At 63.4% G+C, this 56,109-nt stretch carries 53 protein-coding genes, 1 pseudogene and 1 riboswitch (1 of these 55 only partly in view); of the genes and pseudogenes, 33 read left to right on the top strand and 21 right to left on the bottom strand.

Annotated features, from left to right (window positions below; genetic code table 11):
* From NE850_RS34505 to NE850_RS34480, 6 genes are all read left to right on the top strand, one after another.
* Positions 1–765 carry the 3' portion of a DNA repair exonuclease gene (locus NE850_RS34505; protein ID WP_007177449.1) on the top strand. It extends 378 nt beyond the left edge of the window, so 765 of the gene's 1,143 nt are visible here — the last part of the coding sequence; the start codon falls outside the window, past its left edge; its stop codon occupies positions 763–765.
* Positions 762–3,386, top strand: a complete 2,625-nt coding sequence (locus NE850_RS34500; RefSeq protein ID WP_310699990.1) for an AAA family ATPase — start codon at positions 762–764, stop codon at positions 3,384–3,386. The genes NE850_RS34505 and NE850_RS34500 overlap by 4 nt, the downstream gene beginning before the upstream one ends.
* Positions 3,387–3,662: 276 nt before the next feature.
* Positions 3,663–4,139: a type VI secretion system tube protein Hcp gene (locus NE850_RS34495; protein WP_007177447.1), complete on the top strand. Its 477-nt coding sequence runs from the start codon at positions 3,663–3,665 to the stop codon at positions 4,137–4,139.
* A gap of 19 nt (positions 4,140–4,158) precedes the next feature.
* A complete protein-coding gene (locus NE850_RS34490; RefSeq protein ID WP_007177446.1) occupies positions 4,159–4,641 on the top strand; it encodes a DUF2778 domain-containing protein in 483 nt (160 codons plus the stop codon).
* Positions 4,638–5,255, top strand: coding sequence for a hypothetical protein (locus NE850_RS34485; protein ID WP_007177445.1), 618 nt, complete (start codon positions 4,638–4,640; stop codon positions 5,253–5,255). Before NE850_RS34490 ends, NE850_RS34485 begins: the two co-directional genes overlap by 4 nt.
* Before the next feature lie 25 nt (positions 5,256–5,280).
* Complete coding sequence (locus NE850_RS34480; RefSeq protein WP_007177444.1) at positions 5,281–5,892, top strand: hypothetical protein; 612 nt, start codon at positions 5,281–5,283, stop codon at positions 5,890–5,892.
* Positions 5,893–5,903: 11 nt separating this feature from the next.
* On the opposite strand, the gene cobJ is transcribed toward NE850_RS34480, so the two are convergent.
* From cobJ to cobG, 4 genes are read right to left on the bottom strand one after another with little or no spacing between them, the layout of a single operon-like run.
* Positions 5,904–7,667 carry a precorrin-3B C(17)-methyltransferase gene (gene cobJ, locus NE850_RS34475; protein WP_310699994.1) on the bottom strand — a complete coding sequence of 588 codons (1,764 nt, stop codon included), beginning with the start codon at positions 7,665–7,667 and terminating at the stop codon, positions 5,904–5,906.
* Entirely contained in the window at positions 7,664–8,395 is a 732-nt protein-coding gene (locus tag NE850_RS34470) for a precorrin-2 C(20)-methyltransferase (protein ID WP_165188481.1), read from the bottom strand. Before NE850_RS34470 ends, cobJ begins: the two co-directional genes overlap by 4 nt.
* On the bottom strand, positions 8,396–9,022 hold the full coding sequence (locus NE850_RS34465) for a precorrin-8X methylmutase (protein WP_007177441.1): 627 nt from the start codon (positions 9,020–9,022) through the stop codon (positions 8,396–8,398).
* Complete coding sequence (gene cobG, locus NE850_RS34460; RefSeq protein WP_405044913.1) at positions 9,015–10,496, bottom strand: precorrin-3B synthase; 1,482 nt, start codon at positions 10,494–10,496, stop codon at positions 9,015–9,017. The genes NE850_RS34465 and cobG overlap by 8 nt, the downstream gene beginning before the upstream one ends.
* A gap of 52 nt (positions 10,497–10,548) precedes the next feature.
* A riboswitch (cobalamin riboswitch) is annotated at positions 10,549–10,728 on the bottom strand.
* A gap of 84 nt (positions 10,729–10,812) precedes the next feature.
* Between cobG and cbiE the strand changes: the two genes are divergently transcribed.
* From cbiE to cobM, 4 genes are read left to right on the top strand one after another with little or no spacing between them, the layout of a single operon-like run.
* Entirely contained in the window at positions 10,813–12,138 is a 1,326-nt protein-coding gene (gene cbiE, locus NE850_RS34455) for a precorrin-6y C5,15-methyltransferase (decarboxylating) subunit CbiE (RefSeq protein WP_310699988.1), read from the top strand.
* Positions 12,138–13,244, top strand: a complete 1,107-nt coding sequence (locus NE850_RS34450; protein ID WP_007177438.1) for a cobalt-precorrin-5B (C(1))-methyltransferase — start codon at positions 12,138–12,140, stop codon at positions 13,242–13,244. Before cbiE ends, NE850_RS34450 begins: the two co-directional genes overlap by 1 nt.
* Positions 13,245–13,246: 2 nt before the next feature.
* Positions 13,247–13,969: a cobalt-precorrin-6A reductase gene (locus NE850_RS34445; protein WP_310699993.1), complete on the top strand. Its 723-nt coding sequence runs from the start codon at positions 13,247–13,249 to the stop codon at positions 13,967–13,969.
* Between the two features lie 58 nt (positions 13,970–14,027).
* Positions 14,028–14,753: a precorrin-4 C(11)-methyltransferase gene (gene cobM / locus NE850_RS34440; RefSeq protein ID WP_007177436.1), complete on the top strand. Its 726-nt coding sequence runs from the start codon at positions 14,028–14,030 to the stop codon at positions 14,751–14,753.
* Positions 14,754–14,859: 106 nt separating this feature from the next.
* On the opposite strand, the gene metE is transcribed toward cobM, so the two are convergent.
* The gene (metE, locus tag NE850_RS34435) at positions 14,860–17,154 is read right to left on the bottom strand and encodes a 5-methyltetrahydropteroyltriglutamate--homocysteine S-methyltransferase (protein WP_310699987.1); all 2,295 of its coding nucleotides are present in this window, start codon (positions 17,152–17,154) and stop codon (positions 14,860–14,862) included.
* 135 nt (positions 17,155–17,289) lie between these two features.
* On the opposite strand from metE, the gene NE850_RS34430 reads away from it, so the two are divergent.
* Entirely contained in the window at positions 17,290–18,222 is a 933-nt protein-coding gene (locus NE850_RS34430; RefSeq protein WP_007177434.1) for a LysR family transcriptional regulator, read from the top strand.
* Positions 18,223–18,311: 89 nt separating this feature from the next.
* Here NE850_RS34430 and NE850_RS34425 read toward each other — a convergent pair whose 3' ends face one another.
* A complete protein-coding gene (locus NE850_RS34425; protein ID WP_007177433.1) occupies positions 18,312–19,805 on the bottom strand; it encodes an MDR family MFS transporter in 1,494 nt (497 codons plus the stop codon).
* Between the two features lie 216 nt (positions 19,806–20,021).
* Here NE850_RS34425 and NE850_RS34420 point away from each other — a divergent pair, with 216 nt between their 5' ends.
* The 5 genes from NE850_RS34420 (at position 20,022) to NE850_RS34400 (ending at position 24,700) form a co-directional block, all read left to right on the top strand.
* Complete coding sequence (locus NE850_RS34420; protein WP_007177432.1) at positions 20,022–20,282, top strand: DUF1488 domain-containing protein; 261 nt, start codon at positions 20,022–20,024, stop codon at positions 20,280–20,282.
* A 360-nt stretch (positions 20,283–20,642) separates the two neighbouring features.
* Positions 20,643–21,794: a porin gene (locus NE850_RS34415; RefSeq protein WP_007177431.1), complete on the top strand. Its 1,152-nt coding sequence runs from the start codon at positions 20,643–20,645 to the stop codon at positions 21,792–21,794.
* 204 nt (positions 21,795–21,998) lie between these two features.
* Positions 21,999–22,307: a DUF4148 domain-containing protein gene (locus NE850_RS34410; protein ID WP_007177430.1), complete on the top strand. Its 309-nt coding sequence runs from the start codon at positions 21,999–22,001 to the stop codon at positions 22,305–22,307.
* A 443-nt stretch (positions 22,308–22,750) separates the two neighbouring features.
* Entirely contained in the window at positions 22,751–23,386 is a 636-nt protein-coding gene (locus NE850_RS34405) for a carbonic anhydrase (protein WP_035517221.1), read from the top strand.
* Positions 23,387–23,584: 198 nt separating this feature from the next.
* Positions 23,585–24,700, top strand: coding sequence for an alkene reductase (locus NE850_RS34400; RefSeq protein ID WP_007177428.1), 1,116 nt, complete (start codon positions 23,585–23,587; stop codon positions 24,698–24,700).
* 18 nt (positions 24,701–24,718) lie between these two features.
* Here the strand turns inward: NE850_RS34400 and NE850_RS34395 are convergent, their stop codons facing one another.
* Positions 24,719–25,300 carry an alpha-ketoglutarate-dependent dioxygenase AlkB gene (locus tag NE850_RS34395; RefSeq protein ID WP_007177427.1) on the bottom strand — a complete coding sequence of 194 codons (582 nt, stop codon included), beginning with the start codon at positions 25,298–25,300 and terminating at the stop codon, positions 24,719–24,721.
* A gap of 272 nt (positions 25,301–25,572) precedes the next feature.
* Here NE850_RS34395 and NE850_RS34390 point away from each other — a divergent pair, with 272 nt between their 5' ends.
* The 3 genes from NE850_RS34390 (at position 25,573) to NE850_RS34380 (ending at position 29,347) form a co-directional block, all read left to right on the top strand.
* The gene (locus tag NE850_RS34390; protein ID WP_007177426.1) at positions 25,573–26,472 is read left to right on the top strand and encodes a DMT family transporter; all 900 of its coding nucleotides are present in this window, start codon (positions 25,573–25,575) and stop codon (positions 26,470–26,472) included.
* A gap of 336 nt (positions 26,473–26,808) precedes the next feature.
* Complete coding sequence (locus NE850_RS34385) at positions 26,809–27,966, top strand: epoxide hydrolase family protein (RefSeq protein WP_007177425.1); 1,158 nt, start codon at positions 26,809–26,811, stop codon at positions 27,964–27,966.
* Between the two features lie 406 nt (positions 27,967–28,372).
* Positions 28,373–29,347 (top strand): hypothetical protein, encoded by a 975-nt coding sequence (locus tag NE850_RS34380; protein ID WP_007177424.1) that lies wholly within the window; start codon positions 28,373–28,375, stop codon positions 29,345–29,347.
* Positions 29,348–29,392: 45 nt separating this feature from the next.
* On the opposite strand, the gene NE850_RS34375 is transcribed toward NE850_RS34380, so the two are convergent.
* Positions 29,393–30,478, bottom strand: coding sequence for a TIGR03118 family protein (locus NE850_RS34375; protein WP_165188473.1), 1,086 nt, complete (start codon positions 30,476–30,478; stop codon positions 29,393–29,395).
* 226 nt (positions 30,479–30,704) lie between these two features.
* Here NE850_RS34375 and NE850_RS34370 point away from each other — a divergent pair, with 226 nt between their 5' ends.
* The 3 genes from NE850_RS34370 (at position 30,705) to NE850_RS34360 (ending at position 35,113) form a co-directional block, all read left to right on the top strand.
* Positions 30,705–31,319, top strand: a complete 615-nt coding sequence (locus NE850_RS34370) for an HAD family phosphatase (protein WP_310699986.1) — start codon at positions 30,705–30,707, stop codon at positions 31,317–31,319.
* A gap of 33 nt (positions 31,320–31,352) precedes the next feature.
* Positions 31,353–32,342, top strand: coding sequence for an aldo/keto reductase (locus NE850_RS34365; protein ID WP_165188471.1), 990 nt, complete (start codon positions 31,353–31,355; stop codon positions 32,340–32,342).
* Between the two features lie 593 nt (positions 32,343–32,935).
* Positions 32,936–35,113: a M1 family metallopeptidase gene (locus NE850_RS34360; protein WP_310699985.1), complete on the top strand. Its 2,178-nt coding sequence runs from the start codon at positions 32,936–32,938 to the stop codon at positions 35,111–35,113.
* Between the two features lie 108 nt (positions 35,114–35,221).
* Here the strand turns inward: NE850_RS34360 and NE850_RS34355 are convergent, their stop codons facing one another.
* Complete coding sequence (locus NE850_RS34355; RefSeq protein ID WP_007177419.1) at positions 35,222–35,869, bottom strand: glutathione S-transferase family protein; 648 nt, start codon at positions 35,867–35,869, stop codon at positions 35,222–35,224.
* A gap of 74 nt (positions 35,870–35,943) precedes the next feature.
* Positions 35,944–36,690, bottom strand: coding sequence for an SDR family NAD(P)-dependent oxidoreductase (locus tag NE850_RS34350; protein WP_007177418.1), 747 nt, complete (start codon positions 36,688–36,690; stop codon positions 35,944–35,946).
* Positions 36,691–37,003: 313 nt separating this feature from the next.
* Here NE850_RS34350 and NE850_RS34345 point away from each other — a divergent pair, with 313 nt between their 5' ends.
* Together NE850_RS34345 and NE850_RS34340 are read left to right on the top strand one after the other, a co-directional pair.
* Entirely contained in the window at positions 37,004–37,948 is a 945-nt protein-coding gene (locus NE850_RS34345; protein ID WP_007177417.1) for a metallophosphoesterase, read from the top strand.
* Between the two features lie 27 nt (positions 37,949–37,975).
* On the top strand, positions 37,976–38,320 hold the full coding sequence (locus NE850_RS34340) for a cupredoxin family copper-binding protein (protein WP_007177416.1): 345 nt from the start codon (positions 37,976–37,978) through the stop codon (positions 38,318–38,320).
* Between the two features lie 18 nt (positions 38,321–38,338).
* On the opposite strand, the gene NE850_RS34335 is transcribed toward NE850_RS34340, so the two are convergent.
* Positions 38,339–38,512: a hypothetical protein gene (locus NE850_RS34335; protein WP_157187708.1), complete on the bottom strand. Its 174-nt coding sequence runs from the start codon at positions 38,510–38,512 to the stop codon at positions 38,339–38,341.
* Here NE850_RS34335 and NE850_RS34330 point away from each other — a divergent pair.
* Positions 38,511–39,380, top strand: a complete 870-nt coding sequence (locus tag NE850_RS34330; RefSeq protein ID WP_007177415.1) for a LysR family transcriptional regulator — start codon at positions 38,511–38,513, stop codon at positions 39,378–39,380. The two genes, NE850_RS34335 and NE850_RS34330, sit on opposite strands and share 2 nt — an antisense overlap.
* Here the strand turns inward: NE850_RS34330 and NE850_RS34325 are convergent.
* The 3 genes from NE850_RS34325 to NE850_RS34315 all read right to left on the bottom strand — a co-directional run bounded on the left by NE850_RS34325 (position 39,377) and on the right by NE850_RS34315 (position 41,885).
* A complete protein-coding gene (locus tag NE850_RS34325) occupies positions 39,377–40,366 on the bottom strand; it encodes a zinc-dependent alcohol dehydrogenase family protein (protein WP_007177414.1) in 990 nt (329 codons plus the stop codon). The genes NE850_RS34330 and NE850_RS34325 overlap by 4 nt on opposite strands.
* 68 nt (positions 40,367–40,434) lie before the next feature.
* Positions 40,435–41,562, bottom strand: a complete 1,128-nt coding sequence (locus NE850_RS34320; protein ID WP_007177413.1) for an alkene reductase — start codon at positions 41,560–41,562, stop codon at positions 40,435–40,437.
* Positions 41,563–41,675: 113 nt separating this feature from the next.
* Entirely contained in the window at positions 41,676–41,885 is a 210-nt protein-coding gene (locus NE850_RS34315; RefSeq protein ID WP_157187707.1) for a hypothetical protein, read from the bottom strand.
* A 337-nt stretch (positions 41,886–42,222) separates the two neighbouring features.
* Between NE850_RS34315 and NE850_RS34310 the strand changes: the two genes are divergently transcribed.
* Complete coding sequence (locus NE850_RS34310; protein WP_165188465.1) at positions 42,223–42,930, top strand: hypothetical protein; 708 nt, start codon at positions 42,223–42,225, stop codon at positions 42,928–42,930.
* Between the two features lie 40 nt (positions 42,931–42,970).
* Positions 42,971–44,035, top strand: coding sequence for a diguanylate cyclase (locus tag NE850_RS34305; protein WP_165188463.1), 1,065 nt, complete (start codon positions 42,971–42,973; stop codon positions 44,033–44,035).
* Between the two features lie 53 nt (positions 44,036–44,088).
* On the opposite strand, the gene NE850_RS34300 is transcribed toward NE850_RS34305, so the two are convergent.
* Positions 44,089–44,256 carry a hypothetical protein gene (locus tag NE850_RS34300; protein ID WP_157187706.1) on the bottom strand — a complete coding sequence of 56 codons (168 nt, stop codon included), beginning with the start codon at positions 44,254–44,256 and terminating at the stop codon, positions 44,089–44,091.
* Here NE850_RS34300 and NE850_RS34295 point away from each other — a divergent pair.
* Positions 44,255–45,136 carry a phytochelatin synthase family protein gene (locus tag NE850_RS34295; protein WP_007177410.1) on the top strand — a complete coding sequence of 294 codons (882 nt, stop codon included), beginning with the start codon at positions 44,255–44,257 and terminating at the stop codon, positions 45,134–45,136. The two genes, NE850_RS34300 and NE850_RS34295, sit on opposite strands and share 2 nt — an antisense overlap.
* A gap of 74 nt (positions 45,137–45,210) precedes the next feature.
* On the opposite strand, the gene NE850_RS34290 is transcribed toward NE850_RS34295, so the two are convergent.
* Positions 45,211–45,600 (bottom strand): VOC family protein, encoded by a 390-nt coding sequence (locus tag NE850_RS34290; protein ID WP_007177409.1) that lies wholly within the window; start codon positions 45,598–45,600, stop codon positions 45,211–45,213.
* 94 nt (positions 45,601–45,694) lie between these two features.
* Positions 45,695–47,281, bottom strand: a complete 1,587-nt coding sequence (gene glgA / locus NE850_RS34285; protein WP_007177408.1) for a glycogen synthase GlgA — start codon at positions 47,279–47,281, stop codon at positions 45,695–45,697.
* Between the two features lie 264 nt (positions 47,282–47,545).
* Here glgA and NE850_RS34280 point away from each other — a divergent pair, with 264 nt between their 5' ends.
* Entirely contained in the window at positions 47,546–47,728 is a 183-nt protein-coding gene (locus tag NE850_RS34280) for a PAAR domain-containing protein (RefSeq protein ID WP_084747671.1), read from the top strand.
* A 213-nt stretch (positions 47,729–47,941) separates the two neighbouring features.
* Here NE850_RS34280 and NE850_RS34275 read toward each other — a convergent pair whose 3' ends face one another.
* Entirely contained in the window at positions 47,942–49,414 is a 1,473-nt protein-coding gene (locus NE850_RS34275; RefSeq protein ID WP_007177407.1) for a sodium:solute symporter, read from the bottom strand.
* Positions 49,411–49,626 (bottom strand): DUF3311 domain-containing protein, encoded by a 216-nt coding sequence (locus NE850_RS34270; protein WP_007177406.1) that lies wholly within the window; start codon positions 49,624–49,626, stop codon positions 49,411–49,413. Before NE850_RS34270 ends, NE850_RS34275 begins: the two co-directional genes overlap by 4 nt.
* 364 nt (positions 49,627–49,990) lie before the next feature.
* Between NE850_RS34270 and NE850_RS34265 the strand changes: the two genes are divergently transcribed.
* The 3 genes from NE850_RS34265 (at position 49,991) to NE850_RS34255 (ending at position 52,448) form a co-directional block, all read left to right on the top strand.
* A complete protein-coding gene (locus NE850_RS34265) occupies positions 49,991–50,668 on the top strand; it encodes a MarC family protein (RefSeq protein WP_310699984.1) in 678 nt (225 codons plus the stop codon).
* 70 nt (positions 50,669–50,738) lie between these two features.
* Positions 50,739–51,572, top strand: a complete 834-nt coding sequence (locus NE850_RS34260; protein ID WP_310699983.1) for a class II glutamine amidotransferase — start codon at positions 50,739–50,741, stop codon at positions 51,570–51,572.
* A gap of 15 nt (positions 51,573–51,587) precedes the next feature.
* Entirely contained in the window at positions 51,588–52,448 is an 861-nt protein-coding gene (locus NE850_RS34255) for an MBL fold metallo-hydrolase (RefSeq protein WP_310699981.1), read from the top strand.
* Between the two features lie 18 nt (positions 52,449–52,466).
* Here NE850_RS34255 and NE850_RS34250 read toward each other — a convergent pair whose 3' ends face one another.
* Together NE850_RS34250 and NE850_RS34245 are read right to left on the bottom strand one after the other, a co-directional pair.
* Positions 52,467–54,221, bottom strand: a complete 1,755-nt coding sequence (locus NE850_RS34250; protein WP_165189655.1) for a cobaltochelatase CobT-related protein — start codon at positions 54,219–54,221, stop codon at positions 52,467–52,469.
* A gap of 5 nt (positions 54,222–54,226) precedes the next feature.
* On the bottom strand, positions 54,227–55,456 hold the full coding sequence (locus NE850_RS34245; RefSeq protein WP_310699980.1) for an AAA family ATPase: 1,230 nt from the start codon (positions 55,454–55,456) through the stop codon (positions 54,227–54,229).
* 396 nt (positions 55,457–55,852) lie between these two features.
* On the opposite strand from NE850_RS34245, the pseudogene NE850_RS34240 reads away from it, so the two are divergent.
* Positions 55,853–55,981: pseudogene (locus NE850_RS34240) on the top strand (porin); the annotation flags it as partial.
* Between the last annotated feature and the right edge of the window lie 128 nt (positions 55,982–56,109).

Raw genomic sequence — 56,109 nt, 5'->3', positions numbered from 1 at the left:
GCGCTGCTGTGCGCGCCGCTCACGCAACGCATCACGTATGACGACACCACGGGGTTCTTCGATACCACGGAGACGCCGGCCGGCTATCACCGCGTCGGACTCGCGCACGGCAGCGTGAGCGGGATTCTGCAGGAAGGCATCGACTCGTCGAATCCGATCGCGCCCACGCGTGCCGCGAGTGCGCGTCTGGACTATCTGGCGCTCGGCGACTGGCACGGCCATCTGCGCGTCGACGAGCGCACCTGGTACGCCGGCACGCACGAGCAGGACCGCTTCCGTGCCAACGATCCGGGCTTCATGCTCGACGTCACGCTGCAGGAGCCGGGCGCGGCGCCGGTGGTCGAGCCGGTGCGGGTCGGTCAATATCAATGGCATCGCTGGGACGAAACCATTTCCGTGCCGACCGATGTGGATTCGCTCAAAGCGCGTCTCGCCACCTTGGGTAGCCACGACGTGCTGCGCGTCACCGTCGGCGGTACGGCGGCGCTCGCCGACGCCGAAGCGATCCACGTCGCGGTGGAAGAAGCCCGCGCCCGCGTGCGGGCCTTGCGCGTTGACCTGAGCGGCCTGCAAGTGCTGCCCACCGCCGACGATCTCGCCGAACTCGGCGCGCAAAGCGGCTATCTCGCGAAAGTGGTGGCGCGTCTGCGCGGCTTGCAGGAAGACCCGCAGTCCGACCCGCGGGAGGTTAGGCGCGCGGCGGAGGCGTTGTTGCTTCTGGCGCGTTTTCAACGTGAACTGCCGCGCGAAGCGAGGTCCGCATGAAGCTGCAAAGTATCGCAATCCAGGAGTTCAAACAGTTCACCGGACGGCTCGTCATCGACGATCTGCAGCCCGGTCTCAATCTTTTCGTCGGTCCGAACGAGGCCGGCAAGAGCACCATTGCCGAAGCCGTGCGCGCCGTGTTTCTCGAACGCTACAAGGCTTCGCATCTGAAAGACCTGTTGCCGTGGGGCAAGGCGAGCGGCCAGCCGTCGGTCGAAGTGAGCTTCGATCTGGACGGCACGCCGTGCCGGCTGTCGAAGCAGTTCGTCACGCGCCAGCGCTGCGAGTTGAAGATCGGCCAGAGCGTATTCGGCGAAGATGAAGCCGAAGACAAGCTCGCTGCGTTGCTCGGTTTTTCGCGTGCCGCGCGTGGGCCGTTGAGGGCCGAGAACGCGGGCGTTCCCGGCTTGTTGTGGGTGCAGCAAGGCAGCACGCAGGAAATGCGCGATTCCACCGGCCACGCGGCGCAGTATTTGCGCGATGCGTTGACGCAACTTTCGGGCGGCAGCGAATCGGCTGGCGAAGATGCGCTGATCGCGGCCGTGCAGCGGGAGCTTCGGCAACTGCTCACCGCGCGCACGCAGAAGTCTACCGGGCCGCTTGCCGAAGCCGAACAGACGCTCGCGCGGCTGATCGAAGAGCGCGATGAACTGGAACAGCAGCGTCGGCAGTTCGAGGAGAACATTGCGCGTCTCGCCGCGCAGCAGGAAGCATTCGACGACACGCAGCGCAAGCGTCCCTGGGAGCTTCACGAGCAGAAGGCCTTGCAGGCGCAATTACGCGCCGATGCCGTCGTACAACTCGAGGGCAGCCTCAAAGGACTCGAACAAGCGCTGAAGGCGAGTGAAGCCGAACTGGCGCTGCCATTGCAGCAGGAGCAGAACGCGCTCGAACTGGAAGCGGCCGTCGCGCGCGAGCGGCAGCAACTCGGCGCGCTGCGGGCGAACGTCGCCGCGGTGCAGGCCGAGCACGCGCAGGCCGCGGCCAGTGTGGCGCAATTCGAGCAGGCTTTCGCCGATGCCAACCGCGCGCTGGAACTGGCCAACGCGGCCGTGACCGCAGCCGATCTGCGCAGTCAGATTGGGCTCTATCGCGCCGAGAGCGAGCGGCTCGAAGCGTCGATCGCAGCCGCCAGCAAAGCGAACGACGCCGTGCTCGAAGCCGCGCGCGAGGCGGCCACGCTCGAAATCGACGAGGCGAAACTGAAACGGCTTGCCGCGCTCGGCGGCGAGCTGACTGTGCTGCGCGCGCGCACCGAAGCCGCGATGACGCGCATCGAATACCGCCTGAACGGCGCGATTACCGTCGACGATGAAACGGTGAGCGGTGAGGGCGTGCTGCGTCTGGATGGCGAGAAGCGGATCGGCCTCGGCACGCTCGGCGAATTGCGGGTGGTGCCGGGCGTCTCCGATCTGCCGGCGCGGCTGTCCGAACTCGCGTCGCTCGAAGCCCGGTATGCGCAGTTGTTGCAGGCGCTCGGCGTGGCGTCGCTCGGCGAGGGCGAGTCGAGGCACGAGCAGTGGAAGGCGCTGGTCGCCCAGCAGAAAAGCCAGGCGAAGATTCTCGAAGTGCATGCGCCGCAGGGCATCGAGGCGTTGCGCGCGGCGTCGGCCACGGCGGCGGCGCGCATGCAGGCGGCCAATGAGCGGCTCGCGGGTCTGCCCGACGTATCCACTGCCGCGCCGCTCGACGAAGCGCGTCGCAACGCGGAGATCGCGCGCGATGCGTTGGAGGCTGCGCGAAAAGTATTGACGCAGGCGGCCGATAAAAAATCCACCGGCATGGCGAATGAGGAAGCGCTCGCGGCTCAGTTGCAGCGCAAGGAAGCGCAATTGAGCGACGAAGCATTCTGCCGGAACCGCGCGCTGTGGCAGACGAAAATCGTCGAGCAACGCGTGCAGGTCGAGGCGTTGCGCAAACAGCGCGAAGGACGCGAGCGCGAACTGGAAGCGGCCCGCCTCGACGATCCGGCGGCCGAGGCGAAGCGCTATCGCGCGTCCGCGGAACTCGCGCGCAGCGAGCAGAACGAGCGGCAGGTGCGGATCGCGGGATTGCGCAGTCAACTGGAGACGGTCGGCGCGTCGGGGCTCGGCGAGCGTCTCGCGGCGCTCGAAGCCAGGGTCGAGCAGGCCACGCGGCGCAAGGACGAACTCAGCTTGCGTGCGAGCGCACTGAGCCTGCTCGACGAAGTGCTGGTCGACGAACGCGACGCCGCGGTGGCGCAGTTGCGCGCGCCTTTGACCGAACGGCTCGGCCATTATCTGAAGCGGATTTTCCCGCAGTCGACAATCGCGCTCGGCGACGATTTGAGTCCCGCTACGCTGGATCGCTATGGCCGCGCGGACACGCTCGACGCACTGAGCTTCGGCACGCGCGAACAACTCGGCATCCTGACGCGGCTTGCGTACGCGGATCTGCTGAAGGCGTCGGGCCGGCCGACCTTGCTCATGCTCGACGACGCGGCCGTGCATACCGATGCCGCGCGGCGCGATGCGATCAAGCGCGCATTGATCGATGCGGCCACGCGGCATCAGATCCTGGTGTTCACTTGCCACCCGGAACTGTGGGACGACCTCGGCGTGAGGCAGCGGGCGATCGAGGATCTGAAGGTGGCGGCTTAGGCGCCGGGCCGCGTGAGCGCACTGTCAGGGAGGCATGAGCCAGAGGCCGCATGAATCGAATTCCGACATGCGGCCGATGAATCAACGCAATTTCACGCGAATTTGCAGAAATATCGCATCTCCAAGGATCGATATTTCCCCGAGACTAGCAATTCGAGTCTTCGCCGCGGTCATGGCCTTCTATCGAAAGTAGTTCACTCTGCTTGTATCGAATGCCTGTGCATGCCCCGCGTGACGACCATCTGAACAGAGTCGCAAACGTCACGGGGCCGGTTGATGGCGCAGGATACTTTTATCAAGATTGGCGGTATCGACGGCGAGTCGCAGGACGCTTTGCACCTGAACGAAATCGATGTAATCGGTTGGCGCTGGAAAGTGTCGCAGCAATCAGCCATGATGTCGGGTTCCGGTGGCGGGGCGGGCAAGGCTACGGTTTCGGATCTGGAATTCACGCATCAGTTGGATCGTGCCAGTCCGAATCTGATCAGATATTGCTTCACGGGCAAGCATATCGACCAGGTGAAGCTGACCGTGCGCAAAGCCGGGGGACTGCCATTCGAATACCTGAAGATCACGATGTACGACGTGGTCATTACTCAGGTCGAGCCGATCGGGGGCGGCGAGGTGTGCCACGAAGAGGTGTGTCTTTCTTTTTCGACGATGAAGCAAGAGTACTTCGTGCAGAACGCGCTGGGGGGAAGCGGCGGTGCGGTGACCGCCACGCTGTATATCAAGAACAACACTACAAATTGACAGGGCAGGGGCAGAGGAAATGCCGGTCAAGTGTACTTTTGTTCTTAATAGGGAGGTCACCTCTTTTTTCATTTGCGACGGAACGGTGTCGGTCGCTGCGTTTTCTGGAACCGATCGGGGCCGGGATAATCCCGATGATACGGCTGTCGAAAATGTTGGGCCGATCCCGAAAGGGACCTATTATCTTGTCGATCGTCAGTCAGGCGGTTACATGGGTTTGATATACGACTGGTGGAATGCACAAGGCGTTAGCTCTACCGACCGTCGAAAGTGGTTCATGCTCTGGAATCCTGCAACGGGGGATACGACCAACATCAATGGCATCAAGCGCGGTAACTTCCGGCTGCATCCAGTCGGGCGCATTGGGCTGAGTCACGGATGTATCACGGTTGCGAATCCTAAAGAATTCGAACTACTTGAGAAATACATTCGTTCGCGAGGACAGACCTTACCCGTACCGGGGTCAACTTTGCGAGCCTATGGAACCGTTGACGTGAAATGAACAAGCGCCTGGTCATCAGCATTTCGACCTACACCGCTTTGATAGTGATATCCGTGATTGCTGGTTTGCGGACCACGTATCTTGTCGACATGCTCCCAATGGAAATGCCGGAGAGCGTGGAAGCATTTATCCGATTCTGGCTGTCATGCACCGGCACTGAATATCTGGGAAATCCCGACGATATGGAAGTGCTTGCGTTACTACTCTATTGGGCGGTCGCCACATTGCTGATTGCGGTGGCATTAATTGGATTCAAACGGTGGCTGCCTGGTTATCTCGTTGCCAGAAAAAGTGGTGAAGCGATACCCAGGATGCCTTTGCCCGTAACGCTCGTAGCATCTTTATTTGCGCTTCTCTTCATTAGCAATATTGGTTGGCAACTGGCGAGCCCGCTTACGAGATACCCACTTCATATACCGGGTCCAGTCAAGGCAGTAGTCAGATTCTACCTATCAGCTACAGGTCGAGGCGCCCGTTCAGATCTCGATGAGAATCTGATCTTGTACGTCATGGACCTTTATTGGGCGATCGCTACCCTGTGCATCGGCGTACCTGTCGTTCTTTGCTGTCTGGCGATACGTCGGTTTATGCGCAGAAAAATCAATCAGCCTTGAGAGGCGATGGAACCGTTGATGTGAAATGAACAAGCGCCTGATCATCAGCATCTCGATTTACACCGCTTTGATAGTGGTATCGGCGATTGAAGGTTGGCGCTCGACGTATCTTATCGACATGCTCCCAATGGGAATGCCAGAGAACGTGGAAGCCTTTATCCGATTCTGGCTATCCTGCACCGGTACTGAATATCTGGACAATCCTGACGATATGGCAGTGCTTGCGTTGCTGCTCCACTGGTTGATCGTCACCCTGATTTTTGCGCTCGCACTGCTTGGATTCAAACGGTGGCTGTCCCGCTATCTCAGCGCAAGGACAACCGGTGAACCGAGTCCCAGGTTACCTGTGTTGGTAACGCTTGTTATGTCGTTACTTGCATTTGTCGTCAGTTGTGATCTTGGCTGGTACCTTTCGCTTCTGTTCGCGAGATATACAGTCGATATCCCCATGCCTGTCAAAGCCGTCATCGGATCCTATCGATCAGTGACAGACCAAGGCAGTGGATCAGGTCCCGATGACGATATGACGTATTTCGCTATCGAACTTTATTGGGTCATAACAACGCTGTTTGTCGCCACGCTTATCTTTTTGACCTGCGTCGTCGTGTGCAGATCGCTGCGGAAGAAAACCTCGTAACCCACACCCACTCACTCATACCACCGCGGCGTATAAACCCACTCACCCCCTTCATCCCCATTGCCGAACCGCCGCGTCGTGGACGACCCCACGATCACCATCGTGCGCATATCCACATCGGACGAGCGCAATTCGCCCAGCGTGATCGTCCGCAGCGTGTTGCCGGGCCGGCCAATGTCCCGGCCCAGCACCACCTGCGTCTGCGCACCCCGATATTCCCGCACAATGTCCAGCGCTTTATCCAGTTGCCAGGGTCGCGCGCGCGAAATCGGGTTATAGAACGCCATCACCAGGTCCGCTTCGGCCGCATGCCTAAGGCGCTTTTCGATGATCGCCCAAGGCTTCAGATTGTCGGATAGCGACAGCATGCAGAAATCATGACCCAACGGCGCACCCGCTTGCGCCGCCGTCGCCATCGCCGCCGATACGCCGGGCACGATTTCCAGTTCAACCGCTGCCCAGTCCGTGTTCTGCGATGCCTCTAACACTTCGAGCACCGCCGCCGCCATCGCGAAAACGCCGGGATCGCCTGAGGACACCATCACCACGGCGCGTCCTTCGCTCGCCAGTTCGAACGCGTGCCGCGCGCGCTGCAGTTCCTCGCGATTGTCCGTGCCATGCACGCGCTGGTCGGCGCGCAACGGGCCGGCCATTTTCACGTAGGTGTCGTAGCCGAGGATATCGGTGGCGAGGTTCAGCGCCGTGCGCGCGGCAGGCACCATCAGATCGGCGCTGCCGGGGCCGAGGCCGATCACGGTCAGACGTCCGCGCGCACGGCCGATCGTGTCCGGATCGACGGCGAGCGGTGCCAATGCCAGCGCGACGCCAGCCGTCGCATCGTTATGCAGCGTCTCGTATGGAATGCGCAGCGCGGCATGCAGCAGATCAGCCGGCGGTTCGCCATCTTCGGGACGCGTCGGCGCGAAGCGCAGCGGCACTTTCAGATTCGCGGCGGCTTCGGCAAGCGCCGGATCGGCCATGTGTTCAGAGGAAGCGAGCAATGCCGCGAGCGAAAGCGGCGCGAGGCCATGCGCGTCCAGTGCGTCGCGTACGCGGGCCACAATCTGCGCACCAGCACCAGCACCAGCACCAGCACCAGCACCAGCACCAGCACCAGCACCAGCACCAGCACCAGCACCCGTCACCGCTGCCACCACGCTGCGTGGATGAATCACCAGCTCATCCTCGCGTCCGTCCCACACACGCGGCGTCACGCGAATCGCCAGACGCGCCGACGCGGAGCGCGGCAGTTGCGCGCCGTCGAGCCACGGCGCTTCGCCTTCGACACGCGTGCTTTCGCCAGCCAGCAGATCCGACACGAAGCGTTTGCCTTGCCCGATATCGGCGAGCGTATAACCGTCGGGCGGATTGAGCACGCAGGTGCCGAAACGCAATTCGCCGCTCGTCGTGATGGCGGGCGGCACGGCCAGCATTGCGGCAATCTCTCGCGCCATCACGTTGACACCGGCAAGACCGCCGAGCAGCGGCACGACTGCGCTGCCGTCTTCGGCGACGGCCAGCACCGGCGGCTCGACGCCCTTGTTCGACAACGACGGCGCGACACAGCGAATCACGATGCCCGTCGCGCACAACGCGACGATCGGCGTGCCGCGCGCATACAGCTCCCGCAAATGCGCGCCGAGTTCGCGGTACGGCGCATCGGCCTCAACGCGTCCCTGCAACGCATGCACCTGGCTATCCGCATACAGCGCCTGAATGCGACGCGCCGTCGCCAACGCGCCCGCGCCAAGAATTACGATCGCGGGCGCGGTCATCCTTGCCATTTTTGCCCCGGCACGACAAGCAACGAAAAATACGGCGACGCCATCGGATCCACATCAGCGAGCGGCACGATGCGCTGATTGCCCATCGTCGCGCGTTCGACATAGAGCGCGCGGTCCGCGAGGCCGAGCTCGCCCAGCACGCGCCGCACCTTGTCGAAGTTGCGGCCGAGCTTCATCACGACGGCGGCGTCGGCATCGGCCAGGCGCCGGCGCAATTCGTCTTCGGGCAGGACGCCCGAGAGCACCGACAAACTCTGATTGCGATACACGAGCGGCGAACCGAGCACCGCGGCGCCGCCGAGCATCGCGCACACGCCGGGCACGACTTCGCTCTCGTAGCGCGCCGCAAGCCGGTCGTGCAGATACATGTACGAACCGTAGAAGAACGGATCGCCTTCGCAGATCACGGCGACGTCGCGGCCCGCGTCGAGGTGAGCGGCGACGACTTCCGCCGCAGTGTCGTAGAAATCGGCGATGATCGCTTCGTATGAAAGCGGCGGTTCGAGCGCTTCAGTGGTGACGGGATAGACGAGCGGCAGATGCTGCTGCGCGTCGTGCAAATGCGCCTCGATAATGCTGAACGCGTTGCCTTTCTTGCCCTTCGCGACGAAGTACGCGACGACCGCTGCCGACTTCAGCAAACGCAGCGCTTTCAGCGTGATGAGTTCCGGATCGCCGGGGCCGACGCCGAGTCCGAACAAACGTCCTTGCGCCGTCATTTATTCGACCTCCGTTGCGAGCGCGTTCACGGCGGCCGCCGCCATCGCGCTGCCGCCGCGCCGGCCATGTACCACCACGTAGGGCACGCCGCGGCTATCTTCGGCAAGCATGGCTTTCGATTCGGCGGCGCCGACAAAGCCCACGGGAAAGCCGAGTATCAACGCCGGCTTGGGCGCACCGGCGTCCAGCATATCGAGGAGATGAAACAGTGCGGTCGGCGCATTGCCGATCACGACGACGCTGCCCGCCAGATGCGGCCGCCACAATTCGAGCGCGGCCGCGGAGCGCGTATTGCCGAGTTCGCGCGCGAGCGACGGCACGTCCCGATGCGCGAGCGTGCAGATGACTTCGTTGTTCGCCGGCAGCCGGGCACGCGTGATGCCCTGCGCGACCATGCCGGCATCGCATAGGATCGGCGCACCTTGCGCGAGCGCCGAGCGGCCGGCCGCGCCCGCGCCTTCGGAGAACCGCAGATCGTCGACCACATCGACCATGCCGCACGCGTGGATCACGCGCACCGCGAGTTTTTCGAGGTCGGCGGGAATGCGCGACAGGTCGGCTTCCGCGCGGATCGTCGCGAAAGATTGGCGATAGATCTCCTGACCGTCGCGAATGTAATCAAGCATTGGTGTTACTCCGGACCAGGCGGTCGAGCATGTCGGCAGCCTGGTCGATCGTCAGTTGGCGCGCGACGCATTCGCCGAAGCCGGGCCGGCGGTCGTGTCGATCGCGTCGATAAAGGTCGTAGAGGCCGGGCGCCGCGGCCAGCAGCGTGTACGGCGCGCAATGGGCGGCGGCGCACGAACGCGCGCAGCCGCTCAGATGCACGTCGACGCCGGCCGGCAGGCGTCGGGCGAGGCGCAGCGCGTCGGTCTTGGTGTCGGCGAGGCTTTTCGCGCAGCCGCTCGATCCCGCGCACGCGATCAGACGGGTGATGGCTTGCGCGGAATCGCAGGCGAGATCGAGCGCGTTCAGGCTGGACAGCACAGGCGGGACGGCGTGCGTTGCGATATCGGGCAGCAGCACGCTTTGCCACGGTGTGACGCGCAGCGTGCCGTCGCCGTGCTGCTGCGAAAGCGCGGCGAGGGCGTGCAGGGTGTCGGCGTCGAGGCGGCCTGAAGCGGGTTGGCCGCCTACGTGCCAGGTTCCCGGTTGACGTTGAGCGTGAGCGCCGAGGCGCAGGCCGGCGTCGGCTGGCGTGCTGCGATGCCAGTTGGCTGGCGACACGTTTCGCGTCAGCGGGAAATCGACATACTGTTGAGCGTGATGCAATAGGGTGTCGGCGGAATGCAGGGTTAGCAGATGACGCATGCGTGTGGCGTCCGCTGCGGCGAGGTCGAGGAACGTGAGCAGCAGTGCGCGTACCAGAGCCGGAGCTTGCGAGGGGAGTATCGCGGCTAACGGGCCTGTGCCGTTTGCGTGGGACTCTGCCGTCGTGATGCACTCGCTTTGCGTTGGCGAGCCGGCAAACGCAGCCGCACTCGCACTCGCAGGCGGACAACCTGCCAGGCCGAATACGAAGCGCACGCCGTCCGCTTCTCGCGACGCCGCCAGCCAGAGATCGTGCGGATGATCTACTCTCGCGAGCCGTTCGCCGCCGTCCAGCAGCAGTGCGAATTTCGGCGATAGCGCCGCGAAACGCGCTTCGCTTTGCAGCATCGCGAGTAGAGCGGCGCACAGCGGGCGGGTGTCGAGCAGGGCGGACGGATCGCGTCCGGCGGCAGGGCTGATCATCACGTTGCGCACGTCGTCGGCTGCGATCGACGTCGGCCCGAGACCGGCACCGACGAGCGCCGCGATCAACGCCGCTTCCTCGCCACGCTTCACCCCGCGCACCTGCACATTCGCACGATTGGTCAGCTCGATCACCCCGGCCGCATGCCGTGCGCTGGCCTCGGCGATTGCCCGCGCCTGCGCCGTGCTCAACTCACCGCCGGGCAGTTTGATGCGGCAAATCCCGCCGTCGCGCGCGGCGACGATGCGCAGCAGCCCCGGACACGCCGAAGGCCGCGGCGTTGGGGCCGCGTCGGACAAAACGGTGGAGGGCGTTGCTTGATTCAAGACGGACACCGGTTTAGCGTCGCGCGACGGCCCGAGCATGCCGTGAGGCGGGCATGGCTGCGGCATCGGTACACCCCGCCCGATGTAGGCTGGCACGAACAGTCTCGCCGGCAGGTCTCCTGGCTGGCAGGTCATGGTCCGCTGCGGCCTTCCCGGTCGAACCAGTGGCGTGAAGCGCAGGCGGACTCGCTGCATACAGTTGCGGGGGCAGCCACAGTGGCACTGTGTTCCCTCTTCGGCCCCGAAGGGCACCGGCGGCTGTATTATGCCTTTTTTCGAACAGCACAACGAGGCTGGGCGCTTTGATCGGCGCGGCACAGCGCATTATTTGAAGACACAGAATGAGGATGGATGCATGCCGGCCTGGCTGACGGTGGTGGGCATTGGCGACGACGGCTTCGCCGGCTTGGGGCGGCGCGCGCGGCGTGCTTTGCTGGAAGCATCGGTGGTGTACGGTGGCGAACGCCATCTGGCGATGTTGCCCGCGCGGCTCGCCGCGCGCCGTGCCGCGTGGCCGCGTCCGTTCGATCTTGCGCCTTTGCTGGCCGAGCGCAACGGCGCGGTGTGCGTGCTGGCGAGCGGCGACCCGATGCTGTTCGGCGTGGGCGCGACGCTCGCGCGGCAATTGCCGGCGGGAGAGTTGCGGGTGCTGCCCGCGCCGTCGTCGTTGTCGCTGGCGGCCGCGCGCCTCGGCTGGCCGTTGCAGGACGTCGCGACGGTGTCGCTGGTGGGCCGCCCGTTGCCCACGCTGAACGCGCATCTGCACGACGGCGCGCGCGTGTTCGTGTTGAGCGCGGACGGGCACACGCCCGCGGCGCTCGCGGAATTGCTGAACGCACGCGGATTCGGAGCGACCCGCATGAGCGTGCTGGAACATCTGGGCGGCGAGTTGGAGCGGCGCATCGACGGCCGCGCGGATCAGTGGTCGGCGGGTGAGGTGGCCGCGCTGAATCTGGTCGCCCTCGATTGCCGCGCCACCGAAGGCGCGCCACGTTTGCCGCTGACCTGCGGTTTGCCCGACGACGCCTTTCGCCACGACGGCCAGCTGACCAAACGCGATGTGCGCGCGATCACGCTTGCGCGCCTCGCGCCGGCGCCCGGCGAACTGCTGTGGGACGTGGGCGCGGGCAGCGGCTCGATCGGCATCGAGTGGATGCGCGCGCATCCGACTTGCCGCGCGATCGCTATTGAAGGACACGCCGAGCGTCAGCGTTTCATCGAACACAATCGCGATGCGTTGGGTGTGCCGGGTCTGCAACTGGTCGCGGGCCGCGCGCCGGCTGCGCTGCAGGGGTTGCCGGTGCCGGATGCGGTGTTCATCGGCGGCGGCGCGACGGTGCCGGGCGTGCTGGAGGTGTGCTGGGCAAGTCTGCGCGAGGGCGGGCGACTGGTTGCCAACGCGGTCACGCTGCAAGGCGAAGCGGCGCTGGCCGCATGGCGCGAGCGGCACGGCGGTACGTTGACGCGGATCGCGCTCGCCGATGCACAACCGCTCGGCGGTTTCGACACGTGGCGGCAGGCGTTGCCGATCACGCTGCTGGATGTGACGAAGCCGGCCGAAGACTCGGCCGCGCATGTTGCTGGAGCCCTTGACGGCACGAACGGCACGAACGGCACGAGTGTCACGGCTGCCGCGCGTGTCACGAACCCCGCCGTTGCCGACTCACCGCACGAACCCTGATGCGCGAAGAAACGCCCGAACAACCCGCGCCGCTGCGTAGCGGCTACACGACCGGCAGTTGCGCCACCGCGACGTCGTTGGCGGCGGCGCGTCTGTTGCTCACGGGGGTGGCCAGCGAAGTCGCGGAGATCGTGTTGCCCAAGGGCCAGCATGTGCCGATGCGCCTGGTCTTCTGCCGCCTGGTCGACAACGACAACGGCAGCAATAGCAGCGCCGAAGCCGGCACCATCAAGGACGCCGGCGACGATCCCGACGTCACGCACGGCGCGGTGGTATTCGCCCGCGTGCGCCTCGTCGCCGTGCCGGGTGTGACGTTTCGCGCGGGGCCGGGCGTCGGCACGGTGACACGCGCGGGACTCACGCTGCCGGTTGGCGAACCGGCGATCAACCCGGTACCGCGCCGAATGATGACCGAACACCTCGCCGAACTCGCGGCCGAGCATGCGTATGGCGGCGGATTCGAAGTGACGATCGGCGTGGAAGGCGGCGAAGCGCTCGCGCTGAAAACCATGAACCCGCGCCTCGGCATTCTCGGCGGCCTGTCGATTCTCGGCACCACCGGCATCGTGCGGCCGTTCTCGTGCTCGGCGTATATCGCGTCGATCCATCAGGGTATCGACGTCGCGCGCGCGAACGGCTACACGCATCTGGCCGCCTGCACCGGCAACGCCAGTGAAGACGCAATGCGTGCGCATTACGGCCTGCCGGATATCGCGCTGATCGAAATGGGCGACTTCGTCGGTGCGGTGCTCAAGCATATGAAGCGCGCGCCGGTCGAGCGTCTGAGCATATGCGGCGGCTTCGGCAAACTCAGCAAGCTGGCGGCGGGGCATCTCGACCTGCACAGCCGCAATTCGAGCATCGATCTCGAACAGCTCGCGCAATGGGCGGCCGGATACGGCGCCGACACCGCGCTTCAGGCGGCGATCCGCGCGGCCAATACGAGTCAGCAGGCGGTTGCGTTGGCGCGTGCGCAACAGGTGCCCCTCGGCGATATCGTCTGCCGGCATGCGCTGGCGGTGGCGCGCGCTATCGTGCCGCCACAGGTGAACGTGGAAATGTTCGCGATCGACCGCCAAGGCTTGCTGATCGGAGCCGCGCAATGAAAATGAAGCGGATTCTGCTGCTCGGCGGCACCGGCGACGCATTGCGGATTGCGCGGCAGCTCGGCGCTGAGCACGTGTACAGTCTCGCCGGCCTCGGCAAGGTGCCGGACGATCTGGCGTGCTCGGTGCGCGTGGGGGGCTTTGGCGGCAGCGAGGGCATGGCGCGCTACATCGAAGGAGAAGACATTGGACTCGTGCTCGATGCGACGCATCCGTATGCCGCGCAAATCAGCGCGAATGCGGCGCAAGCGAGCCGCGCGGCGCGTGTGCCGTATTGGGCGCTGCGCCGCCCGGCCTGGCAGCCGCAAGACGGCGACGATTGGCGCATGGTCGGCGACTGGACCGAGCTCACGGATGCGCTTGCGCCGTTCAGAAAGCCGCTTTTCACGCTCGGCCGCGAACCGCTCGCGCATCTCGACGAGATTCCGCCGCATCAGTTCTGGACCGTGCGTTGTCTCGATGCACACGAAGACACGCCGCGTGCACGGATTCTCGCGGCGCGCGGGCCGTTCACGCTCGAAGGCGAGCGCGCGCTGTTCGCCTTGCAAGCCTTCGACGTGGTGGTCAGTAAAAACAGCGGCGGCAACGCGACCGAAGCAAAACTCGAAGTCGCGCGTGAACGCGGTTTGCCGGTCGTGATGCTGCGCCGTCCTGAGCTGCTGGCGGCAGATCGGGAATTCGAACGTGTCGCCGACCTGCTCGAAGCGCTGCAAGCGGCAGATTGAGCGTGCGCCCGAATCGCGTGCGCGTGCTATGCCGTCCCAACGAATCATGGAGTATTAAATGACGGTGTTTTTTATCGGCGCCGGTCCTGGCGATCCGGAACTGATCACGGTGAAAGGGCAGCGCCTCGTGCGCAGTTGCCCGGTGATCCTGTACGCGGGTTCCCTCGTGCCGGCCGCGGTGCTCGAAGGTCATGCGGCCGCGCAAGTGGTGAATACCGCCGAGCTCGATCTCGATCAGATCATCGCGTTGCTCGAGGCCGCGCACGTCAAAGGGCAGGACGTGGCGCGCGTGCATTCCGGCGATCCGTCCTTGTATGGCGCGATCGGCGAACAGATCCGCAGACTGCGCGAGCTGAAGATTCCCTACGAGATCGTGCCGGGCGTTACCGCCACTGCGGCCTGCGCGGCGGCGCTGGGTTGCGAACTCACGCTGCCCGATATCTCGCAGACGCTGATTCTCACGCGCTTCGCGAGCAAGACCAGCATGCCCGAAGGCGAACAGCTCGCCGACCTCGCGCGTCATCGCGCGACGATGGCGATTCACCTCGGCGTGCGGCATCTTGCGCGCATTGTCGATGAATTGCGGCCGCATTACGGCGGCGTCTGTCCGATCGCGGTGATCTATCGCGCGAGCTGGCCGGACGAGGAGAAGATTACCGGCACGCTCGACGATATCGTCAGCAAGGTGCAGTCCAGTTCCATCGAGCGGACCGCGCTGATTCTGGTCGGGCAGGTGCTCGCCGCCGAAGGTTTCGCGGATTCGACGCTGTACGCGAAAGACTGAACCTGCACGCGGCGCAAAGCCCATGCGCGTGGCGCCACGCCGACGCCACGCCAACGCCACGCCACGCGCAAATGGATTTTCAACGCCGGCTCAATGGCCCATCACATCACGCAGTCACTTCAGCCGGCTGCCTCGCCGCCAGCTTCGCGCGCAATGCTCTCGCGGCCCGCACCATGTTCGCGAGCGCTGCCTCCGTTTCCGGCCAGCCGCGCGTCTTCAACCCGCAATCCGGATTGACCCACAGGCGCTCGGCCGGAATCACTTCGCACGCGCGTTCCAGCAGACGTTGCATCGCGTCCGCGTCCGGCACGCGCGGCGAGTGGATATCGTAGACACCCGGGCCGATTTCGTTCGGATACGCGAAGGCGCCGAAGCCGTCGAGCAGTTCCATCGCCGAGCGCGAGGTCTCGATGGTGATCACGTCGGCATCCATCGCAGCGATCGACGGCAGAATGTCGTTGAACTCCGAATAACACATGTGCGTATGAATCTGCGTTTGATCGGCGACGCCCGCTGCCGAAATGCGGAACGCGCGCGTGGCCCATTCCAGATACGCGGGCCAGTCCGCGCGACGCAGCGGCAAGCCTTCGCGGAAAGCCGGTTCGTCGATCTGGATGATGCGAATGCCGGCCTTTTCCAGATCCACGACCTCGTCGCGGATCGCGAGCGCGAGTTGCAGCGCGGTGGTGGCGCGCGGCTGGTCGTCGCGCACGAACGACCATTGCAGCATCGTCACCGGCCCGGTCAGCATGCCTTTCATCAGACGCTGCGTGAGCGATTGCGCGTAACGCGTGGTCTCGACCGTCATCGGTTCGGGACGGTAGACATCGCCGTAGATGATCGGCGGTTTTACGCAACGCGAGCCGTAGCTCTGCACCCAGCCGTTTTCCGTGAACGCATAGCCCCACAACTGTTCGCCGAAATATTCGACCATGTCGTTGCGTTCGGCTTCGCCATGTACCAGCACGTCGAGCCCCAGCTCTTCCTGTTTGCGCACGGCGATTTCGATCTCGGCGCGCATGCGCTGCAGATAGTCGAGCGCGCGCAGTTCGCCACGTTTGTAGGCGGCGCGCGCCTGGCGGATCGCCGCCGTTTGCGGGAACGAACCGATCGTGGTGGTCGGCAGGAGCGGCAGGCCGAGCGCTTCGCGCTGCAGACGGTTGCGTTCGGCAAACGGGCTTTGCCGTTCCGCCATCGCGCTGCTTACCGCGGCCACGCGTTTTTGCACGAGCGCGTTGACCACCGCGCTGGAGTGGCGGCGTACTTCGAGCGCGCGGTCGGCGGCAGCGAGCGCCGGTTCGGCCGCGACGGGATCGCGCAAGGCGAGGGCGAGCGTGGCGACTTCAGCGAGTTTTTCGGTGGCGAACGCGAGCCAGGATTTCAGATCGGCGTCGAGTTTTTTCTCCGCGTCGAGCGAGACCGGAACATGCAGCAGCGAGCACGACGGCGCGATCCACAAGCGCTCGCCGAATTCGGCCTGCAAGCTCTGCAACGATTCGACGATCCCGCCGAGATCCGCGCGCCAGATATTGCGGCCGTCGATCACGCCGGCCGACAGCACCGCGTGCGCAGGCAACGCCGCGCGCCATGCGTCGAGCTGTTGCGGGGCGCGCACGAGGTCGAGATGCACACCGGCAACGGGCAGCGCGGCCACACGCGGCGCGTGTTCCGCTGCGCTTTCGAAGTACGTGGCGAGCAGCACCTTCACGCCCGACATGCCGAGCACGTCATACGCGGCGGAAAAAGCTTCGAGCCATTGCGCAGGCAGATCGACGCACAAAGCCGGCTCGTCGAGCTGCACCCATTCGATGCCGCGCTGCTTGAGCTTGTCCAGCAGACGGCTGTAGCGGATCACGAGATTCGGCAGCAACGACAAACGGTCGAAGCCGGCGACATGGCTCTTGGACAGCCACAGGTAAGTGATCGGCCCGATCAGCACCGGCTTGACCGGCAGATTCAGCGCGAGCGCTTCGTCGATCTCCTCGAACAGCCACTCGACGCCGCCGTCGAAACTCGTCTGCGGTCCCAGTTCGGGGACGAGGTAGTGGTAGTTGGTGTCGAACCATTTGGTCATTTCCATTGCCGGCTGCGCCGCGTTGCCACGCGCGAGTTCGTAGTACCGGGCGAGCGTCAGCGTCTTCGGTTCGAAGCCGAAACGCTGCGGCAATGCGCCGAGCAGCGCGCTCAGATTGAGCATCTGGTCGTAGTAGGCGAAATCGCCGACGGTGACGAAATCCAGCCCGGCGTCCTGCTGCAATTGCCAATGGCGGGCGCGCAATTCGCGCGCGACGCCACGCAGATGCTGCTCATCGGATTCGCCGCGCCAGAACGATTCCTGCGCGAATTTCAGTTCGCGCTGCGCGCCGATGCGTGGAAAGCCGGGAATGTGCGTGCGGGCCATGTGAAGTCCTGTTGTGCGTTGTATGAATTGGCGCCCAGTGTGGAAGTCGCGCTATGATTCATCAAGCGACATGTTTTCACCAATGTATGAGCCAGATTCATATTCACACTTGTGCGTTCAACGCGAGGCCATTCCATGCTTGAGCTTCGCCACTTGCGTTCGCTGATCGCCATTGCCGATTCGGGCAAGCTGGTGGCCGCCGCCGAGCGCGTGCATCTGAGCCAGTCCGCGCTGTCGCACCAGATTCGCGACATCGAGGCGCACTACGAGGTGTCGCTCTTCGAGCGCACCAGACAGGGTCTGCGCTTCACGGCCGCCGGCGAGCGGCTGCTGGCGCTCGGCCGCGAGACGATCGCGGCGGTGAGCGCGGCGGAGCGCGATCTCGTGCGGCTGAAGGGCGACACGCGCGGTGAGTTGCGCATCGTGCTGGAATGCCACACCTGCTTCGACTGGCTGATGCCGGTCATGGACGAGTTCCGCCGCCGCTGGCCGGAAGTCGAAGTGGATCTCGTCGCCGGTTTCCACGCGGACCCGCTGCGTTTGCTGAGCGACGGCAAGGCCGACGTGGTGATCGGCTCGAAACCGGCCAAGCGGCGCAACCTGCATATCGCGCCGCTGTTCCGCTTCGAGATTCTGGTGGTGATGGCCAACGAGCACCGGCTGCGCAACAAGCGCCGCGTGGCGGCGGACGATCTGCGCGACGAGACGCTGATCACCTATCCGGTGCCCGAGGCGCGCATCGATCTGATCCGCGAGGTGCTGGAGCCGGCCGGCATCAAACTCGAACGGCGCACGGCGGAACTGACCATCGCCGTCATGCAACTGGTGGCGAGTCGCCGCGGAATCGCGGCGCTGCCGAACTGGGGCGTGAAGAACTACGTCGATCACGATTACGTGCTGGCCAAACGGGTCGGCACGCAGGGGCTATGGAGCGAGTTGTACGCAGTGGCCGCGAAAGGTTTCGCGAGCCGGCCTTATTTCGACGATTTCGTCACGATCGTGCGCGATACCTGTGCGGCGCAACTGGACGGCATAGAGTTGCTGACGGCGCAAGGCGAGGCGGGCTGACGACTGCCTGCCCGCTTCGGCGCCGGGTCACGCATCCGATCCGGACGGGAATGCGCTGGAGCCGTGAGCCGCCGTGCCCGCCGTCCCTGTCAGTCCTCGATCGGCGACAACGTTTCGAGCGGCATTTTCTGCCCGGTCCCGATGCTGATCGCGGGCACGAGCGCCATCAGCACGACCGCGAAGATGCCGATGACGAAGATCGAGAGAAAGGTCAGATGCAGCGACTGATGCAGCACCATGCGGATCACTTCGCTGTCGCCGAGACTGGCGGCCTGATTCTGCAGCAACGCCCTCAACTGATCCGACGTGACCACGGCGACGCCCTTCGAGTGGCTGAGTCCGAAATTGAGCACCGCGCCGAACAGCGTCGCGCCCAGGGTGCTGCCGAGATTGCGCGAGAAAAGATTCGACGCGGTGGCGCTGCCGCGTTCGTCCATTCTGACGATTTCCTGAATCAGCACCAGCGAACTGATGCTCGAAGTGCCCATGCCGAAGCCCATGATGAGCGAACCAAACGCGGCGACGAGCGGCGAGCCGCCGGGCGACAGAAACAGCAACAGCACCGCGCCGACCGGAATGAACGCGCTGCCGCCGATCAGAATGCGCCGCAAGCCGAAGCGGTGGAACGACTTCGCCGCGAACGTGGCGCCGGCCGGCCAGCCCACCATCATCATGGTCAGCGCCAGGCCGGCGATCACCGGCGAGCGATGCAGCACGCCCTGCACGTACATCGGCAGAAACGTGGTGGCGCCCATCAGGATCATGCCGGCCAGCAAGGTCGCGCCATTGCAGGCGGCAATCGGCCGGCGGCTCCAGAGCGCGAAGGAGATCATCGGCTCGGCCGCGCGGCGCTCCTGCCAGACGAATGCCACCATGCACAACACGAACGCGCCGCCCGCGAGCAACGCTCGCGCGACCTCGTCGTCGCCCGCATAGGTCAGCGCCATCATGAGCGCGGCGATCGCGGCCATGAAGAGCGTCGCGCCGCCGAAATCGATCGACGGGCGCGCATGCCGTTCCGATTCGCGCAGGAACGCGATGAAGCCCGCCGCGGAGGCGAGCCCGATCGGCACGTTCATCCAGAAGATCCATGCCCACGACATGTTGTGAATGATGAAGCCGCCGACCATCGGACCTACCACCGCCGAAATGGCCCATACGCTCGCGAGGTAGCCTTGCACCTTGCCGCGTTCGTGGGCCGGATAGAGATCGGCGACGATGGTCAGCGTGACCGGCTGGATCGCACCCGCGCCGACGCCCTGGATCAGCCGGAAGGCGATCATTGCCGGCATCGACCAGGCGAAGCCCGCCAGCACCGAGCCGATCAGAAAGATCGCAATGCCGGCCAGCATGACCGGCTTGCGGCCATACAGATCGGCGAGTTTGCCAAAAACCACGGTCATCGCGGTCTGCGTGAGCAGGAACGACGAAAAGACCCAGCTATACAGATGCAGGTCGCCGAGTTGCGCGACGATCTGGGGCATGGCGGTGGAAACGATGGTGGCTTCGATGGCGACCATCGCCATGGACGCCATGACGGCGGCAATGACTAGAGGACGCGACGATTGCGGGTTGCGGGACATGAGCGAGGAGTTGGTAATAGGATGTAAGGCACGTCGGGTAGCGCGGCCGTGGGCGGGCACGCCGCGACGCATCAGCACGGCCGTACGAGGGCGGCCGGTGTCGAGTATGCACCCTGCCGGGAATGCGCGCTGAAGCCCGGCGGTCCGCGAAAGCCTCGCCGCCTTGGCACAGCGCTTGCGCGTTTGAAGCTTTCTTTCGACAAATGGAGGGTCATCATGAGGATCGAATTCACCGGGCGCCGCGAAGTGGTCGCTGCGGCACGCGTCGCCTTCGAAGCCAGTGTCGACGGGGCAGACGTCTGGTGCAGCGTGTCGCTGGACGCGCTGAACGACCATTTCGGCAACGACGGTCCGTCGGCCCACAACCTCGTCAATACCTTCGAGGCGAATCGCACGCGGATTGAAAACGCTACGCGGCGAGTTCTCGAAAAGAATGGCGGGCAGTCCGTGGAACTCGAGACCGGCGATTTCAACTGAGTCTTGCAGGTCGGGTTCCTGATCTGATGACGGCGAGTCCGGCGCCACCGCCGGACTCGCAAGCCGGATACACGGGCGGCAAAATCGCTCGCCCGCCATTCACACGATGGCCCGGCGAGCTTCAGATGCCTGTTGTTCACATGCAACCCTTTTATCCGGCGCACTCCCGCCTTGCGCGCGTTTTTACCTTTCCAACACCTCGTCCAGGCGCACCGCATCGCGATTGCTGCGTTTAGATGACGGATTCTTCCGGATTTCGCAAAGGACTGCTCCAAAGTCGGAACGTCAGGTTTTGCTGCTGGCGTTTCTATACTCGCGTCGCTGTTCAACATGACATTCCAGCTACGCAGGAGCATTGACGTGAAAAAGATTTCCGCCGCAGTCGCGGCATTCGTAGCCCTCGCTGCCACCTCGGCGCATGCGCAAAGTTCGGTCACGCTGTATGGCCTCATCGACGCCGGCCTGATGTACACCAACAACGTGAAGAAGGGCGGCTCGGAAGGCGCGCTGGTTCAGGCCACGAGCGGCAATATCAACGGCAGCCGCTTCGGCTTGCGCGGCGCCGAAGATCTCGGCGGCGGCCTGCAGGCGATCTTCGTGCTCGAGAACGGCTACAACGTGCAGAACGGCAAGCTCGGCCAGAACGGCCGTCTGTTCGGCCGTCAGGCGTTTGTCGGCTTGAGCAACAAGGAATACGGCGCAGTCACGCTCGGCCGGCAATACGACTCGCTGGTCGACTTCGTCGCGCCGCTGTCGGGCACGGCGGGCACGTTCGGCGATACCGGTTTCGCGCACCCGTTCGATAACGACAATCTGAACCACTCGGTGCGGATGAGCAATTCGGTTAAGTTCATGAGCTCCAACTATGCCGGCCTGAAGTTCGGCGGCTTGTACGCGTTCTCGAACAACACGGATTTCTCGATCAATCGTGCGTATAGCGCGGGCGTGAGCTATGCGAACGGTCCGTTCAAGGCGGCCGCGGGCTACCTGCAGATCAACGGTTCGAATTCGACCACCAACACGGGCGGCGCGGTCGATCTCGGCGAATCCACGGCGAACGGCACGGGCGGCTTCCAGCTTGGCGCCGATGTGCAGCGTACGGCCGGCGCCGGCTTGAGCTACGCCTTCGGCCCGGTGACGGCCGGCTTCGTCTACACGCACAGCCAGTTCCAGAACACCACTTCGTTCGGTGCCACGCACGGCTCGATGCGCTTCGATAACTACGAACTGAACGGCAAGTACGCCCTCACGCCGGCGGTGACGCTCGGTGCGGCTTACACGTACACGGACGCGCATGTGGGCGGCACGTCGACCTACGGTTCCGATCCGAAATGGAATCAGGTGAACCTGCAGGCCGTCTATGCGCTGTCGCTGCGCACCGACGTTTATGCCGAAGCGATGTACCAGCACGTGACCGGCAAGGGCTATACCGCGTTCATCAACACGGCTGGCGGCGCGTCTTCGACGGGCAATCAGGTGGTGGGCACCGTGGGCATCCGCACGCGCTTCTGAGCGTGACGATAATCCGGCTGCGCACTGCGTGATATCGGGTGATATCGCGCCGGGCGCGGCCGGCGACTTCTCCAGATTCAACAACAATCCCTTCGATGGGCAGCCGTTATTCTATGAGGATTCGGCTCCTATATTGAGTTCAGCGGTTGCGCGGAAAGTGATTCGAAGCGCCGCTTATCATCAATTATCGGAGGTAGTTTTATCATGAAGTCCCTGATCAAGACCGTTGTTGTCGTTGCTTCGCTGGCTGCTTCGGCCACGGTTTTTGCCCAATCGAATTCCGGCATCACACGCGCACAGGTGCGCGCCGAACTGGTTCAACTCGAACAGGTCGGCTATCACGTCGGCGACGGCGACCAAGCCCATTACCCTGATGCGATTCAGGCCGCGGAAGCCCGCGTCGCCGCACGCAACGGCGGCACCAGCGGTTACGGCGGCAGCGTGGCGGGTTCGTCGGAAAACGGCCGTCCGGCTGTGTCCCCGAGCGACTGGAACGCGATGTACAGCCGTTAATCCGGTGGGTTCAATGCAGTAAGGTGCAACGAGGCGCAATGCGACTGGCTGTGTTGCGCTGATGCATTGTCGAGTGGTGGGATGCGCGCGAGTCAGCCTGTGAGTCCGTGCATCAGCGCAACGCAGCGCGCGTCGCGCGCGGTTGGAAAGGACTCTTCCAGTGTGGCGTATATATCCGCTTCGTCGGCACCGGTAAAGTAATCATGCACGCACGGTTCCCGGTGTGCGAGCGAGAGAGTTTGCCCCGGCTGGAGACAGCTGGGGCTTTTTTATTTGGGGTGGCGGATGACGAAGGCGTGATGATGACGGCGCCGCACTGCCATTCACGCATGCATGGTCGCCGGGTCCGCGGCTGCGGTATAGTCGCGCGAATAGACCGCATGCATGCCCCGGACTATCGTGCGTGGGCACTGCAGGCTCATTCTTCGAATCTGGAGAACACCGTGCAGGAAATCATCGAAGGTTTTATCCGCTTTCAACGTGAAGTTTTTCCGCAGCAGAGCGGCTTGTTCAAGCGCCTGTCAACGGCGCAAAGTCCCAGCACGCTTTTCGTGACGTGTTCGGACAGCCGCGTCGTGCCGGAGTTGCTGACGCAGACCGAACCCGGTTCGCTGTTCGTGATCCGCAATGCCGGCAACATCGTGCCGTCTTATGGCCCGGAGCCGGGCGGCGTATCGGCAACCGTCGAATATGCGGTGGCCGTGTTGCACGTGCGCGATATCGTGATTTGCGGCCATTCGAATTGCGGCGCGATGACGGCGATCTCCACCTGCATGAACCTGGACCATCTGCCGGCGGTGGCGGGTTGGCTGCGTCACGCGGACGCGGCCAAGGCCATCAACGCATCGCGCACCTATCATTCGGACGCGGAGTGTCTCGAGGCGCTGGTCAAGGACAACGTGATCGCGCAACTCGCGAACATTCGCACGCACCCTTCGGTGGCAGTCGGGCTCGCGAACAAGACGCTGCAACTGCACGGCTGGATCTTCGACATTGAGAGCGGCGTGATGCTCGCGCTCGACGGGCGCACGGGCAAGTTTTTGCCGCTGGTGGACAACCCCGACATCTACGCCGTCTAGCTTGAAGTTTGAACATGCGAGGCGCGCAATGACGCTGCTCGTGCGCGGCCACGCTCTCACCGGTTGGGCCGCTCCGCATGGCAGCGCGGGGGCATCGGGTTGAACACCAACCGGCTGCCGGTGTCAAAACCGCTCGGCGGGCAATATGTGAAGGGCCGCCTTGTAATGCTTTGTCTCTCTCTTCTTTAAGGGAATGCCATGTCAACTGATTCCGCGCGTATCGATAGTTACCTGTTCGAACCCGTCAAGCTGGGACCGCTGCAATTGCCCAATCGCATCGTGATGGCGCCGCTCACGCGCAGCCGCGCGAAAGAGGGCGATGTGCCGGGGGAACTGGCCATCGAGTATTACGCGCAGCGTGCGTCGGCGGGTCTCATCATTGCCGAGGCGACGCAGATTTCGCCGCAAGGCAAAGGCTACGTGTTCACACCCGGCATTTACAACGACGCGCAGGTGCAGGCGTGGAAGCGCATTACCGACGCCGTGCACGAGAAGGGCGGACGTATCTTTTTGCAACTGTGGCATGTGGGCCGCATTTCCCACCCATCGCTGCAGCCGGGTAACGCGTTGCCGGTCGCGCCCTCGGCGATCAAGCCCGAAGGCCAGGCTTACACCGACGAGGGTTTTGTGCCGCTCGTCACACCTCGCGCGCTCGAAACTTCGGAAATGGCGGGTATTGTCGAGCAATACCGCGTTGCTGCGCAAAACGCGAAAGCAGCGGGTTTCGACGGCGTGGAGATCCACGCGGCCAATGGCTACCTGCTCGACCAGTTCCTGCGCGACAAGACCAATCGGCGCACCGATCAATATGGCGGCTCGATCGAGAATCGCGCGCGCCTCCTGCTCGAAGTGGCCGATGCCGTGACCAGCGTATGGGGCAGCGACCGGGTGGGCGTGCGGATTTCGCCGCTCAGCAGTTTCGGCGATATTGCCGATAGCAATCCCGAGCCGCTTTTCACGTATGTCGTGCAGCAGCTCAGCGCGCGCAAGCTGGTGTATCTGCATGTGATCGAGGGCGACACGGGCGGCCCGCGCGACGTGCCGGGCGGCTTCGATCTGCAGGTTTTGCGCGAGGCGTTCGACGGCCTGTTCATGGCCAACAACGGCTACGACATGGAACTCGCGCAACGAACGCTCAAGGCGAAGCGGGCTGATCTGATCGCCTTCGGCCGGCCCTTCATTTCCAATCCCGATCTGGTGGCGCGGCTCAGGAGCGGCGCACCGCTGAACGAGCCGGATAAAGACACGATGTACGGCGGCGGCGCCGAAGGGTATATCGATTACCCGACGATGGAGCAGGAGGCGCAACGCTAAGCGCCGGTGTGCTGTTCGTCAGCCGCTGAAGCAGCGAAACGCGAGGCTGATGCGCGGCCCGCTTACGTGCCCGAGTTTGGGAATGCCGTGCTCGTGAGTGAATTGCGACGCGTAGCTCATGACAAGGCAACTGCCCGGTTCCAGTTCGATATGCACGATCCGCCCGGAGCCGGCTTTCGGGCGGATCGACATGCGGCGGCTCGCGCCGAGTGAGACGATCGCAATCGGTTGAGCGGGCACGAGCTTGTCCGTCTTGTCGCTGTGAAGCGCAACGCTGTCACTGCCGTTGCGATAGAGATTGAGGCCGACGCGATTGAACGGCGCGCCCACCAGCGCGCGAACGGCCTCGAACGCTTCGCCCAATGGCGCGGGCAGGTCGCCGGCTTCGCGCGCGAACGTGGCGATAAGCCGTGGTACGGCAACCTCGCGGTCGTACATCATGCGCTGCCGGCTGAGCCAGCCGATATTCTTCAGCGACACCTCGAACCACTGCCGGGCCGTGGCAGCCGGAATCGACTCGGGCAAATAGCGGATTCCTCCTTCTCCGTCATGGAGAAGGGATACGGGCTCGGGCGCGAATAGGGCTTGCTGGGACACCATGTTTCCGACATTGGCTGGCAGCCGTCCGGTTGGCGAAAAGGGCGGCTCGGACAGGTCATTATACTGTGTTTTTGTACAGTGTTTCGGCTCGACGAGTCAGCTTCAGTTGACGGTCGTAATCAGCTTTGATTCTCGATAGCGTTGGCGCACGGGAAGTCGTCAGCTGTCTATCCTTCACGCTCCAGCAGGCATAATTCGTTTTCCATCGAAGCGGGCCGCGCAGCCGGCACGCCAAACCAGCGATGCGTCGTTGCGCGCTTCCAGGAAACTTCATGCCGCCCATCACCGCTGTCCGCACAACCGCCGTGCCAATGCGCAGCATTGTGCTGATCCTTGTGTCGATGTTCTGTTTCGCGCTGGTCGATGCGCTCGCCAAATCCGTGGCGCTCGCTTATCCGGCCAACGAAGTGACGTTCTTTCGCATGCTGTTCGGCCTCGTGCCGGCGGCGGCGATGTGCCTGCACGGCAAGCCGATCGTCGAGCGGATCAGACACCTGGACGTGCGTGGGCAGACCCTTCGCGCGCTGACGCTGCTCGGCGCCTCGGGGCTGTTCTTCGCCGGGCTGCCCTATATGCCGCTCGGCGAGGCGGTGGCGATCGTGTACTCGGAGACCTTGCTGGTGATCGTTCTCGCGCCGCTGTTGCTGAAGGAGTCCCTCAAGCCGCGCGATGCTCTCGCCGCGGCGGCCGGTTTTGTCGGCGTACTGTTCGTGGTGCGCCCGGACGGCTCGCATTCGAGCTGGCTCGGTCCGGTGCTGCTGATCGCGAGCGCCTTTTTCGGCGCGCTATCGATCATTCAGATCAAGCGCATTCGTGCGACCGACGATTCGCGCACCACTGTGCTGTATTTCACGGCGATCGGCACGATCGTCACCAGCGCTTCGCTGTTCTTCGCGTGGCGCACGCCTTCGCTGCAGGCGCTGGCGGTGATGGCCCTGCTGGGCGGTTTCGGCACGGCCGGGCAATTGCTGATGACTATGGCGTTCCGTCAGGCCGACGCCGGCGCGCTCGCGCCATACAACTACACGAGCATCGTGTGGGCGGCACTGTTCGGCTATGTGGCGTGGGGCGAGACGATCGGCGGCATGTCGCTGCTCGGCATTGCGTTGATTGTCGGCAGTTCGATCGCCGTTGCGATGCGCGGGAAGCAGGAAGAGGGGCCGCTTGTGTAGGCGAGGCTGGTTGTTTCGGCTGCCATGCCGGCAAGCGCTCCAGGCATGGCAGTCTCCTGGAGGCAAAACAGAAATTGCCCCGTTGTGTACCATGCAGATTGGCCTGCGCCTGCTCGCTGGCCCAGTGGCCTGATCTGGAGCCGGATTCAGCGGGCTGAATCAAGTGGGCTGACTCAGCGACCTGACTCAGCGACCTGACTCAGTGGGCAGAATCAGTGGGCAGAATCAGCGGCTTCCCCCAGCAGCCTGACTCAGTGACCTGACCGAGCGGCGTGCGCAAGCCGCTGTCGAGCGAGGCACACCCGTTAGCCATCCCGTTATGCCGGACGAGCCGCCATGCACATAGAACCGTTTCAGATCGCAATTGCCGATCATGACATCGACGATCTTCGCCGGCGTATTCGCGCGACCCGCTGGGCACCGGCGACGCCGTCGCCAGCCTGGCAGCAGGGCGTCGATGCCGCGTGGCTGCGCGAACTGGCCGCGTATTGGGCAGAGCGTTTCGACTGGCGCGCGGCCGAGCGCGGCCTGAACCGGCAGCCGCAATTTCTCGCCGACGTAGACGGGCAGCGCGTGCATTTCGTCCATCGGCGCGGCGTGGGTCCGGCGCCCTATCCGCTGGTGATCACGCACGGCTGGCCCGGATCGTTTTTCGAGTTCCACGCGTTGCTCGACCGATTGTGCGACCCGGCCGCCTTCGGTGGCGATTCCGTTGACGCCTTCCATGTCGTCGTGCCTTCGCTACCCGGCTTCGCGTTTTCGCAGGCGCCCGCGCAAGCCGGCATGTCCGCATTTCAGGTGGCGGACCGGTGGGCGCCGCTGATGCGCGGCCTCGGCTACGAGCGCTTCGGCGCTCAAGGCGGCGATCTCGGCGCGGGGGTGTCGATCGCGCTCGCGACACGGCATCCGCAAGCGGTGGACGGCATTCATCTCAACTTCCTGCCGAGTTCGTATGAGCCGGCCATCGGCGCGGCGCAGAAACCGCTCACGCCCGCCGAGGAAAAATTCCTGCGCGAAAAAAACGAATGGGCCGTGCTCGAAGGCGGCTATGCGCACATGCACGCCACCAAACCGCTAACGCTGGCGGCCTCGCTCAACGATTCGCCGGTGGGACTGGCGGCATGGATCGGCGAGAAGTTTCGCGCATGGAGCGATTGCGAGGGCGAGGTCGAGCGCGTGTTTTCGAAAGACGACCTGCTCACCAACATTTCGCTCTACTGGCACACCCAGTGTATCGGCCCGGCAATCCAGATGTATTGGGAAAACCGCTTGCAGCCCATGCGCTTCGCCGAAGGACAACGCGTCGTGCCGCCCGTTGGCTTTGCGCACTTTCCGAGGGAGATCAATCATCCGCCGCGCAGTTGGCTCGAAAGAACTTTCAATGTCGTGCAATGGACCGACATGCCGCGCGGCGGACATTTCGCGGCGATGGAAAAGCCCGATTTGCTCGCCGCCGACATTCGCCGGTTCTTCCGGCCGATGCGGCAGCAGTAACGTTAGTTCGACCGCGACCGAATCGGAAAGGCGTCACGAATTCGCTGACGAGTAAGTTATTCACGAGCGCTCATAAGCACCCGCAATTATTGCGCGAAGCCGGAGTCCCACCTGAAGTTCGACGCGATCCGCGTCATGTCTCTCTGCGTTTTGGCGGAAAGGCAATGCAAGGACGTGAAACGATAGACCGAACGTGATATCTGCGCCCCGGTTCATCCGACTCCATCGCCGCAGATCAGCGTACCGCAGTTCGACTGTGACACCGTGATGGCACGAACTGCGGTTCCCAATACTGCGCACCTTGCGGGGGCTTCTTTGCCCCCAGTTAGAACACGTGAACCAACCTCCGACAGTAACGACAGCATGCTGAAAGGCGATCTGTCGCTCACGCGTGGTGAGGAGCGATGTGAATCTTTTTCCTTGCACTCTTGTTTATGTGGATGTCGATGCGAAGCCGGGGCCCAACTCGACGAATCGCGATCCTCTCTCGTACGTGAGTCAGGCTATCTGCCTGAATAACAGCTTGCGGCGCGTGGGCATGCCGACATTGACCATCATGACGAACGCGCCGGCCCTCGTCGCGCGTCGGCTTGAAAGCATGCCGACAGCAAACCGGCCGGCAGTGGCGACACTCGCCGCGACGATCGAACTGCCGAAGAACACGCCGTTTTACGCCGCGCATTTCAAGCTCGACCTGATGGACCAGGTGGCGGAGACCCTGCCGGCCGACACGATGATGCTGTTGCTCGATGCCGACGTGGTGGCGCTGCTTCCGCTCGACCACGACCTGATCGAGCGATGCGCGCAAGCGGGTCTCGGCGTATTCGATATTTCGGATCAGGTCTTTCCGGCATATGGCAGCGAACGCGTGGTCGCGGATCTGGAAATCGTCGCGGACCGGCGACTCAGGAATCCTCGCTGGTATGGCGGCGAGTTTCTGCTCGCGACGCCCGCCTCGCTGCGACGGCTCGTGCCGCGTGCTCGGGCCAGTTATGCGCGCTATCTCAGCGAAAGCGCGCGCCTGCGGCATCACGGCGACGAAGCGTTCATTTCGGCCGCGCTCAATGCACTCAGCGACGAAGGGCAGGTGCTGATCGAAGTCGGCGCGTACCAGGCCATAGGCCGTCATTGGCCCGGCAACAACTATCGCGACCTGCGGTGGTTTCGCTGCTGTTCGTTCGTCCATTTGCCGGGCGGCAAGGCACTGCTCGAAAAAGAAGCGCGTTTCGACGATTTCGCGCCGGACCGTTTCTGGCGCCACATGCGCACGGCGCATCTGCGTGGCCGCGTGCGTCACGCGGTGAAGCGAGTCGCGAGGATGCTGAGCGTGGAGCGGCTCGCCACGCTGTCCGCGTATGCGCTGCGCGGCGTGAAGAGCTGACCGCGCGCGTCACGTATGCGTCGCGGCGAACGCTTGCGCCGCTCGTCACATTTTCACGTCGATGCGTCCATAGGCTCCGTTCGCTTCGTCATTCGGCCCGGCGGCGAAAAACAGCGTATTGACCGGCTGATTGCTGAGCCCGTTACCGAACGCGATGCCCCACAAACCGTGCTGGACGAACGCCGAGCCGTCAGGCAGATTGATCGCGCCGAGAAACTGGCCGCTTGCCGGATTGAAAGCGTTGATCGTGCCGTCACCGAAGTTGCCCACTAGCACGTCGCCGCTGAACCGGCCAAAATTGGCCGGCGCCTGCGTGACACCCCAAGGCGCATTCAGCGCACCCGCCGAAGCAAAACGCTGCAACAGGTTGCCCGCCGTATCGAAGATATCGACGAAGCCGAGGCCGGCGCCGTCGACGTTGTCGTGCGCCGCCGCGTCCTGCTTCGCGTAGGTCACGAAAAGCTTCGCGCCGATCGCCTGAATGCCGAACGGCGCGAAGCCTGCCGGCATCGACGCATCCTGAAACTTGCCCGGCGTCGCGACCTTCGCGAAGCTCGTGTCGAATACGTCGACTCTGTTGTTGTGAAAGTCCGTGGCGTAGAGGAAGTTGGCGCCGCCGTTGCTGGCCAGCGCGAGTCCTTTGTAGACCGCGCCGCTGCTGCCGCTGTCGAATACGACGAATGCGTTAGTGGGGCCGACCGCCGGCGCCCACGCGGTGATCGTGCCGCCTTCGCCGGCAAAGATGAATGCGCCCACGCCGGACTTTCCGCCTTGCGTCACGACAAAGTCCGTCGTGCCGTTGAACACAATGCCGGTCGGATTCGCGGGGCCATTGGTTCCATTCGGAATACTGACCACCAAAGACTGTGGTGTGCCGTTGCCGTCGTAGAGCGTCGCGAGCGAAGTGGCGTTGTCCGCCACCCAGACGAAGCCTTTCGGATTGAACGCAACGCCCCACGCGTTTTTCAGGTTAGGGTCAGTGTGCGCCGCGGCGACGGCGCCGTCCGATACGAGCGCCGTCGACGTGTACGATTGCAGACTCACCGAATTGGAACCGCCACACGCCGCGACGAAACTCACCAACGCCGCGCCGCCCGCGACGGCGCCCAATGCCTTAAGCACAGATTTCATGGCCGCACCTCTCTGTCATGCACGATGGTCAATGCGCCTATTGAACGCGTGGCGTCGTGGTTTTATTCCTTTGGCGGGAAAGTTTTTTGATCGGCATGTAGCCGCCGCCGCTCATTGCACGCAAGCGCGGTTTTGTCGAGGCACAATAGAAACAGGCGACCGTGCGACGCCATCGTGCGATGTGGTTTTCCCCATTCCTGAAAGCTCCTGATGCGAGGTCGACAGCATGACTGCATCCATCACGCTGGTTCTGTTCGACATGGAAGGTGTTCTGTCCCACTACGACCGCGCCGTGCGGACCGGGCGTTTGGCCGCGCTCACGGGTTGCGCGCCGGAAACCGTGCGTCATGCAATCTGGGGATCGGGTCTCGAAGCGCGCGCGGATGCCGGCCAGATCAGCGACGACGAATATCTGCACGAGCTAGGCATTCTGTTGAACGCGCCGATCAGCCGCGACGACTGGCTGGCTGCCCGTCACGCTTCGATTACGCCGAACGGGGAAGCGCTCGCGCTTGCCGCCAGGGTCGCCGGGCGCCACCGTATTGCGGTGCTGACGAACAATTGCCGGTTGTTCACCGATCACATCGGTTATCTGAATCCGCCTGTCGCGCGGCTGTTCGGCTCGCATGTTTACTCATCGGCGTCATACGGTGCCGCGAAGCCCGCTGCGCAGACTTATCTGCGCTGCCTGGAACAACTCGGCGTGCCTGCGGCCGAAACGCTTTTCGTCGACGACACGGCCGCCAATGTGAGTGGTGCAATCGATGCAGGGCTGCAAGCGCACAGGTTTGTCAGTGTCGACGCTTTGTCGCGCGAATTGCAATCTCGCGGATTGATCTAGTGCGATCCAGTGCGCGCGAAATGGGGGTACGTCATGGCATTTTCGTCGAAAAACGCTGTAAAGCTTTCCGGCCGACGCCGCTTTCTTCGCACAACAGGCGGCACCGCCATCGGCCTGTCGGCCTCGCTCGCCTTTCCGCGGCTGGCACCGTCTCAAACGCCGGGTCTATCACAAACCGAATCCGCCACGCCGCTGCCGCGCATGGCGCAACGCGTGATTCCCGCTACCGGCGAGCGGCTGCCTGTGGTCGGCTGCGGTACGTGGCGCACCTTCGACGTCGGCGACGATCCCGCCGCGCGCGCGCAACTCGCCGAAGTTCTGCGCATCCTGTTCGAAGCTGGCGGTTCGGTTATCGATTCGTCGCCGATGTACGGGTCGTCGGAAGCGGTCGCCGGTGCGTTGCTCACGCAACTCGACGCGCACAGGAAAGCCTTCGTCGCCACCAAAGTCTGGACCGAAGGACGCGAGGCGGGCATCGCGCAGATGGAAGAATCGCTGCGCCGCTTTCAGCAACCGCGCATCGACCTGATGCAGGTGCATAATCTGCTCGACTGGCGCACGCAACTCACCACACTGCGCGACTGGAAAGCACGCGGCCGGATTCGCTATATCGGCATTACGCACTACACGTCGAGTGCATTCGACGACGTCGCGGCTGTCATGCGCAGCGCAAAGCCCGACTTCGTGCAGATCAATTACGCAGCCGACGACCGCGCGGCCGAGGCGCGCATCTTGCCGCTCGCGGCGGAATTGGGTATTGGCGTCGTGATCAATCAGCCCTTCGGCGGCGGCGGGCTGCTTGCGCGCGTCGGTAAAACGCCGCTGCCTGCGTGGGCTGCGGAAATCGGCTGCGCGAGTTGGGCGCAGATTCTTCTGAAGTTCGTGCTCGCGCAACCGGCGGTGACGGTGGTGATTCCCGGCACGGGGCGTCCGCAGTACATGGCGGACAATGTCCGGGCCGGCTCCGGCCCATTACCCGACAAGGCGATGTGCGCACGAATCGTCGCGGCGGTGAACGGCTAGCTGATCGCTTGCGTATTTACTCGCACCAAATCCTTTGAACTCTCCAGATAGTTAAAATTAAAACCTCGTTCGAGGTTATTCGCTTGCGTGACGCGCCATAACATAATCCAATGCAAAGAAAAATAAGCTTTCCCGTAGTGGTGAGAGATATTGAGGATTGACTCGATCCGATTACCGGCGCCATTCGAATCGCATACATATGGCCCAATAAAAGAAAGTTTGTGAAAGGAAGTTGACACGGGAACGTTTGCCAAACTAGGCTACGCACTGTCGTCAAAAACTGATCGCGGTTTTCTTCACCTGCCCGGAGACGCAAGTAAGCCGCCGCTTTGCCGGTCAGTCAGGCGATCGCATCAAAGCCGGGAAAAAACGGCCAAGGCCAACGGCCAAGGCCGTTTGATGAAAGCATTGTAATAAAAGTGTATCGCATTTCTAAAATCAGCCCCAAGTGCTGAGGCGCCAACACGTCCATATATTCTCGCTAGCAATTCGGTGCTAGTGCGGGAGACCTTTTTCTCTAAAAAACAGAGAAAACCAGCTGAAGCACTCATCGCACTTTCTTTAATGCCGATATTGTCAGTCGAGGATTAATTATGCGTATAAATTTCCGATTGCAGATGCAGTGCCTCGCGCTAGCCGGAATCGCGGTTCTGGCGGGATGCGGCGGCAGCAACGGCTCGTCTTCCCTCACGAGCAAATCCGGGCAGGCGCCCGCAGCCGCGCCGGCTGCTTCCGAGGTGGCGTTGGCCCCGCCCTCTGCGCCAGTGGTTGCGGATACGTCGATCAACAAGACAGTGCCGCCGGTCGAATTGCCCGACACGGTCACCCCGATCAACTACAAGCTGTGGTTCCGGCCAAACCCCGCGCTGTCCTCGTTCGACGGCCGCGCCGACGTGCAGATCAAGGTGCAGAAGGCGGTCAACGCGATCACGATCGCCGGACACCGCATCAAGTTCACCAACGGCACGATCACGCTTCAGCCGGGCAACATTGCGTTGATCGCGACGCCTCAGGACGACGGCGATTTCTATCAACTGCGCCCGGTGAGCGGGCAGATCGCCGCAGGCAACTACTCGCTGCACATGGAGTGGAGCGGCATCATCAACTTCAAGACCTATGACGATCCGGTCGCGAAGACCGGCGGCAGTTGCGGCGACGATCCCTATCCGGGTTGCTCGGCGGCGGAAGGCGTGTTCCGCGTCGATCTGAAATCGACCGACGGCACGACGAGCGGCGCGATTCTCACGCAAGGCGAATCGAACCTCGCGCGCCAATGGTTCCCCGGTTGGGACGAGCCGGCTTTCCGGCCCACCTACGAGGTGAGCGCGGAGGTGCCGCAGAACTGGAACGTCGTCTCGAACGCGGCGGAGAAACCCGCGGTGAACGTGGATGCGGGCTACAAGCTGGTGTCGTTCGAAAAGACGCCGCCCATGCCTTCGTATCTGCTGTTCTTCGGCGGCGGCCAGTTCGACATTCTCGAAGACGACTTCTCGAGCCCGCTGCCCGACGGCAAGGGTTTGCATCTGCGCATCTTCACGCCGCCCGGCATGCGTGACTGGGCCAAACCGGCCATGCAGCAGACCAAGCAGGCGCTCGATTACTACTATCGCTATACCGGCATTCCGTTGCCGCTCACCAAGTTCGACACGATTGCGGCGAACGACGCGTTCAAGGAACAGAAAGACCTGAACTTCGGCGGCATGGAGAACTGGGGCGCGATTCTCGAATTCGCCGACGACATTTTGCCGCCGCCCGGCACGACCATGTCGGACTACGGCGTGACGGTGCTCACGCACGAAGCCGCGCACCAATGGTTCGGCGACCTCGTCACGCTCGACTGGTGGGACGACGTTTGGCTGAACGAATCGTTCGCGACGTTCTTCGAGAACAAGACCAAGGTGCGTTTCTTCCCGGACCGTTTCAGCTGGGTCGACGACGTGAAGAACAAATACGCCGTGATCAATGCGGATCTGAAGTCCACTGCGTTTCCGGTGCAGCCGAACTTCAACGGCTGGGCGTCGAACGACTTCGTGTTGAGTGCGAGCGCCTTCACATACGACAAGGGCGGTCACGTGCTGAAGATGCTGGAGAACTATCTCGGCGAAGAAGTCATGCGCAAGGGCCTGCAGTCGTATCTCGCCGACTATGCGCTCGGCAACGGTACGCCGAAACGCCTGTGGGACGAACTGGCCAAGGCGAGCGGCCAGCCGATGGTAGCGATAGGCGACAGCTTCGTGCGGCAAACGGGCGTACCGCTGATTTCGCTCGATACGCAATGCGATCTGACCACCAATCAGACCGTGGTCTCGCTGAAACAGTCGCCGTTTCCGAACCAGAATCAGTACCCGGGCACGCAGTGGACCATTCCGCTGACACTCGCGTACGGTGACGGACTGACTTCGCGCAAAACAGTCGCGCTGAAGGACACGCAAACCCAGGTGCGTCTGAACGGTTGTTCCGCGGTGCTCGCCGACCCGAGCGGTCTCGACTACTACGTGACCAACTACAGCAACACCGCGTGGAGCCAGTTGCTCGCGCAGGGCAATGCGCTGAAAGATCCGGTGTTGCTGACCGGTCTGCAACTCGAGGCGAAGCTGCTGGTGAACAATGGTCTGGCGGACCCGTCGCGTGCTACCAGTATCGGTTCGCTGAGTCCGGCGGCCGTACCGCTCGCGCGTCAGTTGCTGATGACGGCGCCGGCGACGCAATCGCTGCGTCCGACCATCCGCTATCAAGGCAAGTTCCGGCTCAAACAGCAGGCTCCGCAGTAGGGTCTGCAACAGGCTCAACAGGCGGTGTTATCGAGGAGCGCAGCGGCCCGCAATGTGATGCAGCGGTGCGGGCCGCTGTCGCAATGCGACTTCGCATGTCACTGCGAATCAAGCCGCCGCACTCGGCCGCGACGATACCGTGTCGTACCAGCGCTTGAGCGACTCCAACCCGGCCGGCACCTGCAGGTCGATTGCTTTCGCGGCGAAATCGATCGTGACCAGCGCGGTAATGTCCGCGACCGAAAAGCGTTCACCCGCCACAAACGCGGACTCTTTCAGCCGATCGTCGAGATCGGCCAGAAAATTGGCGGCGCGTTGCCGGCTGCGTTCGGCAAGTGCGGGAATCTGTTCGTAGTCGTGCGGCCCGGCAATCGCGCGGCCCTTCAAACCCGGCGCGATGTTGCGGATCGCTTCCATCACCGAGGCAAAGCCTTCCTGTTCCGCGCGCCGTTCCCACATCGTGATCAGCGCCTTGTCTCTCGGTGTGGTGCCGAATAGCGGTGCGTCGGGATGAATCTCTTCCACGTAGCGCTGGATTGCCGGCACTTCACTGATCGACGTGCCGTCTTCGAGCACCAGCGTCGGCACGACGCGCCGTGGATTGATCGCGCGATAGGCGTCGCCGTGTTGCTCGCCTTTGCCGAGATCGACCGCGACGATCGTTACCTGAACTCCCTTTTCGGCGAGAAAGATGCGCACGCGCCGTGAGTTCGGCGACGAAGCGGAGTGGTACAGCTTCAATGTTTCGGTAGTCATGTCCATGTTCCTTTGAATGATGCTGAAGAACGCGCGCTATGCGGCGGCGCCGGGCACTGCAAAGCGATACGCACTCAGCCTGCAGTCTTGCCGCCGTCGACAGTCACGATCTGCCCCGTGACGAACGACGCGGCATCCGACGCCAGGAACACGATGGCGCGCGCCACGTCGTCCGGTTTGCCGATACGGCCGAGCGGCACCTTCGCGGCGAGCGCGGCCTTGTTCTCCGGCGTGCCGGTGAAGCGGTCGAGCATGCCGGTGTCGGTCGGCCCCGGCGCAACGGCGTTGACCCGCACGCCGGTGGACGCCACTTCGAGCGCGGCCGACCTGGTCATGCCTTCCACTGCATGCTTGCTGCCTGCGTACACGGAAGCGAAGGCCGCGCCTTCATGACCGTAAGTGGACGAAACGTTGACGACGCTGCCGCTCTTTTGTGCCGACATCACGCGCAGTTCGTGCTTCATGCTGAGCAGCGTGCCGAGCACGTTGGTGTCGAACGTCGCGCTGTAGCTCTCGACGGTCTGGCTGGTGATCGCGCCGGGTTGGCCTTCGGTGCCGGCGTTGTTCACGGCGGCGTCGATGCGGCCGAAGCGGGCAACCGTCTGATCGACGAGGCTCGCGACTTCTTCATCGCGGCGCACGTCGGCCTGGATGAAGTGGGCGTCCGCGCCGAGTTCGCGCAGTTCTGTTTCGAGCGCCTTGCCTTCGGCTTCACGACGGCCCGAGACCACGAGGCGAGCGCCGGTTTCAGCAAAAGCGACGGCGGTGGCGCGACCGATGCCGGTGAGTGCGCCGGTGATCAGAATGACGGGATGGCTCATTTTCAACTCCTGGAAGGTATGTATTTGCGGTATGGGACGAAGCGGATCGGGTGCGGAGGAGTTCGTTGTGTTCCGCTTCAGTTCATTGCCTTGAGTGCAATTTAGTGGCTTACCGGGCAGATTTAAAAGACTTTATAAGCTGGACCGCATGCTTATCAGGCATGGGTGACGGGTGGGAGTGGAAGAATTCGCAAGGCCGATCGAGCGACTCTGGAATAAAACCGGTCACTCACCGGTCATGCCTGACGAACCGATTCGCGAGGGCCGCCGGATGATCCACGGTCCGCCTGCGACTCTTTATCGTGAGGTCAACATGTCGTCACATCATCCGTTCGACGCGTCGCGTCGCGGCGCACTGAAGTGTCTTGCATTCGGTGGTTTGGGCACCGTGTTCGTTCTGTCGGGCGGCATTCTCACGCCGGTGGAACTGGCGCTCGCCGCCGACCAGAAATCGTCCGCGGCAACGGCGGGCGTGCCGCTTTTCCTGCAGATCAGCGACTCGCACATCGGCTTTAACAAGGAAGCGAACCCGGACGTGGCCGGCACGCTGAAGCAGACCATCGAGTACGTCAATGCGATGCCGGTCAAGCCCGCGCTGACCATCCACACCGGCGACATCACGCACCTTTCCAAACCCGCGGAGTTCGATCTCGCGGCGCAGTTGATGTCCGGCCTGAAGATAACCGAGCTGCACACTGTGCCCGGCGAGCACGACGTGACGGACGGCCCCGGAACGGAATACTTCAGCCGCTTCGGCAAGGCTTCGGACAACAAGGGCTATTACAGCTTCGATCATCAGGGCGTGCATTTCGTCGGCCTTGTCAACGTGATGCACTTCAAGCCGAACGGTCTGGGCGGTCTCGGCGATGAACAGCTCGAATGGCTCGAAAACGATCTGAAAGGGCGCTCGTCCAGCACGCCGATCGTGGTGTTCGCGCATATGCCGATGTGGACGATCTACGAGCCTTGGGGCTGGGGCACCGGCGATGCCGGCCAGGCCATGAGTTATCTGAAACGCTTCGGCTCGGTGACCGTGCTGAACGGCCACATTCATCAGATCGTGTCGAAAGTGGAGGGCAACATTACCTTCCACACGGCGCGCTCGACGGCTTATCCGCAACCGACCGCCGGCAACGGCACCGGCCCCGGACCGTTGACGGTGGCCGGCGATCAACTGCCGAAAATGCTCGGTGTCACCAGCGTCAGGATCGCGCGGCATCCGCTCAAGGCGACGCTGGACGACACGACACTGGTTTGACAGTTTTTTTAACGCAGGAGATCAGTTATGCAAACTAAAAAGATTCGTCGCGTCTTTCTCGTGACGGCCGCAGGTTCGGCGTTGATTGCGGCAATGTCCGGGATTTCCGTGGCGCGGGCTGAAGCACCGAACGCGGTCGTGATCAAGAACTTCATGTTTTCGCCAATGGAACTCACGGTCAAAGCCGGCTCGACCGTGACCTGGAAAAATCTCGACGGCGAACCTCATACCGTCGTCAACGACGCGGGGATGTTTCGCTCCGCCGCGCTCGATCAGAACGATACGTATCAGTTCAAGTTCGACAGGCCGGGCGTCTACAAGGTGTTTTGCGGCATCCATCCGAATATGAAGGAGACCATTACCGTGCAGTAGACGCTGTGCAACGCGCATCTACGGACTGTGGCCGGGGCGCTCACGCAGCGCATGCAGCTTCGCTGCGTGCCTTGCCTGTAGCGCCTTCAGCGCGCGCAGCAGCGATTCGACGTCGAGTCGTTTGCGGTAGTCCACGTCGACGTGGGCCAGGGCAACGCTGCCGTCGCGATCGAGCAGAAACGTGGCGGGCATGGGAAGCGTCGGTCAGCCGGCGGTGTCGAAGGCCATCGCGCAGCTCGAGGAGTGGCTGGGCGTGAAGCTGCTGCTTCGCACTACACGCACCCTCACGCCGACGGAAGCCGGCAACAGCTTCTATCAGCGCGCCAAACGCGCCGTCGAGGAAACCGACGAAGCCGTGCTCGCCGCGCGCGGCACCGCGGTGGGCCTTTCGGGCAAGCTGCGGGTGTCGGCCGCGGTGTGTTTTGCGCGGCTGCATATCGTGCCGCGTTTACCGGTTTTTCTCGATGAACATCCCAACCTCGAACTGGAGCTCGTTCTCGACGACAGGAACATCGACCTCGTCGAAGAAGGTATCGACGTGGCCTTGCGGATGGGCGTGCTCGCGGACTCCAACATGACCGCGCGCCGGATCGCCGAGGCTCGGCGCCGCGTGATCGCCACGCCGGCGTACTTCAGCCGTTACGGCATTCCCAAGGCGCCCGCGGATCTTCTCGCGCACAAGTGCCTGATTTACACACGTGACGGCGGCGGCGAAGACTGGAAGTTCCGCAAGGAAACCGCCGAGGTCTCGGTCAGGATGCAAGGGCGGCTCAAGATCACGGCGACCGAAGGTCTGCGCGCAGCCGTTTTCGCCGATATGGGCGTCGCGGTCGCATCCGAATGGGCCTTTACGCCGGAGCTGAAGTCGGGCACGGTGGTGTCGGTGATGGACGACTGGCTGCTGCCGACCATCAGCCTGGCGGCCGTCTATCCGACCGGACGCCTCGCAAGCACCAAGGCGAGACAGTTCACCGCGTTCGTGGAAAACTGTCTCGCCGACGAAGCCGCTCCCGCTTCACGCACTACCGCGTCAACGCTCGAATCCGCAAAGCCCGCCTAGACCGTCACGACGATCTTGCCGAACTGGCCGTTGGTCTCCAGATAACGGTGAGCCTCCACCATATCGTCGAACGTGAAGGTGCGGTCGATCACCGGCTTGAGCGCGCCGCTCTCCAAACCCTTGAGCACGTAATCCACGGCAGCTTTCCGGCGCGCGGCATCGCCGCTTGTCAGCCAGATGTTGTGCGCCTTCACGGTCAACACCTTGGCGATCATCTCCAGTACCGGCAGTGGCGTGGCCTCTTCGCTCAGCGCGCCGTAGATATACGCAATGCCCTGAAACGAGATTGCCGCAAGCAGCTTCGTGAAGGTCGGGCCGCCGACCGGATCGAACGCCACGCGCGCGCCTTTGCCGTCCGTGATGCGCATGACTTCGGCTACCAGATCGGTTTCTGCAGTGGCGATCACATACGCGGCGCCGGCATCCAGCAGTTGCTGGCGTTTCGCCGACGTGCGCGTGAGCGCAATCGAAGTCGCGCCCGCATAGTTGGCGATCTGGATGGCCGCGAGCCCCACGCTGCTCGACGCGGCGGGCACGAGGACGAAATCGCCCCTGGTCACCTTTGCGTCTTCGATCAGCGCGCCATAGGCCGTGACGAACATCATCCACACCGACGCGGCCTCGGCGAACGAGAGCGACTCGGGATGCTTCACGACGGCGTAGTCCGGCGCAAGAATGACTTCCCCATACGTGAAGTACTGATTCATCGAGAACGACGGCATGACATTGACCTTGTCGCCGGGCGCAATGCCCGTGACCTCGGCGCCGACCGCATCGACGACGCCGGCGGCTTCGTAGCCCAATCCCGCAGGAAAGCTGACGGGCTCGATATAGGCGTCGTTGCGCCACATCGATTCGGCGCGATTCAGGCCGATCGCCTCGACCTTGATGCGAACTTCATGCGGGCCCGGCGCGGCAACCGGCGTCTCGATGAATTCGAGCACTTCGGGGCCACCGGCCTTTGCAAACTTGATGGTGCGTGACATGACAGTCTCCGGGTTCGGTAAGGGTGCAGTGAGCAGAACTGCCGCAGGCGAGGTGAGGGCGCCTCGGCTCATGCGGTTTCGCCGGTTTCTTCAGCGGTTTCTACAGTAGGCGAATATGCGGGGAAATCCGAGTAATGCTTTTCGTCGCCCCCCCAGAACGCCGCGCGCACATACGGCGTAAGCGGCAGCTTGTGCAGGAGCCGGTAGGGCAGGTCCGGATTCGACGAGAAGTGGCGGCCAAAGGCGACCAGGTCCGCGTCGCCCGATGCGACGATCGCTTCCGCGCTGTCGCCGTCGAATCCGCCGGCGGCGATGATCGGGCCGGAGAAATGTGGGCGCAGGTACTTCACGGCGACTGGCGGGTGGTCGTCGTGCAGCGTGTCGTCGCCCTTGATGCGTGGTTCGATCACGTGCAGATACGCAATGCCGTATCCGTCGAGCACGCTCGCGACGTGGCTGAAGGTGGCTTCGGGATTGCTGTCCGAGATGCCGCCCCATTCGCCGGATGGCGAGATGCGCACGCCGACCCGCTCCGCGCCCCACACGGAAATCAGCGCCTCGACCGTTTCGCGCAGAAAGCGCACGCGATTTTCGATCGGGCCGCCGTAGGCGTCGGTGCGCCGGTTGGTGCCGTCCTGGATGAACTGGTCCACGAGGTAGCCGTTCGCACCGTGCAGTTCGACGCCGTCGAAGCCCGCGTCGTGCGCACGCTGGGCCGCCACGCGAAACTCTTCGACGACGCCCGGAATTTCCTCGATACCGAGCGCCCGATGCGGCGAGGCCGGCACGAAGCCGTCTTTGGTGAGTGCCACGCCTTCGAACGGCACGACCGAAGGCGCGACCGGCGCGACACCGCCGGTCATTTCGACGTGGCTTTGACGGCCGCCGTGAATCAGTTGCATGAAGACGCGGCCGCCGCTGGCGTGAACCGCATTGGCAATCGCCTTCCAGCCTTCCACCTGGCCGTCGTGGTAGAAGCTCGCGGCGCCCAGATACGAGCGGGCCGGAACTGAAATGCTGACGCCTTCGACGATTTCCAGGCCGCCTTGCGAGGCGCGCTGGCCATAGAAGTCGGCCATCATCGGGCTGGGAATGTCGCCGGGCTGGATGGTGCGCAGACGGGTCATCGGGGCGAGCACGACGCGATGCGTGAGGGTGTAGGCGCCGACTTTCTTCGGGGTGAACAAGTGAGCCATGATCTTTCCTTTACCGGGTAGTGAGTTCGGAGACGCTCAGCCAGATGCCGATTCGTTGATGGGCAATTTATCCATTCCGGTATGCGCCGGGAAGGCGCGCCACGGCATATGAATCATTCCAGGCTGGGATCAATGACTGCGCGGTGCTCGTTGGAGAGGAAGAGAGAGGCAGGTGATGGCGTGCGCAGCACGCGTTGATGAAAGTAGCTGCGTGCCGACGAAATCGAGCTTCCGGGCGCCAGTGTGAATATGTCGAAGCGACCGGCGATACGGCTGCCGGCGAGCGGGAATGTCCCTTGCGTTTCCTCTTGCGTTTCAAGCACGAGTCGTAAAGCACGGGCAAGCCACCGCGCTTGAGCGTGGTTGTCGCATCACACCCAGCCGTGTGCTCAATGCGCCGTTGCGCGCGGCCTGTACGGCTTGCACGCGCGCCTCGCGATGCTTCCCGGCGCGGCGCGTGACGACCAGCGTCGTAAAACTTTTACCTGTTATTTTGACGCAACCCTGCCTCGCCAAGACGCCGTTTAAAGCGCAGCATTGCCGTATTGTTCTCATGCAATGAGGGGGCTAACTTCGTCGAGCGGCTTTGTATCGATCTGCCAAATCGTGTGAATAAAGTTCGCCGACGCACTAGACGTAAGGATTCCGGAGCGTATTGCGATGTTTAATGATCCCGACTTGCGAAACTCTCTGGCCGCTGGCTCTGATGCCCGCGCCCGGATGGACGGTTTGTCACTTTCCGCCGCCGCGCCGCCGAGGTTCGGACGCCTGGCCATGTGCGTGGCGGTGGCCAGCGCGCTCGCCATTGGCGTGCTCGGTACGGTGGCGTACGGTGTCTGGTTCAATCAAGATCAACAGGTATACGCCGAAGCGATGGCGGGTGCGCGCAAAGCGCTTGGCAACGGCGCGCCGGTGAACACGGCCCTGATCGCGAAGCCCGCGGGCGTGACGTCATCGACGTCATCGACCTCAGTGGCGACAACCGGCTCAACGGTGACGGCGTCGCCAACCGGCACCGATCCGGAGGCGGGCGGTCAGTGGGCCTCCTGGTCCGGTGAAGTCGCCCGACATTCGGGCTCCCGGCTGCCGGCAGCTTTCGTGGCCGAGGCCGCGCCGGCCGCCGCATCCGCACCTTCCGCGACTTCCTCCGCTCGCCGTTCGGCCGGCCTGGGCAATCCGCCGGCACAGCAACCGGTCTCGACGCGACCGGCCAAAGATAGTCGCGCCACGCCGCAAGAGCGCCGTGCGACCCCCAACAACGCGAGACACAAAGACAATCCGTTCACTCGTCTGGGGCTCTTTTTCCGTCGTGTGAATTATCGGCAGCATGGCAACGCGAATCGGCAAGACATCTATTCCCATCCCTGAGCCACGCCGTGCTGGGCGCGTCGATCCGGCGGATGCCTCCATGATCCGGTTCAGGAGAATGCCCGCCGTGCTGGCCGGCGCCTCTCTGGTCTGCCTGCTGGTCGGCCTTCTTTATCTCGCCTTGCAGATCAGAGCGATCTTCTCCGATCAGTTGAAGCAGGAATACGCGGGGCTCGTGCTCGAAGCGGCAGGACGTGCGGACCGTGCGCGCGCGATGGTCGACGCAGGGCGGCAAAGCTCGGGCGACCGTGAAGCGCAGGTGCGGAGTTACCGGCAAGCACGCGCGGAACTCGCCGGTCGCCTCGGGTCGCTCGCGGCATTGGTGAATGCCAGTCCGGCCGCTGCGCCGCACGTGCCCGCTTCGGCGCTGATGCCCGATGCCAGTCTGAGCGGCACCGACGCGCTGCTCGCCACGGTCTCGGCGTATTGGCGAGCGCAGCGCGATGCCGACGGCGCGGACGTACGCCTGCGGATTGCCCACGTCGCCAACGTATTGATCGCGCTGGCCGCGTTGCTGTTCTGTTTGCTGTTTACCGCGCTCGGCATGTACGCCAAACGCAATCGCCAGCTCGCTGGCGAGTCGCACGAATTCGAGTACGCCGCGTTGCACGATCCGATGACCGGTCTGCCGAACCGGCGCAAGCTGTTCGCGTCGCTTGACGAAGCCGCCGCGAAGTTGCAAGCCGGATCGGCGCACCGGAAGATCGCCGTACTGTATGTGGACCTGGATGGCTTCAAACAGGTCAACGACTCGCTCGGCCATCAAGCCGGCGATGAATTCCTGATCGCGGTATCGCGGCGCTTTCGCGAGTCGGTGCGCAAAGCGGATGTGGTCGCCCGCATTGGCGGCGACGAGTTCGCGGTGCTGATCCAGGAATTTTCCGCGGCTGACGAACTGGCCGAGATTGCTCGACGGCTCATTGCGTGTGTGGTTGCGACCGACAGGCAGATGGGGCTCGGACTGGTTCGAGCAAGCATTGGCATTGCCAGCTTTCCCGATCTCGTCGACGATTACCAGCGCCTCGTCGCCGCGGCGGACGACGCGATGTACCGCGTCAAGCGCGGCGGCAAGAACGGTTACGGGTTCGCGGCTCGAGCCAACTGAGCGTACGTTCGGCGTGTTTGCCCATCTTTCGTCGTGTGCATCGCTTCAGCCATTCAATTCCACTCCTGGGTCCGCCCGTTCATTGACGACCGTGCGATGGCCGCCGTCGCGCACGCCGGGTTTTGTTTCGTGTTACAAAATCGAAGCTCGCTGGCGCGTGCTGATTTCTGCATCGGCACGAGCGCGGTCAGTGTGAGTTCATCCCCGGCGGAAAGATCCATGTCCAGATATTCGTTGATGCGCGCCGTGCGGCGCCTGAGCCAACCCGAGTGGGTCGTCGCGGTTCTGATGGCGGCGCTGGCCGCGTGCGCACCGGTGCCGCGGGTTGCGAGTCAGCCCGGCGTACAAGCGGCCGTGGATCAGCCCGCGCTTGTTCGGCCCGCCGCTCAGACCGCGGTTCAGACCGCAACCCAGGCCGGCGCGCGCGCTGCCGCGCGCCCGGCCGACGGACCGCTTCCAGTTCCCACGAACCTCGTCGCGCTGGCACAGCCGGCCGGTCAGAAACGGTTGACGGGCTCCGCAGCCAACCAGTCGTACTGGCCGCTCTCGCAGTACTTCGAAACCCAGCGTAACGAAGCCTATTGCTCCGTCGCAACGTCGGTCATGGCGCTCAACGCATTGGGCATCCGCCGGCCCGAGTCGACGCAATACCCCGATTTCCCGTTCTTTTCGCAGGAAGATTTCTTTCGCGGGATCGATCCGCAGGTGGCCAACGCCGCGCAGGTATCGAGAGAGGGCATGACGCTCGACCAGCTCGGCACCGCCCTCAATGCATTTCCGGTCGGGGTAAGGAAGTATCACGCCGCGGACCTGTCGCTCGGCCAGTTCCGCGATCTCGTGCGTACCACCACGGGCCACAACGACCGCTTCGTGCTGTTGAATTTCAGACGGATGGAGATTGGCGAGACGGGCGGCGGACATTGGTCGCCGCTCGCCGCTTACGACTCGGCAAGCGACAGCGCATTGCTGCTCGACGTGGCGCGCTACAAGTATCCCGCTGTCTGGGTGCCGGTCGCGCAGTTGTACGCGGCGGCGCTGGCGGTGGACAGCGTGAGCGGACTTTCACGGGGGATTGTGATTGTGGGCAAGCAGATGAATTAGGAGCGTGGTGGCGAGGTGTCGGGACACCGCAAGGAAGTCCGCTGTGACGAGCTTGCCGCCGACCACACGCGCCGTTATCCCCAGGCCGTATTCTGCAAAACGATCCGATACCCATCGGGATCTTCGAACGTTTTACCTTGACGATCCCAGTACGGATTCTCTGATTCGCAGGCCGTCACGCCGAGCGCTTCGAGCCGTTCGACGGCCGCGCTCCATGCGTCGCGTTCGGGTAGATAGAGCACGAGAAGATGCTCGGTGGTCGGTGCCCGTTCCACTGTGACACCGTGTTGACGTGTGAACTCGATGTGCCAGGGACAGCCTCGCCGTCCGACAACGACCCCATCGAAGCCCTGGTGATTCTCGAAGCTCGCAAGGACGTCGAAGCCGAGCCCACGTGTATAGAAATCGGTGACTTTATGCAGGTTGTTAGTAGGGCGGGCGACCCGGAGAACGGGCGAATGCATGGGCGGCTCCATGAAACATGGGTGTATGCCGCGTAGCATAACGTGTCAGACGCGCCTCGAAGCCGTCGATCTCAGCCGGAGCGCCTCAACGCCATCACGCGCTGCGCGCCATCTCCCCGAGCCCCGTATTGAACTCATCCCTGCGGCTACCCGCAGCGGCGGCACGCGCCCGCACGGAAGTCTTGCGGACCCGCGTATCGGGCTGTGCCGGACGCGCATCCACCAGATCCGCGTACAGCGCGAGATAGTTCGAAGTCGATGCTCCCCAGCCGAAGTCGCGGCTCATCGCATTACGCTGCAACACATGCCACGACGACGGCTCCACGAACGCGTCCAGCGCGCGGCCAAGTGCATGCATCACGTCATCCGGGCTTTCGCCGTCGAACAGAAAGCCGGTCGCCTTTCTGTCGCCGCGCGGGTCGTGCGGCAGATAATCGACGATCGTATCGGCCAGCCCGCCCACGCGCGAGGCCACCGGAATCGTGCCATAGCGCATCGCGTAGAGCTGCGTGAGTCCGCAGGGTTCGAAGCGGCTGCCGTGCAGCAGAATGTCCGCGCCCGCATGCAGCATGTGCGCCCGCCGCTCGTCATAACCGATCTGCACGCCGACGCGTCCCGGCCAGGCGCCCGCGATGTCCTGCAGTGCCTGTTCGATGCCTTGCTCGCCCTGACCGAGAATCGCGAACTGCAGCCGCGGATGCCGTTCGAGCAATGCCGGCAGCGTATGCACGACGACATCGGCAAGTTTCTGTTCGGTAAGACGGCTACCGATGGCGACGAGCGGTGCGAACGGATCGCGCGTCAGACCGAAGGCCTGCTGCAATTCGCGCTTGCAGGCCTGCTTGCCCGCCGTATCGTCGACGGAATAGGGGCGCGCGATATGTTTGTCGGTAGCCGGATTCCATACCGCCGTGTCGATGCCGTTGACGATGCCCGAGAGCTTGCCGGCCTGCGCCTGCAACACGCCTTCCATGCCGTGCCCGAAACGCGGCGTCAGGATTTCGCGTGCATAACGCCAGCTCACGGTCGTGACGCGATCCGCATGGACGATGCCGGCTTTCATCATGCTGAGCGAACCATAGAACTCGATGCTGCGTTCGTCGGAAAGCGCGGGCGCCAGCAATTCGGGCGGCACGCCGATCCAGCCGCCCATGGCGAGCGGATGGTTGCCCTGGAACGCCAGGTTGTGAATCGTGAAGACGCTTTTAGCGGCAACGCCCGCAAGCCGCAGATACAGCGGCGTGAGTCCTGCATGCCAATCGTGCGCGTGCACGATGTCGGGGCGCTTCACGTTGCGCACGCCGCGCGCCACCCGCGCGGCCGCTGCCGCGAGCGATGCGAAACGCGTGAGATTGTCCAGATAGTCGCGTCCTTGCGGATCGCGGTAGAGGCCCTCGCGCGCGAACAGGTGATCCATCTGCAGAAGCAGCACTGTCACACCGGTATCGGGCATGTGGCCGCGCAGCAGCCGCGCGTCGCCGCCGGGCAGGCCGGTCATGCGCGCGACGGGCGCGACGTCGACGGCGCGTTCGAGCGCGGCCGGATACGCGGGCATCAGGATCGAGACAGCGGCGCCGGCATCGCGCAGAGCGGCGGCGTATGCGCTGACCATGTCGCCGAGGCCGCCGGATTTGGCGAGTGGCAGGGCTTCGGAAGCGACGAGAAGAACGTTGAGCGGCAAAGCGGCCCCCAAGGACGGGATTTGTGCACTCGCACAGTGCGGTGAGATGCGTAGACGCGTCTGTTCAGCAAGGGGTGTGCCTGATGTTTGAATTTCGGTTTGGCTCAGACAGAGGGTTTGTGTTGCAGTGCGGGCGGACGATTTTGTGGCGTGCACGGCCTATTTATTTGTATTGACAGCTCGTTGTCTGAAAAGCGTTTTTTCATTCGTGTGTAGATTTGACATTCAGGCGCAGAGATAGGATGCGTTTCCTGGCACTAGCCGATCGTTGCACATCTTGTTAACGGCCGCCTCGGTGCCCGCGTCGGCGACATGATCAGTTGCGGCGCAACTATCGTGAGCGGCTCATCGGCGAGGTCTGGCGACAAGGAGGTTGCCCGTCAGAGTGACGCTACCAGCCGCGGTGGCACGTTGGTCAACGGTGACTACCGCTGGCAGCCAGATTAGTCCATGCCGAATGCGCGACGGCACCTCACGGCACCTATATCCCGATGTGCTTTTCTAACTTTCCACGGCGCAGCAGCAAAGCAACGATGCAAAAAACACAACGGCACAGGTTGCCGGCCTGTGCCGTCCTTGAATGTCTGAAGCGTTCGCTATCCAGCCGATCGGCTTCTGAACGCTGGATCGCCCATCAACACCTTCCAGCCCGCTCGCAACTCAATGCACCGGCGCATGCGTCTGCTCGACCGGCCGCGGCTGCGTCACCGCGCTCACCGCCGCGAAGACGATGATATTCACCGCCAGCGCCAGGAACCCGATATTGACGTCCTTCAACGCGTCGGGCAGGAACGGCATCAACTGACCGATGCTCAGATGCATGGTCGTCGTCACGGCCACTACCGCCACGCCCGCTACAATCCCGCAAAACGCGCCTTGTTTGGTCGCGCGGTTATGCGGACGCAGGCTGCAGATCACCGCGGGAAAGAGCTGGGTCACAAAGCTGTAACCCATCAGCAGCAACGCGACAATGGTTTCGCCGCCTTGCAGCGTGAAGCCGACGGCCACCAGCGCCACGACCGGCACGAGCACACGCGCGAGCGTCGCCACCGTGGCGTCCGAAGCGTTGCGGCTCACCATGCCGCGATACACGTCGTTGGCGAGCAGCGTGGAGGCGGACGTGAGGATCATCGAGCCCGGCACCAGCGCGGTCAGAATCCCGGCCGCGCCGATCACACCGACGAACCACGGGTCGAAGGCCTGCAACGACAGGCGGAACAGCGACAGGTCGATGTCGCCGCCCTTCAGACCGGGCACCTTCAACGTCGCGGCAAAGCCCACGAAGAACACGAACAGCAGAATCAACTGGTACAGCGGCAGCACCATCGCGTTGCGGCGGAAAATGCGTTCGTCCTTCGCGGTGAAAATCGAACCGAACGTATGCGGCCACATGAAAAAGCCGAGCGCCGTCAGAAGCACCGTCGACTGGAACCAGGTCACGCTCGAACCCTTGGCCGGGAAGGTCAGGAAGCCGGGGCGGGCGGCGTCGATTGCGCGGAACATGTCGCTGAAGCCGCCGTAGTAGTGCAGCGGCAAATAGATGCCGAGGAACAGCACGATCGCCAGAATCAGCAGATCCTTCACCACCGAATTCCACGCCGAACCGCGCACGCCGGAGACGATCACATAAGCCGTCACCACACACGCGCCGATCCACACGGCCGCCGTCGACGAAATCGCGCCGTACGAGGCCGTTGCCACGATAATGCCGAGTCCCTTCAATTGCAGCACGAGGTACGGAATCAGCGCGGCCACGCCGACCAGTGCGACGAGCGTACCCAGCGCGGGGCTTTCGTATTTGCGCGTGAAGAAGTGCGGCTGCGAGACGAGCCGGTGTTTCTTCGCGTAACGCCAGATGGGCGGCAGCATCCAGTACGAGAGAATGTAGGCAAGCGTGCCGTACGCGAGAATGTAGTAGACCGGCGCACCCTTGCCGTAAGCAAAGCCGCTGCCGCCGAGGAACGTGAAGGTCGTATAGATTTCGCCGGCCATCAGCAGAAATACGAAGGCGGTGCCGAAGCTGCGGCCGCCCACGGTCCATTGTTCGAGACTCATGTCGTGGCCGCGCCTCGCGCGCACGCCCAGGTAAAGCGCAAATAGCGTAATCGCCGCAATGATGATGAGTGCGCTCATGAACTGGCCTCCTCGCCGTCCACGGCAAGCTGACGGTTGGACGGGTCGATCCGGTAGATGATCGCCATGATGATCGAACTGAGCACCACCCACATGACGATCCAGGCAAGCACGAACGGCATGCCGAGTATCAGCGGCTCGACACGATTCACAAACGGGACGCCGAGCAGAATGCCGATGAACGGCAGCGCGGCAAGGACACGAAGCAACATGGGGGCAACTCCTCGAACCGGTAAGTACGTCTCGTTGAAAGTGCGGCTTCGCTGGGGACTGTATGCCTGATGCTTTGGCCGCGTAAAGCAGGTCAAAAAAGTGTAGGCTTTCTGAAAGTTGCGGGCGCATCTTTATGGGGCCGGTTGCTGCGCTGCAAGGCGGCGCGCACAGCGTGGCGCGCTGCGGTACGCCCGGCGGCCTCGAGGCTTTTTTACGGTTGCGGTTGGCGCGCCGCGATATCATCTCGCCACGCAACGAGAGCATCACCTGAATCACCGGAGAGAGTCCGGTCTTATCAACATGGCGCGGCGTGCCGGGTGGGCAGACGAACTACCCGAGCCGCCGCTCGACACGGAAACGCATATGGTCGAAAGTCTGATCCCGGACATTCTGTTTGGCTTCACCGGGCTGATCAGCATCATCAATCCAATCGGCATTGCTTTTGTCTTCCTTGACCGGACGGCTTCGCTGAGCAAGGAAGAACGCACGGTGCTGGCTCGCAAAATCGCCATCAACGTGTTGTGCGTGCTGCTGGTGGCGTTCTTCATCGGCACGCCGATTCTGCATTTCTTCGGCATCTCCATGCAGGCGCTGCGCATCGGCGGTGGTCTCGCCGTGGCTGTGGGTGGCTGGCAGATGCTCAACGCGCCGGATACGCAACCGGGCGAGCAGCCGGCGGTCAAGCGGGTGGACGCGGACAATGCAATGTCGAAGGCATTTTTTCCTTTCACCATTCCGTTGACCACCGGGCCGGGGTCGATCGCCACGGCCATCGCACTGACCGCGAACCGCACGCATAAGCTCTCCGAGTTCGTGATTTCGAGCATCGCGTCGGTCGTGATCTCGGTGGCGGTGGCCGTCACGGTCTATCTGGTCTACAGCCGCGCGGTGATTTTCGCCAGGTATCTCGGCGTGGAAGGAACCAAGGTCGCCATGCGTGTATCTTCCTTTCTGCTGCTGTGCATCGGCGTGCAGATCATGCTGACCGGCTTCTCCGAATTCCTGATCCCGATTGCGACCATGCAACCGGTGGTCAAATAGACGCGTACCCGGCGGCCCACCGCACCATCCGGCGCCGGGGGCGCTCACGCACCCGACAGGAGAACACCTCATGTGCCGTTGGCTCGCATATACGGGCAACCCGCTCCAGCTCGAGACGGTGCTGTTCAACGCCAAACATTCCCTGATCGACCAGAGCCTGCATTCGCGGCTCGGCTACACCACGACCAACGGCGACGGCTTCGGCATCGGCTGGTATGGCGAACCGACCGATATTCCGTTTCGCTACCGCTGCATCCAGCCGGCGTGGAGCGACCGCAATCTGCGCGAAGCCGCGCGGGCGATTCGCGCGCCGCTGTTCGTCGCGCATGTTCGTTCGGCGACGGATACGCCCCCGCAGGAAACCAACTGTCATCCGTTTCGCCACGGCCGCTGGCTCTTCGCGCATAACGGCCTGATCCGCAACTATCCGGCCGTGCGCCGCGATCTGATGGTGATGATCGACCCCGATCTGTTTCCGTCCATCGAAGGTTCGACGGATTCCGAGGTGATGTTTTTTCTCGCGCTGACCTTCGGCCTGGAACTGGCGCCGGTCACCGCGCTCGAGCGGATGGTGGCATTCGTCGAGGAAACCGGCCGCAAGCACGGCGTGGATGAACCGCTGAACATGACGGTATGCGTCACCGACGGCGAGCAGATCGTAGCGGTGCGCTATTCGAGCGAAGGGCAGTCGCGCTCGCTGTTTCACAGCACCTCGTTCCATCATCTGCACGAGTTGTATCCGGACGATCCGCGCATCGCGGCGGCTGGCGAGAATGCGTTTCTGGTGTTGTCCGAGCCGCTTGCGGACCTGCCGGGCTGGTGGGAAGAGATTCCCGAGAGCACGGTGGTGGTGGCGCGCGGCGGCCAGATCGAACAGTATCCGTTCAGGCCGCAATCGGCGTAAGCGGGGGAGCCGACCATGACGCCTCAAATCGAAGCGTTTTACGATGACACCACCGGCACGTTCACGTACGTGGTCTATGCGGCCGAAGGTTCGCTGTGCGCGGTGATCGATCCGGTGCTCGACTATGATCCGAAGTCGGGCTGCACGTCGACGCAGTCGGCGCAGCGCGTCATCGCGTTCGTCAACGCGCATGGACTACGTGTGCAATGGGTGCTGGAAACGCATGCGCACGCCGATCACGTGTCGGCCGCGCAGTATCTGAAGGACACCCTGGGCGGCAAGATTGCGATCGGCGAGAGCATCCGCATCGTGCAGAGCACATTCAGGCGCATCTTCAATCTCGGCGCGGACATGCACACCGACGGTCGCCAGTTCGATCATCTGTTCGCGCCCGGCGAGACTTTCAGCATTGGCGAGTTGAGCGGCGAGGCGTTGCATGTGCCCGGCCATACACCGGCGGACATGGCGTACCGGATCGGCGACGCGGTGTTCGTCGGCGACACGCTGTTCATGCCGGACGTCGGCTCGGCACGCTGCGACTTTCCCGGCGGCGACGCGCATACCTTGTACGACTCCGTGCACACACTGCTCGCGCTGCCGCCCGACACGCGGCTGTGCATGTGTCACGACTATCCGCCGCCATCGCGCGGGCCGCAATGGCAAACCACGGTGGCCGAACAGCGGCGCGGCAATATTCATTTGCACGACGGCGTGAGCGCGGCGGAGTTCGTGGCGATGCGCACCGCGCGCGATCGCACGCTCGGCATGCCGACATTGATTCTGCCGGCCATTCAGATCAACATCCGCGCGGGCAGGTTTCCGGAGCCGGAAGACAACGGCGTGCGTTACCTGAAGATTCCGCTGAATGCATTTTGAGCGGCGTGAGCGCTGGTGTCAGCGTGCGAGCAGCATCGAACTCAACACGGAAAACACTGTCGCCGGCAGTTCGGCGAGGCGGCTCACTACCACGTTGTGCGGATAGAAGTCCTCCACCGCATCGGTCAGCACGCCGATTCCCACCAGTTCGATACCGCACTTGCCGATGGCCGCAATGCGCTCGCGCAGATCGCTGCGCAGCACCTGCGGATCGCCGTCGCCGGTGGACGGGTAGCCGTCGGAAAACATCATCAGAATGCGCCGTTCGGCCGGGTGATCGGCGAGCCGTGTCGCGGCCCAGGCCAGCGCCTCGCCGTCCGGATTCTCGTGTCCGCAGTCGATGGCGGCGATCCCGCTCAGATCGGTCGCGCCAAAGCGTTTGTAGACCTTCAGATCGAGCCGTTCGACGAAGCGGTTATAGCGCCGTAAATCCGCGCCGGCGGCGAGTTGCCGCGCGTAGAGCTGCTGCATGGGCAAGGATTCGACCGAGCAATAGCCGAGTACTTCGCAATCGAACGACAACTGCGTGAGCGCATCGCACAGGGCGGCCGCGCACTGGCGCGCGAGTTCGATCTTGCGGCCGGCCATCGAGCCGCTGCGGTCGATCAGCAGGGTCACGGCCACGTCGCGTCCTTTGGCGGGCCGCTGCGTGCGAAACGGCGTGCGATAGCCGGGCGAGGTCGCGAGTTTGGCCAGCGCAGTGCGATCGATCTCGCCGCGCTCCTGCTCACGGCGCCAGCGTGTGCGCTCGTCCGCGCTCAGTGCGCGTTCGAGCTTTTCCTTGAGCGGCGCGGTGTCCGCGCGAGCCTGAGCTCGCAGTTCGCGCCACGCGGCGCTGTCGCCCTGGCCCGTGAGATCGCGGATGTCGTCGAATTCGGTGGCGAGCGGAATCGACAGCCGGGCTCGCGATGCATCCGCCGCGGAGCTGGCTGCTTCGCCTTCGGAACGCTCGGACGGCTGTTGCGCGTCTGCCAGCGATCGACCCATGCCGACCGCGTTGTCCGCCTGCGCGCCGCCGCTTCGATCCGACGGCGGCGAGTTCGCGCTGTCCTGGTCGGGCAGCACGGTGTCGTCGTCATCGAGCGGCGTGGACGGTGACGCGGCCGTTTCGGTATCGATGTCTTCGAGCGCATCCGCTGTGAACGCCATGCTGTTCACTTCGCCTGCCGACAGCGCGCGTACGCGCGCCACGAGCGCCTGCGCCGACGCGATGCTCTGCGCGGTCGAGCGGCTCGCGCGAGCATCGTGCAGCAGATCCTGCGCGGCATGCAAGGCGGCGAGCAGCGAATGGCTGGCTTCGGTCCTGGTGGGCGCTTCGTCCCACAACGCGCGTTCCACCAGCCAGACCAGCCTCTCGCGCCAATGCAGCTTCGGCCAGCGTTGCCGCACACGCTCGGCGGCATGGAGGCGCAACTTGCCGATGAACCAGCGCGCACCCGGATATTCGTCGAGCAATTGCCCGCACACACGGCGGTCTTCGATCATCTGCGCGAGATTCGCGGCGACGCCCGAGGGCAGCGCGTCGAGTTGTGCGAGCGAAGCATGCTTGGCGCGCGCGACCAGCAGATCCAGATAGCCGATCAGCACGTCGCGGTCGATCCCGCCATTCAACTCGTAGTCGGGAATGACGATGCGGCCAGGTTCCACGCGCGGACCGTCCGGACTGAACGCGACCGTCACGCCATATTGCCCGGTCAGCACGCGGGCGACCTTGCTGAGCGTGGATTCGAACGCGAAGCCGCGCGTGTCACGCATGTCACGCGTGGCGTGCATGGCGTTCACGCGTCGGGAGCCGGCGCGATGTGATGGCGGATGATGCCGCGAATCAACGCGGCGTCTTCCGGGCTCACCTTCGCGTAGATGGCGGGGCCGGCGGCGCGTTCGGGGTCGCCGGTGCGCAGCATCAGTTCGGCCCAGTCGAGCAGGCGCCGCGTGGAGAATGCGCTGGAGAGGTCTTCGCGAGCGAACGCCGCGCGGCAGTCGGCGGCGATCGCGGCGAGCGTGGTGGCGAGCGTGCGTGTCATGTGCGGGGCGAGCGTGGCCATCAGCACATCGGCTTCTTCAGCGGGTGTCAGATAGTCGAGCAGATACACGCGCCAGCGATCCAGAAACGCCTCGTTCATCAGATTGGCGCCCTGATACAGATGCCGGAACTGACTCATCGCACCGACCGCGTTCGCCGTGGCGAACAGCCGGAAAGCCGGATGCGGCGCAACGATTTCGTTGCCTTTCTCTTTCAGCACGAGGCGGCCGTGCGGTTCGAGCACGGCGGTGAGGGCGGCGAGAATAGACGGCTCGGCAAAATCGATTTCGTCGACGATCAGCCAGAGACCTTCGCGCATGGCCGTGGGCAGCACGCCGTCGACCCAGATCGTCTCACCGCCCTTGACCGTCCAGAAGCCGACAAAGTCGCCGACGGTGGTCTGCCCGTTCATGTTCGAGCGCAGCACGCCGTGACGCGAACGCGCCGCCACCTGTTCGATCAGGCTGGTCTTGCCGGCGCCGGTGTGGCCGATCAGCATCACGCGCCGGTTTTCGACGATGTCCTCGACAATGTCGTTAAAGCGCTCGGAGAACAGATAGGCGCGGTTCAGACGCGGCACGAGCGGATTGTCGGCGCCGCAGGGCACATCCACATGGCCGACTCGCACGGTTTCGCCCGTGCCTTCCGCCTGCCTATGTTTCGCCGCCGTAGCCCGCGCCGCGGCGCGCAGCAGTTCCGGCATGAAGGCGACGCGTCCGGCCGCGGACTGCTCGCTGGCGGCGTCGTCCGTGTCGATTGCGAAGCCTTCGCGGCGCCATTTCTTGAGCTTCGCGCGCAGATTCTCCGCGTCCACCACGAGATCGATATCGACTGCGCCGGGTCCGCCGCCGTTGTCGACGCCATGTTCGAGGCGGTAGTTTTCCGGTCGGTCGGCCACACTCACGCGCCACCATTCCGCGCCGTTTTCCGTTGCGCGCTGGTAAAGGCCAAGGTTTTCGTCTTCGGTCAGTTCAGGCGCATTCATGGCAAAGGTTGAAGAGTCGATAACGAATAATGCGTTGCGATCTGGCTGATGCCGGATGACCGACTATCTTATCTTGAGCGGCTTTCGATCACCCATTTCGGGTCTTTGCCGTGCGTGTCGAGTGCGTGGGCCGCAAGAATTAATTGCGTGAACCGGATAGGCGGGCACGCGCGTATCGCCTATAGTTCGACGAACCGGCGATGTAGTTTCGCAACATCTCTCTCGCATTTCAGGCTGAGTTTCGCACTGGGCTTGCTTCACAGCGGTCTGCAGCCCGCGCATCATCGAAACTGGCAACGGCGTGTTCAAGTAGTTTTGAAACATTCGCAGTCTGCTTTGCCCTGCATCGCCATATAAAAAACTCACGGCAAAACAATGAGACTACGTACAAAATTAATGGCTGCTCTCGCAGTGGCAAGTCCGCTGGCATATGGTCAAACGAGCGTGACGTTATATGGCCGCCTCGACGCGGGCCTGGAATATCTGAATCACGTCAGCAATGGCGCAGGCGGCAGTTCAAGCCGTTTGGACTTGCCCCTGCATGACCGGACATGCGGTCACGCTTAGGTTGGTGAATCTGCTCGCTGGCGAAACTCGCGTGGTGAGCAGTATTTCAGGGCGCTGTGCGGATGCGACTCGTTGTAGTGGTCAAA

Source organism: Paraburkholderia sp. USG1 (genome assembly GCF_031570135.1).
Classification (GTDB): Bacteria; Pseudomonadota; Gammaproteobacteria; order Burkholderiales; family Burkholderiaceae; genus Paraburkholderia; species Paraburkholderia dioscoreae.
This window is presented reverse-complemented; position numbering and strand designations above follow the sequence as displayed.

Coding starts and splice junctions, on each gene's coding strand:
- NE850_RS34500 (WP_310699990.1), top strand. CDS start 762: ATGAAGCTGCAAAGTATCGCAATCCAGGAGTTCAAACAGTTCACCGGA.
- NE850_RS34495 (WP_007177447.1), top strand. CDS start 3,663: ATGGCGCAGGATACTTTTATCAAGATTGGCGGTATCGACGGCGAGTCG.
- NE850_RS34490 (WP_007177446.1), top strand. CDS start 4,159: ATGCCGGTCAAGTGTACTTTTGTTCTTAATAGGGAGGTCACCTCTTTT.
- NE850_RS34485 (WP_007177445.1), top strand. CDS start 4,638: ATGAACAAGCGCCTGGTCATCAGCATTTCGACCTACACCGCTTTGATA.
- NE850_RS34480 (WP_007177444.1), top strand. CDS start 5,281: ATGAACAAGCGCCTGATCATCAGCATCTCGATTTACACCGCTTTGATA.
- cobJ (WP_310699994.1), bottom strand. CDS start 7,667: ATGACCGCGCCCGCGATCGTAATTCTTGGCGCGGGCGCGTTGGCGACG.
- NE850_RS34470 (WP_165188481.1), bottom strand. CDS start 8,395: ATGACGGCGCAAGGACGTTTGTTCGGACTCGGCGTCGGCCCCGGCGAT.
- NE850_RS34465 (WP_007177441.1), bottom strand. CDS start 9,022: ATGCTTGATTACATTCGCGACGGTCAGGAGATCTATCGCCAATCTTTC.
- cobG (WP_405044913.1), bottom strand. CDS start 10,496: ATGCTCGGGCCGTCGCGCGACGCTAAACCGGTGTCCGTCTTGAATCAA.
- cbiE (WP_310699988.1), top strand. CDS start 10,813: ATGCCGGCCTGGCTGACGGTGGTGGGCATTGGCGACGACGGCTTCGCC.
- NE850_RS34450 (WP_007177438.1), top strand. CDS start 12,138: ATGCGCGAAGAAACGCCCGAACAACCCGCGCCGCTGCGTAGCGGCTAC.
- NE850_RS34445 (WP_310699993.1), top strand. CDS start 13,247: ATGAAGCGGATTCTGCTGCTCGGCGGCACCGGCGACGCATTGCGGATT.
- cobM (WP_007177436.1), top strand. CDS start 14,028: ATGACGGTGTTTTTTATCGGCGCCGGTCCTGGCGATCCGGAACTGATC.
- metE (WP_310699987.1), bottom strand. CDS start 17,154: ATGGCCCGCACGCACATTCCCGGCTTTCCACGCATCGGCGCGCAGCGC.
- NE850_RS34430 (WP_007177434.1), top strand. CDS start 17,290: ATGCTTGAGCTTCGCCACTTGCGTTCGCTGATCGCCATTGCCGATTCG.
- NE850_RS34425 (WP_007177433.1), bottom strand. CDS start 19,805: ATGTCCCGCAACCCGCAATCGTCGCGTCCTCTAGTCATTGCCGCCGTC.
- NE850_RS34420 (WP_007177432.1), top strand. CDS start 20,022: ATGAGGATCGAATTCACCGGGCGCCGCGAAGTGGTCGCTGCGGCACGC.
- NE850_RS34410 (WP_007177430.1), top strand. CDS start 21,999: ATGAAGTCCCTGATCAAGACCGTTGTTGTCGTTGCTTCGCTGGCTGCT.
- NE850_RS34400 (WP_007177428.1), top strand. CDS start 23,585: ATGTCAACTGATTCCGCGCGTATCGATAGTTACCTGTTCGAACCCGTC.
- NE850_RS34395 (WP_007177427.1), bottom strand. CDS start 25,300: ATGGTGTCCCAGCAAGCCCTATTCGCGCCCGAGCCCGTATCCCTTCTC.
- NE850_RS34390 (WP_007177426.1), top strand. CDS start 25,573: ATGCCGCCCATCACCGCTGTCCGCACAACCGCCGTGCCAATGCGCAGC.
- NE850_RS34385 (WP_007177425.1), top strand. CDS start 26,809: ATGCACATAGAACCGTTTCAGATCGCAATTGCCGATCATGACATCGAC.
- NE850_RS34375 (WP_165188473.1), bottom strand. CDS start 30,478: ATGAAATCTGTGCTTAAGGCATTGGGCGCCGTCGCGGGCGGCGCGGCG.
- NE850_RS34370 (WP_310699986.1), top strand. CDS start 30,705: ATGACTGCATCCATCACGCTGGTTCTGTTCGACATGGAAGGTGTTCTG.
- NE850_RS34365 (WP_165188471.1), top strand. CDS start 31,353: ATGGCATTTTCGTCGAAAAACGCTGTAAAGCTTTCCGGCCGACGCCGC.
- NE850_RS34360 (WP_310699985.1), top strand. CDS start 32,936: ATGCGTATAAATTTCCGATTGCAGATGCAGTGCCTCGCGCTAGCCGGA.
- NE850_RS34355 (WP_007177419.1), bottom strand. CDS start 35,869: ATGACTACCGAAACATTGAAGCTGTACCACTCCGCTTCGTCGCCGAAC.
- NE850_RS34350 (WP_007177418.1), bottom strand. CDS start 36,690: ATGAGCCATCCCGTCATTCTGATCACCGGCGCACTCACCGGCATCGGT.
- NE850_RS34345 (WP_007177417.1), top strand. CDS start 37,004: ATGTCGTCACATCATCCGTTCGACGCGTCGCGTCGCGGCGCACTGAAG.
- NE850_RS34340 (WP_007177416.1), top strand. CDS start 37,976: ATGCAAACTAAAAAGATTCGTCGCGTCTTTCTCGTGACGGCCGCAGGT.
- NE850_RS34330 (WP_007177415.1), top strand. CDS start 38,511: ATGGGAAGCGTCGGTCAGCCGGCGGTGTCGAAGGCCATCGCGCAGCTC.
- NE850_RS34335 (WP_157187708.1), bottom strand. CDS start 38,512: ATGCCCGCCACGTTTCTGCTCGATCGCGACGGCAGCGTTGCCCTGGCC.
- NE850_RS34325 (WP_007177414.1), bottom strand. CDS start 40,366: ATGTCACGCACCATCAAGTTTGCAAAGGCCGGTGGCCCCGAAGTGCTC.
- NE850_RS34320 (WP_007177413.1), bottom strand. CDS start 41,562: ATGGCTCACTTGTTCACCCCGAAGAAAGTCGGCGCCTACACCCTCACG.
- NE850_RS34310 (WP_165188465.1), top strand. CDS start 42,223: ATGTTTAATGATCCCGACTTGCGAAACTCTCTGGCCGCTGGCTCTGAT.
- NE850_RS34305 (WP_165188463.1), top strand. CDS start 42,971: ATGATCCGGTTCAGGAGAATGCCCGCCGTGCTGGCCGGCGCCTCTCTG.
- NE850_RS34295 (WP_007177410.1), top strand. CDS start 44,255: ATGTCCAGATATTCGTTGATGCGCGCCGTGCGGCGCCTGAGCCAACCC.
- NE850_RS34300 (WP_157187706.1), bottom strand. CDS start 44,256: ATGGATCTTTCCGCCGGGGATGAACTCACACTGACCGCGCTCGTGCCG.
- NE850_RS34290 (WP_007177409.1), bottom strand. CDS start 45,600: ATGCATTCGCCCGTTCTCCGGGTCGCCCGCCCTACTAACAACCTGCAT.
- NE850_RS34275 (WP_007177407.1), bottom strand. CDS start 49,414: ATGAGCGCACTCATCATCATTGCGGCGATTACGCTATTTGCGCTTTAC.
- NE850_RS34270 (WP_007177406.1), bottom strand. CDS start 49,626: ATGTTGCTTCGTGTCCTTGCCGCGCTGCCGTTCATCGGCATTCTGCTC.
- NE850_RS34265 (WP_310699984.1), top strand. CDS start 49,991: ATGGTCGAAAGTCTGATCCCGGACATTCTGTTTGGCTTCACCGGGCTG.
- NE850_RS34260 (WP_310699983.1), top strand. CDS start 50,739: ATGTGCCGTTGGCTCGCATATACGGGCAACCCGCTCCAGCTCGAGACG.
- NE850_RS34255 (WP_310699981.1), top strand. CDS start 51,588: ATGACGCCTCAAATCGAAGCGTTTTACGATGACACCACCGGCACGTTC.
- NE850_RS34250 (WP_165189655.1), bottom strand. CDS start 54,221: ATGCACGCCACGCGTGACATGCGTGACACGCGCGGCTTCGCGTTCGAA.
- NE850_RS34245 (WP_310699980.1), bottom strand. CDS start 55,456: ATGAATGCGCCTGAACTGACCGAAGACGAAAACCTTGGCCTTTACCAG.